At 70.7% G+C, this 53,915-nt stretch carries 63 protein-coding genes, 2 pseudogenes and 1 CRISPR repeat array (1 of these 66 running past the window's edge); of the genes and pseudogenes, 24 read left to right on the forward strand and 41 right to left on the reverse strand.

Going from position 1 to position 53,915, the window contains the following annotated elements; genetic code table 11:
* Positions 1–294: 294 nt before the first annotated feature.
* Complete coding sequence (locus tag ABZW32_RS14500; RefSeq protein WP_356215363.1) at positions 295–672, reverse strand: ankyrin repeat domain-containing protein; 378 nt, start codon at positions 670–672, stop codon at positions 295–297.
* Between the two features lie 127 nt (positions 673–799).
* On the opposite strand from ABZW32_RS14500, the gene ABZW32_RS14505 reads away from it, so the two are divergent.
* The 4 genes from ABZW32_RS14505 to ABZW32_RS14520 all read left to right on the forward strand — a co-directional run bounded on the left by ABZW32_RS14505 (position 800) and on the right by ABZW32_RS14520 (position 5,500).
* Entirely contained in the window at positions 800–1,360 is a 561-nt protein-coding gene (locus ABZW32_RS14505) for a hypothetical protein (protein ID WP_356215365.1), read from the forward strand.
* Positions 1,357–4,017 carry a Helicase associated domain protein gene (locus ABZW32_RS14510; RefSeq protein WP_356215367.1) on the forward strand — a complete coding sequence of 887 codons (2,661 nt, stop codon included), beginning with the start codon at positions 1,357–1,359 and terminating at the stop codon, positions 4,015–4,017. Before ABZW32_RS14505 ends, ABZW32_RS14510 begins: the two co-directional genes overlap by 4 nt.
* Positions 4,018–4,051: 34 nt before the next feature.
* On the forward strand, positions 4,052–4,687 hold the full coding sequence (locus ABZW32_RS14515; RefSeq protein WP_356215369.1) for a hypothetical protein: 636 nt from the start codon (positions 4,052–4,054) through the stop codon (positions 4,685–4,687).
* A 444-nt stretch (positions 4,688–5,131) separates the two neighbouring features.
* Positions 5,132–5,500 (forward strand): hypothetical protein, encoded by a 369-nt coding sequence (locus tag ABZW32_RS14520; protein ID WP_356215371.1) that lies wholly within the window; start codon positions 5,132–5,134, stop codon positions 5,498–5,500.
* A gap of 499 nt (positions 5,501–5,999) precedes the next feature.
* On the opposite strand, the gene ABZW32_RS14525 is transcribed toward ABZW32_RS14520, so the two are convergent.
* Positions 6,000–6,437, reverse strand: a complete 438-nt coding sequence (locus ABZW32_RS14525) for a glutaredoxin domain-containing protein (protein WP_356215373.1) — start codon at positions 6,435–6,437, stop codon at positions 6,000–6,002.
* Positions 6,438–6,545: 108 nt separating this feature from the next.
* On the opposite strand from ABZW32_RS14525, the pseudogene ABZW32_RS14530 reads away from it, so the two are divergent.
* Positions 6,546–6,764: pseudogene (locus ABZW32_RS14530) on the forward strand (transposase); the annotation flags it as partial.
* A 499-nt stretch (positions 6,765–7,263) separates the two neighbouring features.
* Here ABZW32_RS14530 and ABZW32_RS14535 read toward each other — a convergent pair.
* Entirely contained in the window at positions 7,264–7,479 is a 216-nt protein-coding gene (locus ABZW32_RS14535; RefSeq protein ID WP_356215375.1) for a hypothetical protein, read from the reverse strand.
* A gap of 277 nt (positions 7,480–7,756) precedes the next feature.
* On the opposite strand from ABZW32_RS14535, the gene ABZW32_RS14540 reads away from it, so the two are divergent.
* Positions 7,757–7,972: a DUF6207 family protein gene (locus ABZW32_RS14540; RefSeq protein ID WP_356215377.1), complete on the forward strand. Its 216-nt coding sequence runs from the start codon at positions 7,757–7,759 to the stop codon at positions 7,970–7,972.
* Positions 7,973–8,017: 45 nt separating this feature from the next.
* On the opposite strand, the gene ABZW32_RS14545 is transcribed toward ABZW32_RS14540, so the two are convergent.
* The 3 genes from ABZW32_RS14545 to mobF form a co-directional block, all read right to left on the reverse strand.
* Complete coding sequence (locus tag ABZW32_RS14545) at positions 8,018–8,527, reverse strand: hypothetical protein (protein WP_356215379.1); 510 nt, start codon at positions 8,525–8,527, stop codon at positions 8,018–8,020.
* Between the two features lie 531 nt (positions 8,528–9,058).
* Complete coding sequence (locus tag ABZW32_RS14550) at positions 9,059–9,385, reverse strand: hypothetical protein (protein WP_356215380.1); 327 nt, start codon at positions 9,383–9,385, stop codon at positions 9,059–9,061.
* A complete protein-coding gene (gene mobF / locus ABZW32_RS14555) occupies positions 9,382–11,133 on the reverse strand; it encodes a MobF family relaxase (RefSeq protein ID WP_356215572.1) in 1,752 nt (583 codons plus the stop codon). The genes ABZW32_RS14550 and mobF overlap by 4 nt, the downstream gene beginning before the upstream one ends.
* A gap of 220 nt (positions 11,134–11,353) precedes the next feature.
* Here mobF and ABZW32_RS14560 point away from each other — a divergent pair, with 220 nt between their 5' ends.
* The 3 genes from ABZW32_RS14560 (at position 11,354) to ABZW32_RS14570 (ending at position 12,849) form a co-directional block, all read left to right on the forward strand.
* Entirely contained in the window at positions 11,354–11,548 is a 195-nt protein-coding gene (locus ABZW32_RS14560) for a hypothetical protein (protein WP_356215381.1), read from the forward strand.
* 204 nt (positions 11,549–11,752) lie between these two features.
* A complete protein-coding gene (locus ABZW32_RS14565; protein WP_356215383.1) occupies positions 11,753–12,055 on the forward strand; it encodes a hypothetical protein in 303 nt (100 codons plus the stop codon).
* 86 nt (positions 12,056–12,141) lie between these two features.
* Positions 12,142–12,849, forward strand: a complete 708-nt coding sequence (locus tag ABZW32_RS14570; RefSeq protein WP_356215384.1) for a hypothetical protein — start codon at positions 12,142–12,144, stop codon at positions 12,847–12,849.
* Between the two features lie 309 nt (positions 12,850–13,158).
* On the opposite strand, the gene ABZW32_RS14575 is transcribed toward ABZW32_RS14570, so the two are convergent.
* Both ABZW32_RS14575 and ABZW32_RS14580 read right to left on the reverse strand, forming a co-directional pair.
* The gene (locus tag ABZW32_RS14575; RefSeq protein ID WP_356215386.1) at positions 13,159–14,274 is read right to left on the reverse strand and encodes a ParB/RepB/Spo0J family partition protein; all 1,116 of its coding nucleotides are present in this window, start codon (positions 14,272–14,274) and stop codon (positions 13,159–13,161) included.
* Positions 14,271–15,488 (reverse strand): ParA family protein, encoded by a 1,218-nt coding sequence (locus tag ABZW32_RS14580; RefSeq protein WP_356215388.1) that lies wholly within the window; start codon positions 15,486–15,488, stop codon positions 14,271–14,273. Before ABZW32_RS14580 ends, ABZW32_RS14575 begins: the two co-directional genes overlap by 4 nt.
* 288 nt (positions 15,489–15,776) lie before the next feature.
* Between ABZW32_RS14580 and ABZW32_RS14585 the strand changes: the two genes are divergently transcribed.
* Positions 15,777–16,568 carry a hypothetical protein gene (locus ABZW32_RS14585; protein ID WP_356215390.1) on the forward strand — a complete coding sequence of 264 codons (792 nt, stop codon included), beginning with the start codon at positions 15,777–15,779 and terminating at the stop codon, positions 16,566–16,568.
* Positions 16,569–16,919: 351 nt separating this feature from the next.
* Here the strand turns inward: ABZW32_RS14585 and ABZW32_RS14590 are convergent, their stop codons facing one another.
* The 32 genes from ABZW32_RS14590 to ABZW32_RS14745 all read right to left on the reverse strand — a co-directional run bounded on the left by ABZW32_RS14590 (position 16,920) and on the right by ABZW32_RS14745 (position 38,609).
* Positions 16,920–17,486: a hypothetical protein gene (locus tag ABZW32_RS14590; protein WP_356215392.1), complete on the reverse strand. Its 567-nt coding sequence runs from the start codon at positions 17,484–17,486 to the stop codon at positions 16,920–16,922.
* 61 nt (positions 17,487–17,547) lie between these two features.
* Positions 17,548–17,799 carry a hypothetical protein gene (locus ABZW32_RS14595; protein WP_356215393.1) on the reverse strand — a complete coding sequence of 84 codons (252 nt, stop codon included), beginning with the start codon at positions 17,797–17,799 and terminating at the stop codon, positions 17,548–17,550.
* Between the two features lie 35 nt (positions 17,800–17,834).
* Positions 17,835–18,239: an RNase adapter RapZ gene (locus tag ABZW32_RS14600; protein WP_356215395.1), complete on the reverse strand. Its 405-nt coding sequence runs from the start codon at positions 18,237–18,239 to the stop codon at positions 17,835–17,837.
* 88 nt (positions 18,240–18,327) lie between these two features.
* A complete protein-coding gene (locus ABZW32_RS14605) occupies positions 18,328–18,765 on the reverse strand; it encodes an NUDIX domain-containing protein (RefSeq protein WP_356215397.1) in 438 nt (145 codons plus the stop codon).
* A 13-nt stretch (positions 18,766–18,778) separates the two neighbouring features.
* The gene (locus tag ABZW32_RS14610) at positions 18,779–18,958 is read right to left on the reverse strand and encodes a hypothetical protein (RefSeq protein WP_356215399.1); all 180 of its coding nucleotides are present in this window, start codon (positions 18,956–18,958) and stop codon (positions 18,779–18,781) included.
* Positions 18,958–19,440 carry a hypothetical protein gene (locus tag ABZW32_RS14615; protein WP_356215401.1) on the reverse strand — a complete coding sequence of 161 codons (483 nt, stop codon included), beginning with the start codon at positions 19,438–19,440 and terminating at the stop codon, positions 18,958–18,960. The genes ABZW32_RS14610 and ABZW32_RS14615 overlap by 1 nt, the downstream gene beginning before the upstream one ends.
* The gene (locus ABZW32_RS14620) at positions 19,440–19,646 is read right to left on the reverse strand and encodes a hypothetical protein (RefSeq protein WP_356215403.1); all 207 of its coding nucleotides are present in this window, start codon (positions 19,644–19,646) and stop codon (positions 19,440–19,442) included. Before ABZW32_RS14620 ends, ABZW32_RS14615 begins: the two co-directional genes overlap by 1 nt.
* A 22-nt stretch (positions 19,647–19,668) precedes the next feature.
* Entirely contained in the window at positions 19,669–19,950 is a 282-nt protein-coding gene (locus ABZW32_RS14625) for a hypothetical protein (RefSeq protein ID WP_356215405.1), read from the reverse strand.
* Positions 19,947–20,387 carry a hypothetical protein gene (locus tag ABZW32_RS14630; protein ID WP_356215407.1) on the reverse strand — a complete coding sequence of 147 codons (441 nt, stop codon included), beginning with the start codon at positions 20,385–20,387 and terminating at the stop codon, positions 19,947–19,949. Before ABZW32_RS14630 ends, ABZW32_RS14625 begins: the two co-directional genes overlap by 4 nt.
* A complete protein-coding gene (locus tag ABZW32_RS14635; protein WP_356215409.1) occupies positions 20,384–21,061 on the reverse strand; it encodes a GGDEF domain-containing protein in 678 nt (225 codons plus the stop codon). Before ABZW32_RS14635 ends, ABZW32_RS14630 begins: the two co-directional genes overlap by 4 nt.
* A gap of 88 nt (positions 21,062–21,149) precedes the next feature.
* The gene (locus ABZW32_RS14640) at positions 21,150–21,425 is read right to left on the reverse strand and encodes a hypothetical protein (protein WP_356215411.1); all 276 of its coding nucleotides are present in this window, start codon (positions 21,423–21,425) and stop codon (positions 21,150–21,152) included.
* Between the two features lie 89 nt (positions 21,426–21,514).
* On the reverse strand, positions 21,515–22,360 hold the full coding sequence (locus tag ABZW32_RS14645; RefSeq protein WP_356215413.1) for a hypothetical protein: 846 nt from the start codon (positions 22,358–22,360) through the stop codon (positions 21,515–21,517).
* A gap of 183 nt (positions 22,361–22,543) precedes the next feature.
* Complete coding sequence (locus ABZW32_RS14650) at positions 22,544–22,753, reverse strand: hypothetical protein (RefSeq protein ID WP_356215415.1); 210 nt, start codon at positions 22,751–22,753, stop codon at positions 22,544–22,546.
* Positions 22,750–23,136: a hypothetical protein gene (locus ABZW32_RS14655; protein WP_356215417.1), complete on the reverse strand. Its 387-nt coding sequence runs from the start codon at positions 23,134–23,136 to the stop codon at positions 22,750–22,752. Before ABZW32_RS14655 ends, ABZW32_RS14650 begins: the two co-directional genes overlap by 4 nt.
* The gene (locus tag ABZW32_RS14660; RefSeq protein WP_356215419.1) at positions 23,133–24,089 is read right to left on the reverse strand and encodes an ATP-binding protein; all 957 of its coding nucleotides are present in this window, start codon (positions 24,087–24,089) and stop codon (positions 23,133–23,135) included. The genes ABZW32_RS14655 and ABZW32_RS14660 overlap by 4 nt, the downstream gene beginning before the upstream one ends.
* A gap of 69 nt (positions 24,090–24,158) precedes the next feature.
* Positions 24,159–24,326: a pRL2-8 gene (locus ABZW32_RS14665; RefSeq protein ID WP_356215421.1), complete on the reverse strand. Its 168-nt coding sequence runs from the start codon at positions 24,324–24,326 to the stop codon at positions 24,159–24,161.
* Positions 24,326–24,835 (reverse strand): hypothetical protein, encoded by a 510-nt coding sequence (locus tag ABZW32_RS14670; RefSeq protein ID WP_356215423.1) that lies wholly within the window; start codon positions 24,833–24,835, stop codon positions 24,326–24,328. Before ABZW32_RS14670 ends, ABZW32_RS14665 begins: the two co-directional genes overlap by 1 nt.
* A gap of 122 nt (positions 24,836–24,957) precedes the next feature.
* Positions 24,958–25,422 carry an RRQRL motif-containing zinc-binding protein gene (locus ABZW32_RS14675; RefSeq protein ID WP_356215425.1) on the reverse strand — a complete coding sequence of 155 codons (465 nt, stop codon included), beginning with the start codon at positions 25,420–25,422 and terminating at the stop codon, positions 24,958–24,960.
* A gap of 266 nt (positions 25,423–25,688) precedes the next feature.
* Positions 25,689–25,937, reverse strand: coding sequence for a hypothetical protein (locus ABZW32_RS14680; RefSeq protein WP_356215427.1), 249 nt, complete (start codon positions 25,935–25,937; stop codon positions 25,689–25,691).
* A gap of 35 nt (positions 25,938–25,972) precedes the next feature.
* Complete coding sequence (locus ABZW32_RS14685) at positions 25,973–26,749, reverse strand: hypothetical protein (protein ID WP_356215429.1); 777 nt, start codon at positions 26,747–26,749, stop codon at positions 25,973–25,975.
* A gap of 113 nt (positions 26,750–26,862) precedes the next feature.
* Positions 26,863–27,369, reverse strand: a complete 507-nt coding sequence (locus ABZW32_RS14690; RefSeq protein WP_356215431.1) for a hypothetical protein — start codon at positions 27,367–27,369, stop codon at positions 26,863–26,865.
* Between the two features lie 195 nt (positions 27,370–27,564).
* Positions 27,565–29,685, reverse strand: coding sequence for a chromosome segregation protein ParM (locus tag ABZW32_RS14695; RefSeq protein ID WP_356215433.1), 2,121 nt, complete (start codon positions 29,683–29,685; stop codon positions 27,565–27,567).
* An 81-nt stretch (positions 29,686–29,766) separates the two neighbouring features.
* The gene (locus ABZW32_RS14700) at positions 29,767–30,177 is read right to left on the reverse strand and encodes a conjugal transfer protein TraB (protein WP_356215435.1); all 411 of its coding nucleotides are present in this window, start codon (positions 30,175–30,177) and stop codon (positions 29,767–29,769) included.
* 15 nt (positions 30,178–30,192) lie between these two features.
* A complete protein-coding gene (locus ABZW32_RS14705) occupies positions 30,193–32,487 on the reverse strand; it encodes an ATP/GTP-binding protein (protein WP_356215437.1) in 2,295 nt (764 codons plus the stop codon).
* A 153-nt stretch (positions 32,488–32,640) separates the two neighbouring features.
* Entirely contained in the window at positions 32,641–32,877 is a 237-nt protein-coding gene (locus ABZW32_RS14710; protein WP_356215439.1) for a hypothetical protein, read from the reverse strand.
* Positions 32,874–33,371 (reverse strand): hypothetical protein, encoded by a 498-nt coding sequence (locus ABZW32_RS14715; protein ID WP_356215441.1) that lies wholly within the window; start codon positions 33,369–33,371, stop codon positions 32,874–32,876. Before ABZW32_RS14715 ends, ABZW32_RS14710 begins: the two co-directional genes overlap by 4 nt.
* Positions 33,372–33,493: 122 nt before the next feature.
* Entirely contained in the window at positions 33,494–35,767 is a 2,274-nt protein-coding gene (locus ABZW32_RS14720) for a hypothetical protein (protein WP_356215443.1), read from the reverse strand.
* Positions 35,768–35,917: 150 nt separating this feature from the next.
* Complete coding sequence (locus ABZW32_RS14725) at positions 35,918–36,247, reverse strand: hypothetical protein (RefSeq protein ID WP_356215445.1); 330 nt, start codon at positions 36,245–36,247, stop codon at positions 35,918–35,920.
* 291 nt (positions 36,248–36,538) lie between these two features.
* The gene (locus ABZW32_RS14730) at positions 36,539–36,805 is read right to left on the reverse strand and encodes a WhiB family transcriptional regulator (RefSeq protein WP_317592662.1); all 267 of its coding nucleotides are present in this window, start codon (positions 36,803–36,805) and stop codon (positions 36,539–36,541) included.
* Positions 36,806–36,810: 5 nt separating this feature from the next.
* The gene (locus tag ABZW32_RS14735) at positions 36,811–37,020 is read right to left on the reverse strand and encodes a hypothetical protein (RefSeq protein WP_356215447.1); all 210 of its coding nucleotides are present in this window, start codon (positions 37,018–37,020) and stop codon (positions 36,811–36,813) included.
* A gap of 168 nt (positions 37,021–37,188) precedes the next feature.
* Positions 37,189–37,614 (reverse strand): hypothetical protein, encoded by a 426-nt coding sequence (locus ABZW32_RS14740; protein ID WP_356215449.1) that lies wholly within the window; start codon positions 37,612–37,614, stop codon positions 37,189–37,191.
* 107 nt (positions 37,615–37,721) lie between these two features.
* Positions 37,722–38,609, reverse strand: coding sequence for a hypothetical protein (locus tag ABZW32_RS14745; RefSeq protein WP_356215451.1), 888 nt, complete (start codon positions 38,607–38,609; stop codon positions 37,722–37,724).
* 351 nt (positions 38,610–38,960) lie between these two features.
* Here ABZW32_RS14745 and ABZW32_RS14750 point away from each other — a divergent pair, with 351 nt between their 5' ends.
* The 10 genes and pseudogenes from ABZW32_RS14750 to ABZW32_RS14795 all read left to right on the forward strand — a co-directional run bounded on the left by ABZW32_RS14750 (position 38,961) and on the right by ABZW32_RS14795 (position 47,201).
* Entirely contained in the window at positions 38,961–39,710 is a 750-nt protein-coding gene (locus tag ABZW32_RS14750) for a GntR family transcriptional regulator (protein WP_356215453.1), read from the forward strand.
* On the forward strand, positions 39,707–40,294 hold the full coding sequence (locus ABZW32_RS14755) for an ATP-binding protein (protein ID WP_356215455.1): 588 nt from the start codon (positions 39,707–39,709) through the stop codon (positions 40,292–40,294). Before ABZW32_RS14750 ends, ABZW32_RS14755 begins: the two co-directional genes overlap by 4 nt.
* Positions 40,295–40,410: 116 nt before the next feature.
* Positions 40,411–40,581 (forward strand): annotated as a pseudogene (locus tag ABZW32_RS14760) (helix-turn-helix transcriptional regulator); the annotation flags it as partial.
* A 303-nt stretch (positions 40,582–40,884) separates the two neighbouring features.
* Entirely contained in the window at positions 40,885–41,844 is a 960-nt protein-coding gene (locus ABZW32_RS14765) for a DNA-binding protein (protein ID WP_356215574.1), read from the forward strand.
* Positions 41,845–41,848: 4 nt separating this feature from the next.
* Entirely contained in the window at positions 41,849–42,529 is a 681-nt protein-coding gene (locus ABZW32_RS14770) for a dihydrofolate reductase family protein (RefSeq protein ID WP_356215456.1), read from the forward strand.
* Positions 42,529–43,002 (forward strand): deaminase, encoded by a 474-nt coding sequence (locus ABZW32_RS14775; RefSeq protein WP_356215458.1) that lies wholly within the window; start codon positions 42,529–42,531, stop codon positions 43,000–43,002. The genes ABZW32_RS14770 and ABZW32_RS14775 overlap by 1 nt, the downstream gene beginning before the upstream one ends.
* A gap of 67 nt (positions 43,003–43,069) precedes the next feature.
* Positions 43,070–44,026, forward strand: a complete 957-nt coding sequence (locus tag ABZW32_RS14780; protein ID WP_356215460.1) for a helix-turn-helix domain-containing protein — start codon at positions 43,070–43,072, stop codon at positions 44,024–44,026.
* A gap of 422 nt (positions 44,027–44,448) precedes the next feature.
* A complete protein-coding gene (locus ABZW32_RS14785; RefSeq protein ID WP_356215462.1) occupies positions 44,449–44,973 on the forward strand; it encodes a hypothetical protein in 525 nt (174 codons plus the stop codon).
* Between the two features lie 50 nt (positions 44,974–45,023).
* A complete protein-coding gene (locus ABZW32_RS14790) occupies positions 45,024–46,778 on the forward strand; it encodes a hypothetical protein (protein ID WP_356215464.1) in 1,755 nt (584 codons plus the stop codon).
* 219 nt (positions 46,779–46,997) lie between these two features.
* A complete protein-coding gene (locus tag ABZW32_RS14795) occupies positions 46,998–47,201 on the forward strand; it encodes a DciA family protein (protein WP_356215576.1) in 204 nt (67 codons plus the stop codon).
* 87 nt (positions 47,202–47,288) lie between these two features.
* Here the strand turns inward: ABZW32_RS14795 and ABZW32_RS14800 are convergent, their stop codons facing one another.
* Positions 47,289–47,483 (reverse strand): hypothetical protein, encoded by a 195-nt coding sequence (locus ABZW32_RS14800; RefSeq protein ID WP_356215466.1) that lies wholly within the window; start codon positions 47,481–47,483, stop codon positions 47,289–47,291.
* A gap of 42 nt (positions 47,484–47,525) precedes the next feature.
* Here ABZW32_RS14800 and ABZW32_RS14805 point away from each other — a divergent pair, with 42 nt between their 5' ends.
* The 4 genes from ABZW32_RS14805 to ABZW32_RS14820 form a co-directional block, all read left to right on the forward strand.
* Positions 47,526–47,930 (forward strand): hypothetical protein, encoded by a 405-nt coding sequence (locus tag ABZW32_RS14805; RefSeq protein WP_356215468.1) that lies wholly within the window; start codon positions 47,526–47,528, stop codon positions 47,928–47,930.
* 21 nt (positions 47,931–47,951) lie between these two features.
* Positions 47,952–50,781: direct repeats of the CRISPR family, unit length 24 nt; unit sequence CAGCTCCGCGCGGGCGGAGCGGAC.
* Positions 50,782–51,103: 322 nt separating this feature from the next.
* Positions 51,104–52,747, forward strand: a complete 1,644-nt coding sequence (locus ABZW32_RS14810) for a type I-E CRISPR-associated protein Cse1/CasA (protein WP_356215470.1) — start codon at positions 51,104–51,106, stop codon at positions 52,745–52,747.
* A gap of 13 nt (positions 52,748–52,760) precedes the next feature.
* A complete protein-coding gene (locus tag ABZW32_RS14815) occupies positions 52,761–53,372 on the forward strand; it encodes a type I-E CRISPR-associated protein Cse2/CasB (RefSeq protein WP_356215472.1) in 612 nt (203 codons plus the stop codon).
* On the forward strand, positions 53,369–53,915 hold the 5' end (the start) of the coding sequence (locus tag ABZW32_RS14820) for a type I-E CRISPR-associated protein Cas7/Cse4/CasC (RefSeq protein WP_356215474.1). Its footprint extends 746 nt past the window's final position; only the first 547 of its 1,293 coding nucleotides appear in the window; the start codon lies at positions 53,369–53,371; its stop codon lies off the right edge, out of view. Before ABZW32_RS14815 ends, ABZW32_RS14820 begins: the two co-directional genes overlap by 4 nt.

The following is a 53,915-nucleotide window of genomic DNA, read 5'->3' on the forward strand; positions in this document are numbered from 1 at the left end:
ATCAGCGCGTCCTGCCCGAAGGTCACCGTCACGTCCACGAAGGTGCCGGCGGGGTCGACGACCGTCACCCACGCGCTGCGCGCGTGGGAGAGAACCGCTTCGCTGCGCTCAGCGGGGTCCGGCTTCGCCGGCCCAGGGCTGGCCCTTCGGGCCGGAGTCCGGAGCTTCGCTCCGGACTGGTTCGAGGATTCCGCTTCGCTCCACCTCGAACGGCCCGCTGCGCGGGCCTGGATGACTCCGTTTCACGGAGTCCGGGCTTTCAGCCCGTTGGGCGTCTGCTTCGCTCCCGCCCTTTCAGCCCTTCCGGCTTCGCCTCCAGGGCCACAGCCCACTTCGCGGACGGCTGGCCGGGGCAGCTGAGGTGATCCGGTCGATCAGACGGTAGGCGATGTCGTGACCGTAGTGGTCGGCCAGATCTACCACGCACATGCGTCCCGGAGGTTGGGGTCTCGGATCTGCCCCGTAGGCCAGCAGGATCACGGTGAGCCGACTGTCGATCGGAGTCCCTGACTGGAGTGCCGAGTCCCCCTCCAGGTCGATCGCATGCTCCAGGAGGGTCATCCCACAGCACACCTCATTGATGTCTGCGCCTTCGTCAAGGAGGCGGGTCAGTTCAACATGGCCGCTGGACTCGACCGCCTGATGGGCAGGCGTCCAAAGGTTCTCGATCATCCCGTTCCCCTTCGTTCCCGCCATCGGTCGTCATCGTGTGTACGAACTCCGACCCTAGCATGATGCAGCATGTACCATTGGAGAAAAAGAGTCACACCCTCCAGGCGCATCGAGTGAGGTTTCACGGATGTCTGTCTACGACTACCTTCCCCACGAATTGGCTCGCCTCGGTGTGCTGAGAAAAGCGACAGGCCTGGACCTGAACCAGGTCATGGAACGCGTACGACTCGCACAGGAACGCGAGACCCTAGCGGGCACGAGGCCAGAGGAGCCAAAGAGCCTGAGCGAACTGCACATCGCCTACCTCCAGCACAACCAGTGGCGACGCATCGCCCACGTCATGGCCGAACGGCACATGCCCGTCTACAAGCCCGCCGAGGACCCGCGCGCGATCCGCTATGAGGAACAGCGTCTCCAGCGCCTTGAAGAAGACCTAGCGCACTCCGGACAGCCCGACGGTCAGGCGCCCATCGAGCCGCTCAGGCATCGGGTCTACCGGATCGCCGGCCGGCCCGTCGGCGAGCACCTGCCAACGGATGCCGACTTCGTCGTCCACCTGATGGCAGGCTCACTCAGCGAGGCTGCTTACCGGGCCTGGCGCACCTACGGACGACCTGGGGGCACCTACCGGACGAGTCTCATCACCTCCGTTGAACAGGTCCTTCCTGAACCAGGAGAATCCTTTTGATCTCGCTCAGAGAACACCAGGTGGATCAGAAATCGAGTTTCCGGAAATGGGTGGGATTCTCTGCAAGATCATCTGCGCCCTCGCAGGGTGCCCGGGCCACGATCGTGTCCGCGACCGGCTCGGGCAAGACGATCACGGCCGCCGCGTGCGCACTGGAGTCCTTCGCGGACGGCCGGATCCTCGTCACCGTGCCCACCCTGGACCTGCTCGCGCAGACGGCCCAGGCGTGGCGTTTGGTGGGCCACCGGGCCCCGATGATCGCCGTGTGCTCGCTGGAGAACGACCCGGTGCTGGGCGAGCTGGGGGTGCGGACCACCACGAACCCAATCCAGCTCGCGCTGTGGGCCTCTTCGGGGCCGGTCGTCGTGTTCGCCACGTACGCCTCCCTGGTGGACCGTGAGGACATCGACGCACCCAAGGGCCAGCGGAAGATTCGCGGGCCCCTGGAGGCCGCCCTCGCGGGCGGGGAGCGGCTCTACGGGCAGCGGATGGCGGGCTTCGACCTCGCCATCGTCGACGAAGCCCACGGAACCGCCGGCGACCTCGGACGACCCTGGGCCGCGATCCACGACAACGCACGGATCCCGGCCGACTTCCGGCTCTACCTCACCGCAACCCCGCGCATCCTGGCCGCGGCCGGGCCGCAGAAGGGCGCCGGGGGCCAGGAGGCGGAGATCGCGAGCATGGCCGACGACCCGGACGGCACCTACGGCGCGTGGCTGGCAGAGTTGGGCCTCTCCGAGGCGATCGAGCGGGGGATCCTCGCCGGGTTCGAGATCGACGTGCTGGAGATCCGCGACCCCTCCCCCGTACTCGGCGAGCCGGAGGAGGCGCAGCGGGGCCGGCGCCTGGCGCTGCTGCAGACCGCACTCCTGGAGCACGCCGCGGCGTACAACCTGCGTACGGTCATGACCTTCCACCAGAAGGTCGAGGAAGCCGCCGCGTTCGCGGAGAAACTGCCGGAGACCGCTGCCGAGCTGTACGCCACCGATGCCTCCGACGCCGATCTCGCGGCCGCGGAGAAGCAACCCGCGTCGTCGATCGACGCGGAGTTCTACGAGCTGGAGGCCGGGCGCCACGTCCCGCCGAACCGGGTGTGGTCGGCGTGGCTGTGCGGGGACCACCTCGTCACCGAGCGCCGGGAGGTCCTGCGGCAGTTCGCCAACGGCATTGACGCGGACAACCGGCGTGTGCACCGGGCGTTCCTCGCGTCCGTACGCGTCCTGGGTGAGGGCGTGGACATCACCGGCGAGCGCGGGGTGGAGGCGATCTGTTTCGCCGACACCCGCGGCTCCCAGGTGGAGATCGTCCAGAACATCGGCCGTGCGCTCCGGCTCAACAAGGACGGCTCCACCAAGGTGGCGCGGATCATCGTGCCGGTCTTCCTGGAACCGAACGAGGACCCGACCGACATGGTCGCCAGCGCCAGCTTCCGCCCTCTTGTAGCAGTCCTCCAGGGCCTGCGCAGTCATGACGAGCGCCTCGTCGAGCAGCTCGCCTCCCGCGCCCACACCCACGGCAAACGCAAGACCCACCTCCGGCGCGACGAGGACGGGCAGATCGTCGGCATCGGCGGTGAGGGCGAGGACCAGGAGGACGGAACCGACGCCGCAGCCGAGTCGGCGCTGCTGCACTTCTCCAGCCCGCGCGACGCCGCCACCATCGCCGCGTTCCTGCGCACCCGCGTCTACCAGCCCGAGTCCCTGGTGTGGCTGGAGGGCTACCAAGCCCTGCTCCGGTGGCGGAAGGAGAACGAGATCACCGGCCTCCACGCCGTGCCCTACGACGTGGAAGCCGAGGTCGGCGTCACCAAGAACTTCCCCCTCGGGCGGTGGGTGCACCAGCAACGCAAGGCCCTGCGGGCCGAGGAGCTGGAGGACCGGCGCAAGGTCCTCCTGGACGCCCCGGAGGCCGGGATGGTCTGGGAGCCCGGCGAGGAAGCCTGGGAAGCCAAACTCGCCGCGCTCCGGTCGTACCAGCAGACCACCGGACACCTCGCGCCCCGGCAGGACGCGGTCTGGGGCGAGGACGACGAAATGGTGCCCATCGGGCAGCACATGGCCAACCTTCGGCGCAAGGGCGCGAAGAACGGCCTGGGCAAGGACCCGGACCGGGTCGCAGAGCGCGCGGCGCAGCTGACCGAGATCGACGAGGACTGGGACTGCCCGTGGCCGCTGGACTGGCAGCGCCATTACCGCGTCTTGGCGGATCTGGTCGACACCGACGACGTCCTGCCCTACATCGCGCCGGGCGTCGTCTTCGACGGCGACAACGTCGGCAAATGGCTCCAGCAGCAGAAGCAGCCGGCCACCTGGGCCCGGCTGCTGCCCGAGCAGCAGGAGCGGCTGACCGCGCTGGGCGTGCAGCCCGATCAGGCGCCCCCTCCCGCCCCTGCGGCCAGTCGCGGGGCGAAGGGGCCGAGCAAGGCGCAGCAGGCGTTCCAACGGGGCCTGGAGGCCCTCACGCAGTGGGTCGAGCGGGAAGGCGCCCACCGGCCCGTCCCCAGGGCCCACGGAGAGGAGATCACGGTCGAGGGTGAGGCGGAGCCGATCGTCGTGAAGCTCGGCGTGTGGGTCTCCAACACCAAGAGCCGACGCAACAAGCTCACCGCCGACCAGCTCACCGCCCTCGCGAAGCTGAGCGTCGACTGGGCGTGAGGAGCTCGTCAGTGCCCGCCCTTACGGTTTCTTCATGGAATGGGGAGATACAGCAGGTTGGGTCGGGGGCGTGGCGGGGCTGGGGGCGCTCGTGTACGCCCAGTTGGCGCACAGGCAGGCGAGCAAGGCCAACAGCCTTGCGCAGGAGGCAAACGGAAAGAGCGACGCATCGATCAGGGTGGCCGAGAAAGCCAACCAGCTTGCCGAGGAAGCGACTACGTATGCGCGTCGTGGAGAGGCGCGCGAGACCGAACGCGATGATGTCCGCTGGGAAGGTGACTGGATCGAGCCCGGCCGGTACGGCCTGGTGCAGCGGGGTGAAGCAGTCGCTCGCAACGTCGTGGCCATCGTCAGTGTGGACGGCGCCGAGGTGACCGTCCGCAGGCCACAGGTAGGCAAGGACGAAACCTTGGTGTTCGAGTTTCCGACGGCAGCCGCTGCCTATGCAACGGAACGTGCTGCCTGGAACGACGCCGAGGCCGAAACGGCAAGGCGCCGCAGCGAAGCAGCCGCGGGACATCTCGCATCTCTCATGTTCCAGTCACCAGATCCTTTGCGTATGGGCTTCTACAACCACCACATCAGTGAGCGCGTCGACTGGGCCACAGCCCACGGTTCCCACAAGGTCCATGAGGGCGAGCAGACATTCGCTTCCCTGGGCCCTCACTGAGCATCGAGGCCACTCGGGCCTGGGTCAGAGGAAGGCGCCGGGCCGGTAGCTCGCACCCGCACACCCGCGGTCGCGGCGACCGCGGGCCCTGCTCGCGTGAGGCGACCCGTTTGCCGGATTTCCCACCTGGACTGTCAGTACCTGTTTCTGAACCCCTGACAGCACCCCGAGCACGCAGCCCACCTGATGGAGACGCTGCAGCGCTCCGGCCTCCCCCAAGACAATCCCGAGACGTGAGCCCGACAGACCTCGCGTCGAAGATGCAAGAGCTATTGTCAGCGACCCGGCCCGCCAGCCGAATGGTGTCGGAGTGGTCATGCGGGGGCCGGTGTCCAGGATCGTCCGGATTCCGCTCGATCAGTTGTGCTCCGTGCTGTCGGCTGCTGGACTTGGGGTGCGCCCCGGGCGCCAGCTCGGGGCGGGACCGACGAACCGGAGGATTCCATGCGATTCACCAGGACCGGAAAGCGTGCCTCGGCCGCCGCGCTCGCCATGGTGGCGATGGGCGTGATCGGAGTGGGGAGTGCGACCTCGGCGCAGGCCGCCGAGGGCTCCTGGTTTATCCGCAGCGGCGGCTGCACCGCGTTAGAGAAGGTCGAACTCCACAGTGGTCACGACTACATGGCGATCGATCCGACCGCCGCCCCCAATGGCTGTGAGTTCGGCATCAGGAACTTGAGCACCGGCGGGTGGGCGTACGGCCCGACCACCAGCCCCAGCCAGTCGCCCTGGGTGTACGACGGCCCGGGTATAACCCTGAAGGCGTGTTTGTGGGGGCCCTTCAGCGCAGAGGTGTGCGGCCCGGCCAACTGAGCCGCCAACAGCGCGCGGTGCTCGGCCAGGTAGTTGGTGGGCAGGCTGATCTACCCGTACTCGGTGGACCGGTCGGCCAGCGCCTGGCGCAGTGCCGACTCGGGGTCGCAGAACGGGGCGGGCTCGGGGTGTGCTGGTCCTGGCCGAGGTCCTCGTCACCCACGGCGGCCTAGCGCAGCCAGTGCTCAGCCCCGCACAAGCAGAGCCGGTAGCTTGGTAGCAGGTGGGTTATGGGCCCTGTTAGTGGCCATCACCGTGAGAATGATCAGGGTGGTCCGGTCCACCGACCTTCCCCGCCCAGCCTCCGGGTCGAGTTCCCGATGGGGAACGTCCCGCCCGCTCCACGCCCCTGCAGTTCCGTTTGCCGAACGGTCACAGTGACCGTTCGGCAAACGCTTCCGCGGACTTCGCGAGCCGGACACTGGTGGGGTGGCTTGCGGCTTCCGGGTTCAGAAACAGGTACTCACCTTGTCTTTTAACCTCTGGGCGCAGTTTCTGATCATGCGGAAGGGGAGAGCTGTTCGCGCACCCATTCGGGATCGGGGTTGGTGTGGGGCTGGCCCGCCACGACGACGGTTGGCACGGTCTCGTTGCCGTCGTTGGCTGCTCTCACCGCTGCGGCTCCTGCCGGGTCGCGCCAGATGTTGACCCAGTGCAACTGGCGGGCGCTGCGGCCCAGCCGGATGCGCAGTCGTATGCAGTACTTGCAGCCCGGCCGCCAGAAGACGACCGGTCGGCCGTCGACCGCGCTGCGGCGTTGTGCCTCCTGAGCACCGACGGACCTCGGGAAGATGAGGGGTGAGTTCACGCCGGCGAGCGCCAGGAACGCCAGCAGGAGTGCTGCGGCCGCGCCGGGGCTCCCCGTGAAGATCTGCCCAGTCGCGACGGCTGAGCCGCTGAGCACAAGCAGCATCGGCAGGATCCAAGCGCGCATCATGGTGATGCACCCTATCGGTGAGTCGAAATGCTCCTCGAACTAGGCCGCTCACCTGGGTGTTCGCCGGACGCTGAGGCGGCCTTCGTCTGATCATGTGCTCCGACCAAGGTCGACCACCTTCCCGGCGGGGAAGACCCGCTGCCGCTCTGGCTGTGGTCGTCGGCCACCGGCCTGAGCGGCGAGAACGTCGACGTGCGCTGGCAGGCGTTCCTGCGGCGCTTCGACCTGGAACACACCTTCCGGCTGATGAAGCAGACCCTGGGGTGGACCCGCCCGAAGCTCCGCACCCCCGAGGCCGGAGACCGCTGGACGTGGCTCGTGATTGCCGTCCGCGTCGGGCCAGGCCGGCGGGACGTGGACTTCGCGGACGGTGTCGATCAGGTCGGGGAAGCGGCCCTCGCGGCGGGCCTGGGCCAGCTGCGAGGACAGCCGGCGGTACATCGGCGGCGTGTGCGGCAGCGCGCCCTCGGCCGCGAGGCGGTACATCACCTGCCTGAGCGTGACTTTCAGCGGCGCGTACCCGTCCACGATCTCCCGGGCGCGGTGCACGACGATAGGCCACCGGATCCGTTCACTAGCCATACCGGTACATGTACCCCTGCGACGGCGCCGGTCCCCCGAACACGGGACAGACCTCTTCGTCCGGCTATCGCGGACAAAGAGGTGTCGTTTTCCGAAGAGGGCTTGCCCACGGCATCTGACCTTCACGAATGCAAGATCACCAGATTCGGGGGGTCCCACTCACGGTCACACCTGCGGTCCCCCGCCTAGTACAACCGTGCAGACAACCCTCCAGCCACCCTCCGGTGCAACCCGTCGCGGAGTATCAGCGGGAGGGCTCCCAGGCTTGCGGGCCGGCGCCTCGCCACTCCACGAAGTCGGGGTCGGTGAGGTCCACGTCGTCGGCGTTCTCCAGCCCGGCGGCCGCGAGGAAGACCCGGATGTCGGCCGGGTGGTGCGCGACCCCGATGGCGACGCCGTCGTAGCGGACCCGGCGCCAGCCCTGCTCATCGGGCGGGTAGACGATCAGCTTCGCGGACATGCGCCCAGCCTGTTCTCGTCGCACCCCACTGGCACCCGGCCGCGCGCGAACGGGTGAGGCGGCAGTTCACGGCCCCCAGAGAAAAGCACCACCGCCGGCTTCGGCCCCGGAGTACGTTCGGACGTACGGGGTGCGGCCCTGGCCATCAGGGCCGCGACGGGGGCCGCACCCCGACAGAGCTTGCCGACCCTGCGACATCCGCGGCCTGGGATCCCTCGTGCGAGTGGACGGGGGGCCGCCGGCGAACCGGTCCGGTCCCAACGCCGTCGCAGGGCTCATGAAGCCGATCGACGAGCAGCACATCGCGGGGCCCGGCCTGGTGGTCCTGGACATCACCGGCGGGGACGAGGACACGGTCCGGGCCGTCATGGCCGCGCTGGAAGAGCGCTGGGCCACATCGGGTGTTGGCCCGGTGCGCCGGGATCCCGGCGAGCCCGGCGTCCGGGCCCGGATCTACGACGACGTCCTACGCCCGGGACGGCACAGCCCGTGAGTGGAGTCCGGGCAAGCCCTTCGTGAAGGGCTTGCCCAGGGTCGCCTAAGGCTTGCCCAGGTTCTCAGCCTCCACGGCCTCGGCCTCCACCTCCCACAGGGGATGCGCCCGCCCGGTGCCGTAGCAGTGGCAGCACAGTCCATCGCCGAAAGTGGCGTGCGCGTCGATGGTGTCGACGGCATGGCGCAGGAGCTGGGTGAGGCCGAGCACGCGGCCGCTGTGGAGGGCGAGCTGGTGGCGCTTGCCGACCGTGATTTCCAGCGCGGTCCCGGGCGGTGCGGCAGCCCCCAGCTCGTAGGTGGAGGTGATGCCGCGGGTGAGGGCGGTGATCAGTTTGGGCAGGTGGCCCATCGTCTCCCCTCCGGAGAGTTCCACTCGCGCGGTGAAGGCGATGTCACCGGGCCGAGTGAGAGAGAGGAAGGCGTCGGGGCGGTCGAGGGGCGGGATGTTGCCGACGGGATCGGCGTGGGCTCCGTGGAGGGAGGCGAGGGCGTGCCACATGTCTCCCGGAAACGTCGGCATGAGCGTGGCGTTGTCGTGATGGTGTCGTCTCATGTCTCCGTCGTACGTCCCCCGGGAAGGCCTCGTCCGGCTCCGGGCCGTCGTGTCCCAGACGGTGCGGCCACAACCTTGGGTGGCGTCCCGTCCTGCGGCACGGGCGCTGGGCAAGCCCTCCGTGGCGAGGGCTTGCCCAGCAGGGAACGTGACCGATCAGCGCGGCCGATCCGACGCCCGCGATCGGTCAAACAGCACGTCACCGCGCCGTGACCGGTCCGTGCAACTCCCGAACGGCCGGTGACCGGTCATCGGTCACCGGCCGGCACGACCGCGCCCTGGGGCACGGGCTGACGGTGACCGATGACCGATCACCGGCCGCCCTGTGGGGGTGGGCAAGCCGGTGCCCAAGGGTGGCTTGCCCAGGCTCCTCTTGGGCTTGCCCGGCGGGCGTCGCGGGCAGCCGCGTCGGCGGAAGAGGCCGCAGCCGGACCGGGCCGGCTCCCGGTCGTCCTCGAAGAGCGGCGGCACTTGGGATCCACCTGGTGTCGACTCCGAGGCGGTCCACTCGGTGGACGGTGCCCGGCTTCGTCACCACAGCCAGGCGTTCGAGTGCCGCATCCGGGACAGGGCGCGAGCGTCGCGGCGGGCAGCGGCGCTGGCGATACGGTTCTGTCGGGGCCGGGGACGGCGCGACTGGGCGCCGTAGAACCGTCGAACTCCCGCCGCCTTGAGCCGCTTGCGCTGCTTGGCCAGCTCCGCGTTCTTCGCCTTGATGGACTTCGGCTTCCGGGGCCGCTTCCAGATCGGCCGCCAGTCCGTCGGCGGCGCGTACGCCTCGGCGCGCTTCTGGGCGGCCTCCTTCAGTCGGGCGGCGACGGCTTCGATCCTCGGGTCCGCGGGCGGCATGTCGGTCATGCGATTCCTCCGGTGGGTGGTGTCCGCCCCTGTGCGGGCTGGACAGGCTGTTGGACGCTCGGCGGCGGGGCCGACGCCGGGGCGGGCTGTGGTGCAGGGCGGCGGGCGGCAGCTCGTTCCCGGATGCCGGCCTGGAGGCGCGCGGCCACCTCGGCGGCGGCCTCCAGCGTCCGGCTGGTCAGCTCCGCCGCGGCGATGTCCGTCGTCGGCTCCAGGTCCCGGCCGGTCCTCCACCCGGGGCGGAGGACCGGGGTGGTCGGCACGGTGACGGTGCGCGGCCGGGGCCGGGGCCGGGCGTTCAGGCGGTCCGCGCGGCGTAGCGCGTGGACGCGGGCGGTGAGCGCTCCGGCGGCGAGACGGGCCCGTTCGTACGGGGAGGCGGCGCGCTTGCGGGTCAGCGCGCGCAGCACGGCCTGATCCTCGGTTTCGTGCGGGTACAGGGCGCGCAGGTCGGCGGTCATCATCCGGCCTCGGCCGACTGGGCGGGTGTAGGCGTCGATGGCCGCCTGGACTATCTCCTCGTCCAGGCCGTGCTGGTGGGGTCGGCCGCGCAGGGCGTAGGAGAGGTGGCGGCGGGCTTCGGCGAGGAGGTGGCGGTGCGCGAACGCGCCGCGCATCACGTACACCACGGCGATGGTCTCGACGGCGGCCAGGGCGACGTCGACGAGCGGACGCACCCGCACCCATACCGCCGCTGCCGCTGCTCGGGCGCGCTCCGCCAGCCGTGCGACGACGTCGGCTCCGTAGGCTCGGGCCGCCGAGTCCCGCCAGGCGGCGCGCAGCTCGGCCAGCGACCGCAGCTCTGTGCGCTTCGGTAAGCGGGTTTGGTCGGCGGCCTGGCAGGCGAGCGCGTAGGCGGCCCGCTCCCCCGGCGGGTGCCCCTGCCGCTCCTCGTACTGGGCCGTCAGGACGGGCAGGGCGTCCTCGATCTGCTGTCGGCGGGTGGACTGCCACCCGATGAGCCGTCGGTCGATGCCCGCGATGTCCATGACGGGCCGACGGCCGGGCGTCACCTCGCGCGGCTCCCACGCCCACCCGAGCCGGGCCGAGACCTCCTCCATGAAGAGCAGGGTGTAGAGGGCGTCGGCCGCGACGATGTGCTTCATCAGGGCGTCGGCCGTCTGGTTGCCCCACGTCCCGTCCGGCCGCCGGGCCCGGATGGACACCACGGCGTGGTCGTGGAGCAGGGGACGAGAATCGGCGGCGCGGGACTCGTAGTGCCGGAACACCGCGACGATCAGCCCGTCGCGGACGCGGGCACGGTTCTTGCCGCCGCTCTTCCACCGGATCTCCGCGACCGCGTCCTCGAGCCACTCCAGCGTCTTGTCCCGGGCGATGTCCTGGCACAGCTCCAGCACCCTGCGGGTCTCGTCATCCATGAGCGCCCACGCGATGTGCACCGTCGGCGGCGCCCGGAACACCAGGTCCATCCCCAGCCAGGCCGTCCGCTCCTTGGCCTTCTCGGTCTCGGGCGACTGGTTGTGCTCGATGGGCCTGCCCAGCACCGTCGCCCTCCGCGCCTTCGCCGGCGTCTTACCCTCCGCCAGGAGGACCTGCTCGATCCGGTCGGCGTCCGGGTGCCGGCCCTCGCCGAGGAGGAGTTCGGCCTGCCGCTCGGTCACCACGTCCCCGGCCGCTAGGCCGACCGCGGCCAGGCCCCGGCCCTTCCACACACCGGGCGGGACACCTGCCTCCTCCTGCGCGGCGCGCAACGGCTTGCCCGCAGGGCGCCGGCCGTCACCGACCATCACGCCGCGGAACAGGTAACGCACCCCGTCTCCCGGACGGACCTCCGCTTTGCTGATCACCGGGTCATGGAAACCCGCCCCTGACCTGCGCGAAAGCACGAACTGGGCTCCTTCCCGCCGGGCGGGAGGCCATCAGCAAGTCTTTGCCGAAGCGCCCCGCCAGGCGGGACGTCCCGGCAGCCCGAGACGGTAAGCCACGCGTGTGTGCACTCTCCCGCGCATGAACACCCACACGTACGACGAGCCCTGCCCCCTCTGCACCGAACCGCTGCTCCTGGACCTGCTCCAGGTGCGCTCCGCACAGTCCGACTTCCCCGTCGCCGAGCGCGTCACCGGCCGCCACTGCCCCAGCTGCCAGGCGACCCGACCCGAGCAGTGGACGGAAGCCATGCGAGACCACTACGGCGACATCTGACAGCACCGTGCGAATGCTGCGCCCCGCCCTCGCCGTAGTTCCGCTCCCACTCAATCCACCCTCATCGAGCACCAACCAGCGCACGACTGTCCCGAGCACCCGACACCGCTGAACACACCACGTCACCGAAGCCCTCCAACACGAACAGCCACCCCCGCCCCCGGCCACCGGCCGGGGGCTCCGTGCTTCCTGGAGGAGTTCACCGTGCCCACCTACGAGGCCCTGCCCCGCTTCACCGCCGACCTGGACCGCCTCACCCCCGAGCAGCGACGCCGCTTCCGCCAGACCGTGGCGGCCTTCGTCGACGACCTGCACACCGGCCGCTTCCGCGCCGGCCTCCGCGTCAAGCGCGTCCAGCGCGCGGTCGGCATCTACGAACTGACCTGGTCCATGGGCGCCGGACCCGCAGGACGAGCAACCTGGGAGTACGGACCCGAGCTACGCCCCGGCACCCCGCACGTGATCTGGCGCCGCATCGGCACCCACTCGATCCTCACCGGCCCCTGACAGCCGGGCGCAGCCGTCGCGCCGGACCGCCGGAAGCGACCATGGGGTGCCAGCACCACGGACTGGCCGCACTCGTTGGGCGGAACATGAAGCACTCCACCTCCCTGGACCCGCTGGCCGAGAACGCGGTGATCGCGGTGTGCGCGCTCGCCGACGCCGCCGGACCCAGGCAGTGGAGCTCCGGCGCCGTCGAAGACGCGGCCACCGCGCTGGAGGTGCTCGCCGGGGCGCTGTCCGAGCTCAGCCCGGAGGCCGCCGAGCTCCTGGAGGTCATCCCGGCCGCCGTCGCCGCCCTCCGCGAACGCATCGAGCACGCCCCGGCCGCAGCCGTACCGGCCCGCCGTGCCGACACCGCGACGGACCCGGCGGTGCTGAGCACCGGGCTTCGGCGGGCGCTCGCCGCGCACAGCCTCACCGGCCACCGGGTCCACCAGCTCGGCCCCGCTCTGCTGACCGTCACCCTGGACGCGGCCCACGCCCAGGCCCTCGCCGTACTCCTCGCCGCCCGCCGCGCACTCCCCCACCGGCCGCCCGCCCTCGAGGACGAACCCCGATGGGGCGCGGGGCCGGCCGAGACGGCCGCGGCCGCGCTCGCGGTGGCCCTGGCCGCCTACGGGCCGGGGACATACGCCCGGGTCCTCGCCTCCGGACAGGTCACCGCCGGCCTCTCCCCGACGGCGGCCGTGCAGGTGACCGGTGCGCTGAACGCCCGCCCTGCGCCCGCTGTCGGATCGTCGCGGCCCCGGCGCCGCGGGCTCGGGAACGGCTGGAAGGGCATCGATGCCGGCCGCTGAGCGCTGCCCCCCTTATGGCGATGGATCTGAGAAGCGGCGTGAGCTGGCAGCCTCGTCGAAAAAGGCGGCCGTCGGTACGACGTCTCGCGGGAGCCCGGAGAGACCAGCAGGTGTCGTTCCGGCTGAGGCCAGACGCCGATCGGCCGGACCCACACCCACACCTGTCAAAGCGGTTAGAAGCGAAAGGCTTTCGAAGTGTGGACCTGCGGAAGCGCCGAAGGCCCCCGGCGAGCAGGGGCCTTCGGCGTCGATTGCGTGAGCGAGCTGGCCGTACGCGCGCCGGCTGTGCTGACTCGGGCGTTACGTCGGCTAGTGGTCGCCTGACTCATCCTGCGGGCTGAGCAACTGCTCCAGGATGGGTTCCTTGCGTTCTTCCGGGAGCATCTGGAACAGGCACACCAGGAGAACCTCTCGTTCTTCGGGTGTCATCTTCTGGCCCGCGAGGTCGGCCACGGCTCGCCCATCGGCCCAGCGGGCACGGGGGAAGTTGCGGATGTCGACGAGGAACGGCTCATCGTGCTGATCGGTGATAACTGAGTTATCACCAGTCGTGGCGTCTGTTGCCGGTTGCGCTGTGATTCCTGTGCCTTCTGCCTCCGGCGCCTGCGGCTGCGGAACTGCCGCAGAGTCGGTGATAACTGAGTTATCAGCGGCGGGGGCCGGAGCCGGGACGAGTTGGTTCTTTCGCTGCTTGGCCGCCTCCTTCTTGACCCGGGTCGCCTCGGCGCGGCGGTCGGCCTCCTGGCGCTGCTCCTCGGCACTGAGCTTGCTCAAGCCTCGGACCTGGTTGACCTGACGGCGGCCTGCCTGGAGGTCGGCCTGGAGGTCGGGAGCCAGTTCCAGCAGCGAGAGCTTCTGCGAGATATAGGGCTGGCTCTTGCCGATGCGACGGCCCGTCTCGTGCTGAGATCCGTGGAACTCCACGAGACGACTGAGGGCGTGGGCGAGCTCCAGCTCCGTCAGTCCCTCGCGCTGAGTGTTGGCCACGAATGCGGCCTCCAGCAGGGTTTCGTCGGTGGCCGCGAGATCGTTGTTGACCATGACCTTGATGGTCGTGAAGCCTGCGAGCCGTGCAGCCGCGAGACGTCGGTGGCCGTCGACCACGACGTAGCGGGCTCCTTCATCCAGCCGGTGTTCCGCTTCGGGTCGGTGCTCGAGGTAGGCCTCGACCGAGGCAATGGTGAGGGCCTGGACAAGGCCGATCTCGGCAAGGCTCGATGCCAGACCGTCGATCTCGCCCAGCGTCTCCCGGGGGTTCTCGGGGTTCGTGCTGATGAGGTCGAGGCGCAGCTCGGTCGGCGGCCCTGCCAGCGTGGCCTCGCCAAGCTGTTCCGCGATGAGCTGGCCTCGTGAGCTGCGGCGCGAGACACGGTCGAAGGACGCGGAGGCCCCGACGCGCTCAGCGGCTGAGGAATAGGAGGTCACGAGATCTCCTTCGTGATCTTGCGCAGGGCTACTGCCTGATCCAGTGCGGGCGCGTGTACGAAGAGAGGCTTCTTCCTGCGCACGGCTTCGCGCTGCTCCTTGAGGTCGGGAATGACGCCGACGACCGGGGGATTCCCTATGTCCTTCCAGGCCTGGAGCGAGGAAGTGGCGATGTAGCCGCGGCGGCCGTCGTACAGGTTGACGACGAGCCCGAGCTGGTCGATGTCGATGCGCCAGTCGTCGACGCCGTCCTCGATCTGCTCTCGGAGCATGTCGTAGGCATCGGCGGAGCTGTCCTCTGCTTGCACCACGACCAGGATTCCGGACGCTCCGACCTTCTCTCCGGGACGCCGACGGCCGTAGAAGATCGCGGCGTCCATGGCGAGTCCGAGGCTGGGAGGGCAGTCGATCAGGATCACGTCGTAGTCCTGCTCGACCGTCTCCAGGACCCGTTCCAAGGTGGCTTGACGATTACGGTCCCGGGAGATCAAGAGGTCGAGGAGGAAAGCGTCCTGACATGACGGCAGCAGATCGAGGCGACCGCCGAAGCGTTCGTCGGAGATGGGGACGATCAAGTCCCTGACGTGACCGTCTCGGACCTGCTGGCCCATGAAGAGGGCAAGGCTGTTGTTCTTGTTCGGGATCGGCAGGTGGCCCAACTGCTTGGTCAGGTGGCCTTGAGGGTCGTAGTCGACGAGCAGGACCCGCTGCTCGTGGCTCACGAGCTCGCCCGCGGAACCGCCCAGCTCACGAAGGATTCGGTTCACGGCTTCGACGGACTCGGCGCCTTCGGCCAACGCCTGCGCGATACCGGCCGCCACGGCTGTCTTACCGACACCGCCCTTCTGGTTGCACACCACGATCCGTCGCGTGATGGCCTCCGCCGGCCGAACACGAGCCGAGGGGTTCTCCTCCAGCCACATGGCCACGGCCTGCGCGAGCCCCTGGACGTACGGGATCTCTCGCTCGTTGCAGGTGACCTTGAGCTGCTCCCACTGGCCTACGGGGAGCCAGGTCGAGAACACAGCTGATCCGGCAGTCTGCACCGTCGGTCGCGCGGACTCCGCGTTCCGCCACAGCTCGATGCCTTCGGCGACGGCGACCTGGATGTCGACCAGAAGCTCCGCTGCGCGGATCTTGAGTTCTTGATGGAGCGCCGGTGGCAGCTTGGAGACAACTTTCTCTCTGTCTGCACCTGAGTTCGGGGTGACCATGGAGAAAGCTTACTTTCCCCTGAAGCCCTGATGGCAGCACCAAGCCGTCCCGACTCGCGAGTTGAACCAGAACTTCACCACCAGTATGCCCATTTTGCATCGCTATGCCAGGGTTCGTCGCCGATAACTGAGTTATCAGCGACGAACCCGCGTGCTTGCTGTCCTGTCTCAACGAAGTCAGGTGACCAGTCTCACCGAAGTTTGACGACCGTCCCGTTCGTCTCATCGAAGTTGCACCACCGCAAGGAACATCTGCGCCTGGGCGGGTCGACGCGGCAGGATGTCGCAGTGGACAAGGTCATCGAATTCATCAAGGCAGAGCCTGAGGCCGCGACGGTCTTCGCCGCTCTCCTGGCCATCGTCGGCGGCTTCCTGGGGAGCTTGGCTTCGGGCTGGGTGCAGGCACTGGGCGGGAAGGCACAGGCATCGGCCGCGGTGGAAGCTGCGCGGATCTCGGCGGAAGCCCAACGCATCGCCTCGCTGCACACTGATCGGCGAAAGGAGATAGCCGCGTTCATCTACGAGGCTAGGCATGCCGTGAACACGGGAAACCGGCTCTTCTCGCCCATCTCACCCACCGAGGTGTCCGCTCTCCAGACCGCGGTGCAAGCCGCATACCGGGCATTGACCGTCAAGCAAGCCGAGCTGGAGATCATTGCGCCGGTCGAGGTGGTGGAGCGCGCATCCGATCTCGTCGGGGCCGTCGAGGACTTCCTCAGAATGGTGAGCATGCGCGGTGCCGCGTCCCGGGCATTCGAGTCCCTCACCCAGGTACGGCCAGGCGATTCCGATCACGCGGCGTCTCACCAGGCGTACTCAGCACTGGATGCCCTCCGGACGGCGTACGGGGAAGAAGACGCCGAGCAGCAGCAGAGGGACCGACGTACTGAAGCGGAGACAGCTCTTCGCGAGGTGAGCAGTCTCGACAGCAGCCAAGCTCTTTTGCTGCTCGACGATGCCCGCTTGCCCGCACTCGTGCCCCTGCACCACCAGATGATGGGGGCGTTCAGCAGCGCCCTGCGCGGACTGGTGATCTCCAGCCGCCTCGTGCTGCGCGCCAACGACACGCAGCAAGACTGAGTTCCGTTCTAGTCGATAGAGGTAAGACGCGGGCTGATCATGGGGTAGATGCGTTGATCCGCAGACCGTTTCACCTCGATCAAACTTCGGTGAGACTGGCCAAACTCCGCTGAGACGCAACATCAGGCGACGGTGAGCTGCTGACCAGGCGCGACTAACTTCACTGAGACAGCCGCCCACGTGCTGGCCCCGGAACTCCGTCCCGACGACCTGCGTTCGACTGGGTTCGTTGAGACGAACCGGCTGCGACTCGGTTCGTTGAGACGGGACAACAAAAAGGCCTGTACGTCACGCGCATGCGCGTGACGTACAGGCCCTTGGACACCTCTCAGCCGTACGACTACTGCGTCCTTACCTTCCCACGGCGCGACCGAGTGCCGAGAGGAGTCGGGGAGTCGACCGCATGGCGTCAGCAAGCAGTTCCTCGAGGTTGCCCATGTGGTGGGTGGCGTGGCCTTGGGGGTCGTGGTCTTGGCCGACGCAGACGGGGCACAGGTGCTCGTGGCCGTCCTCCACGTCGCGCCCCTGCGGGCAGCCCGCTTTGCCGCAGGTGGGCTGGGTGGGGTCGTCGCCGATGCCGGAGCAGTACGGGCAGCGGGTGTAGCAGTAGTCGATGGGGGCGCCGTGGTGGAGGTCGGAGTGGAGCTCTGCGAGCCCGCGGACTCCGAGTTCGCGCAGCAGGGCATCGGCGGCGGGGACTTGGCGGTCGATGGTGGTGTGGTGGTGGTCGGCGAGCATCTGGACGGCGGTGCACCAGGCGAGGGTGGAGCGGTCGACCGGGACCGGCCAGCTGGCGGCCCAGGGGTCGGTGGGGTCGGCGCGTGGTGCGGTCGGCGCGGTCAGCGGGATTCCCTGGGCGGTGAGCAGGGTGGTGATGTCGGCGATGCGGCGGGTGAACTGGTCGTAGACGGTGGGCATGGGCGCTCGCTTTCGCTGGGGCCGCCGAGCCGGCTGGTCTCGGCGGCCAGAGGCGGTCGGGTCAGCGCGGATCGGGGGCGGGTGCGGGTGCGGCCTTGTGGCTGTCGCGGTGCGCGCGCTGTGTCGGTTCGGCGAGGACGCGGAGACCGTGTGGCTGGCCGACGGGGCCGCAGGCGCTGCAGACCACGGCGTAGTTGCGGCGGCCGGTGCACCCGGAGGCGGGGTCACGGGGCTTGCCGGACGGGCTGACGGCGTGTAGGCAGACGGTGCTGTCAGGGTGGAGGGGTTCGATCTTGATCGTGGCGCGGGCCATGGGTGAGGGCTCCTGTCCGGGGCTGGGAAGCGGTGTTACCGGGCGGTGGGTGTCTTGAGGACGCGCGGCAGGTGGACGTGCAGGTGCTCAACCACGACCTCCCGGCCGCGGGCACGGAGTTCTCGGCCGAGGAGTTCGGTGAGTCCGCTCGCCCTGTGTCTACCTCCCACACAGCCGATGGCGATGTGGCTGGGGCCGGCGGGGAGGTCGGCGTAGTCGGCAAGGTTGGCGAGCAGCTCGCGGGCGCCGGGGGTGTTGAGGACGACGTCCTGGACGCGGGGGTTGAGGCCGTCGAGGTCGAGGATGTCGCGGGCGGCGGCGGGGTCGCGGAGCCGGTCGCGGACGTCTTCGATCCGGTCGGCGGCGGGCGGGACGGGGGAGCCGTCCGGGCCGGTGGGCAGGTGGAGGTAGCCGAACGAGGTCAGACGGATCGAACGCATGGTGCCTCCAGGCGGCTGGTGATGAGCAGAACGGGGAAGCGCCGTCCCTGCCGGGAAGGCGGGAGCGGCGCTCCGGGTCTGTGGGTGATCAGGGGTTGAGGAATGCGGCGGCGCTGATGATGTCGGCGTGGTCGAAGGCCAGCTGCTCGGGTAGTTCGTCCAGGGGCCACCAGCGGGCGGTGCGGGCGTCGTCTCCGGCGGTGGCCTGCGTGCCGTCGGGGATGACGGCCATGTACGCGAAGGTGACGTACCTGCCGCGCGGGTCCCGGTCGAGCTGGTCCCAGACACCGATCTGGTGCAGGGCGCCCACGGGCACGTCGACGCCGGTCTCTTCGGCAAGCTCGCGCGCCGCGGCCGCGTACGGCGCCTCCCCGGCATCGACGTGTCCACCCGGCAGCGCCCAGGCGCCCTCGAAGGGCGGCCAGCCGCGCTCGATCAGCAGGACGTGGCGGCTTGGGGTCACGGCGACCACGTCGGCCGTGTACTGGATGGCCTCGGGGTCGGTCTGGGTCTTGGGCTCGGTCATGTTCGCCTCTCGGTTAGGGGTGGGTGGTGTCGGTGACGACGAGGAACTGGTCGCTGGCGAGGTCCATCACGACGTGGGCGTCGGTGCCCTGGGCGCGCTGGGCGGCGGCGTATTCGTCGGCGGGCCAGAAGCCGCGGGGGTGGCCGGCGGGGAAGCGCTCCAGGACGGTGCGGTGCCGCGCGGTGGCCGTCATCACGCGTCGCCGCCGGTCACGCGCTCGTGGATGTCGATGAGGGTGGTGATGGCGTCGGGGTTGTCGGCGAGGCCGACCCACTGCCCGCTCGCGGTGAAGACGGGCACCTTGTCGGTGTCGGCGCCGAAAATCACGACGTAGTCGCCGTACCGGTCGAGCACCATCTCGCGCAGGAACGGGAGGAACGCGGTGTCGAGGACCTCCAGGGCGTCCACGGTGAGACGGGCGGGCTTCCCCGGCGTCGTGGGCTGGAACAGGGTGCCGGTCGCGCGGAGCAGGTCTCCGGGCTGTATGCAGTGCAGCAGCTCGTGGACGATCCCCGCGGCCGCGCTGGTGCAGGTGACGACCGTGTCGGGGGCGTCCTCGTCGGCGGTGTCGAAGTCGGCGGGCCGGACGACCAGGTCGAAGGTGGCGGTGCCGTGGGGCCCGGGGGCGGGGATCGCGTCGACCCAGCCGTCGACGGCGCAGTGCTTGGTGTCCATCAGCTGGCCTCCGCCAGGGTCTGGGTGGGGCGAGGGGAGCGGGGTCGGGGGGTGCGCTGCGCGAGCACCAGGAGCTCGGCGTTGCGCTTCTGCTGCGCGGGGGTGAGGGGCCGGGCCTTCGCGGCGCCGTGGCGGTGCCAGAGCGGGGAGGCCGGCGGCTCGGGGTAGGCGAGAGCGTGGTCGACGGGGCGTTCGGTGCTGCTCATGGGACCTCCGAGGGGGAGGGGTTCAGGCGTGGGTGGCGCGCTGGGTGCTCTTGGGCTGCGTGTCGGAGGCGAACCGGCCGAGGCGGGCCTCAACGGGGTTCGCGGCGATCCAGTCCTCGGCGCACGCCTTGTGGACAGGCTCCCCGGCGTGGGAGCACATCGGCGTGGGCTTGTCGCACAGCGCGCAGGGGCGGTCCTGCCAGGCATCGAAGTGCTGGCTGTCACGCCAGTCGAGGAGCGCGCCGGGAGCCGGGATCAGGCCCGGCTCGAACGGCGGCTTCTTCTTGGTTCGGGCGCTGGTCACAGCCGGAAGTCGGGCAGCTGCCGGAAGACGCGCTCCAACAGGGCCGACGCCGGCTTCCACGGGACGACCTGTCCGCGCGCGGGGACGGGCAGGGGGAGCTCCTGGACGTCGGAGCGCACCAGGTGCCAGGCCCCCGGGTGCGCCCACGGCGAGCAGAGCGGCGCTCCCTCGAGGTCCTGGTGGCAGTCGGCGATCCGGGCGACACCAACGACCGCGCCGGTGACCAGCTGGCGGTCGCGGACCGTGCGGCCGATCAGCGGGATCCGCAGGGCGGGCCGCTCCACGGTCTGGCTCGTGTGCAGCAGCACCCAGCCGGTCCGCCACCGGCCGGGCCGGTTCTCCACGTCCTTGGCCCCGGCGAGGATGCAGGCCGCGTACGGCTGGCGGATGCTGATGCCGGGGATCCAGTCGCCTGCGGGCAGGGGCACGGTGCTCATGCGGCCCGTCCCCACACGGCCGTGCCGGGGCGCCCGGCGCGGCGGCCGTTGATGGACGGCACCGTGCGGTGCTGCGCCGTCGCGAGGACCGCGCGGCCGGAGTGCTTGCCGTCGTACAGGGCGGCGTCGGCGGCCCTCTGCAGCACGCTCAGGTCGCGGGAGCCGACCCAGGCCGGGGCCGCGGCGCCGACCGAGGCGGCAACGTCGACGGTGTGGCCGTCGTCCAGGGTGACCGGCGTGTGCAGCATCCGCACCAGCTGCTCCAGGCGCTGCGCGCGGCGGCCGGAGGCCAGCTCCAGGACCACGGCGAACTCATCGCCCCCGAGCCTGCCGACGGACGCGCGGGGGCCCGCCCACGCGGTGAGGCGGGCTCCGATCGCGGCGAGGACGGTGTCACCCGCCGCGTGTCCGAAGCCGTCGTTGATCTCCTTGAACCGGTCGGCGTCGACCATGACCACGGTCGTGTCGTCGCCGTGGCGGGCCAGGAGCCGGCGGGCGCGGACGGTGTAGGAGTCGCGGCGCAGCAGGCCCGTCAGCGGGTCGCGCTTCGTGGCGGCGAGCTTCTTGTGCAGTGCGACGGCGTGGACCGCCCAGCCGGTCAGCGGCACAGCGGCGGCGGTGATCAGGAGGGTGCGTGGGCCGACCCGGCCCGTCGTGTGCAGGACGGAGTCCATACTGGTGTCTCCCTCTCGTCTCGTACGGGATGGGGAACCCGGGGCAGGCGACGGTTTCGACGCCTAGAGCGCCTGTCCCGGGGCGAATTCACATCAGGCTGTTGGGGTTGACCCACGCCTTGGTGGTGGCCTTGTGCCAGTCCAGGACCCAGTCCGGACGCAGACCGCGAACGGCCCATCCGTCGCTGGAGTCCTCGGGTGCCGGGCGGCCGGCGGACATGTGCTGCACGGCCCGGTCGTAGGCGTTGTGCGCGGCGGCCAGGGCCTCGCTTTCTCCGGCGGCGCGGCCGGTGAAGACGTGAAGCCCTCGCCGTTCCTGGTCCGTTGCGTGGTGTATCGGGACGTCGACCTCGTATCGACGCATGACGTCCAGCTCCTTTCCGTGCTTGGGGGAACACCGCGGCCGCCCCGGCCCCCGTCGTGCGGGGAGGCCGGGGCGGCACGGAGCGTCCGTCAGGCGCGGTAGACGGGCGGGCGGATCCCGGCACGGAGTTCGCGGATGATCGAGCAGGGGCCCTTGGTCGCGCAGTACGCGTCGTCGGTGTCCGGGAGGGCGTTGCCCGTGGTGCCCCACATCTCGCGGGCGGCCGCGTTCACGGCGAGCAGCATCTCGCCGTTGTTGGGGCGGCAGGCGCTGTTCTTGTCGCCGACGCCGTGCCGGTGGGCGCTGATGATGTGCTGGCGGGCCTGGCGGGCGGCCCAGCGTCGGCTGTCGGGGCCGGTGTTCTCGTGGACGTGCCCGCTGTCGTGGAAGGTGTCCATGTGGCAGCCGGTGCAGTGGTAGGTGACCAGCTGCTGCGGCTCGCTGTCGGGAAGCCACTTGCCTTCGAACTCGTAGACGATGACCTCCGCTCCCGGGATCTCGGTGTGCGCGAAGGCGGTAACGAGGCCGACGCCGTCCGCGATGCCGCCGCGTGCCTTGACGTTCCAGAAGGTGCGGGGGAGGAAGGTGTCCCAGCCCTTGCCGTGGGGCCACTGGGCGTACATGACGCCCTGGGAGGCGTCGAAGGTCGCCGTCCCGTTGATGTTCTCGCGCTGGTACTGCTCGATCTGTGCGATCGGCCCGAAGTACGTCGCGCTGAACTCCTCGGACTCCAGGAAGATCAGCCCGTAGCCCTCGGGCCGGGTGTCGTGGCCGTTGTCCTTGAGGATCTCGACCATGTCCTCGTAACCGGGGTTACCAGGGGTCATGGTGCCGACGAGCGGTAACCGGTACCGGTCGCAACTGGTGACGCGGGCCGGGTTGGTGTCGCTGACGTTGTGCGCGGTGCCGTACGTGTTCGTGATCGTGAAGCTCATGGCTGGGTGTCCTTCCCGGGGTATCAGCAGGCGCCCGGCGTGGCCGGGTCGTGGCAGGTTGGGGGTGTTCAGCGAAGCGCCGGCGGCATGACTCACGCGCGGACCGCGTCCGCGCAACTGCGCCTTCAGGTCCGCGCGGACCGCGCAGTCGTCGCCCGGAGGGCGTGATCGTCGGCTTCCAGGTCAGTAGTCGAGCCGGATGGTGATGGGGGTGCGCCGATCGCCGTAGTCGCGGCGCGGGTCGTGGACGGTGCGGCGGTGCGCGGTGAAGCCGGCCGCTCCGCCCTGGATCGATGTGCCGCACTCCCGGCAGCCGTTCCACCAGTCCTCCCCGGCGGGAAGCTCCGCGGGGGTGAGGGGGTGGGGGTGCGGGCTGTCGGCGGCGCGGCTCACGGCCGGGACCCGCGGATGTAGTCGATGGCGGCGGCGACGTGTGTGTTGGCCATGAGGCTGCCGCCGGTGTCGATCCGGTTCCGCAGTTCGTCGAGCCGCGCCCATGCCACCGTGAGCTGCCGCGCGAGCCACGCCTCGTCGCCGGTGGTGTCCGTGCCGAGGCGGGCTTCGACCGCGGCGAGGCGGTTGAGGTCCTGGCGGCCCGCTTCCAGGAAGGCGTCGGCCCGGCGGAGCTCGTCGGCCGTGAACGCCTCCCTCAGGCGCCGGGCTTCGTCGGCCGGCGGGTCGTCGTCGTAGGCGGCGTGGCCGCGCAGGTGAATCGCGAGGCGGGCCAGCTCCCAGTCGCTCCGGCCGGGCTCCTTGCTGTCCTGGAGGAAGGTCATCGTGTGCTCCCGGCGCTCTCGCGGAGCCCGGCGTCGGCGTGGTCGTCGGGCTCTTGGTCCTCGTCGGTGTTCGGGCCGTGGACGGTGCAGACGGTGTCCTCGTCGTCGTCCAGGTCGCCGTTCAGTGCCCGGAACAGGCAGGTGACGCTGTAGGCGGGCGCCCAGGCGTGACCGGTGCACTGGTCGTCGTGCGGGCACGGCACCATCACGTCGAACCCGATGTCGCCCTCGCCGTCCACGTCGGTGCGCAGGGCGAGGGTGAGGTACTGCTGGCCGAGGCGGATCTCCGCGACGCGGTCGCCGCCGGCGATGTTCGAGCCCGGCTTCCACTGCCACAGCGGCAGGATCTCCTCGCCGAACACCCGGGAGACGAGGTTCAGGTCACCGAGGCCGGGACCGCCGTCCAGTCCGAGGTCGGCCTGACGGGTCTCGCTCAGGCGCTCCAGGTACGGCTGGAGCCGGCAGAGGCTGTCGGAGTAGACGATCTCGGGGAAGCCCTCGGACTTCAGGGTGCGGCGGGAGGCGAACATGTCCTCGTGCTGCTGGGCGACGACCTCTTCGGGCACCGTGCGGTTGGCCGGCCTCGGGCCCTGCCGCTCGATGCAGATGCTGCCGGGCGTGGTGAGCAGAACCGCGATGGGGAGCATGTCGTGGCGCTTGGCGGCGGCGATGAGCGGCTTCCTGGCCGCGGCCGTGACGTTGGTAGCGTCAACGACCGTGAACAGCCGGCGGCGCATCCTCGCCTCCAGGAGCAGGTGCAGGGCGGCGACCGCGTCGCCGGTCGCGTCCTGGTCGCCCGCGTCGTCGCTGACGGCCTCCCGCAGGGCGTCCAGGGACAGGACCTGCGAGGCGGGCCAGGTACGCGCGAGCGTGGACTTGCCCGCGCCGGACGGGCCGATCAGGATCACAAGGCTGCGCTCGGGCATCGGCGGGTAGCAGATCAGCTCGATCATGTGAGATCTCCTTGCGAGTGAGGGTGCCGGGCAGCCCGGATGGCGCGCTGCCCCGGCGGCTTCGCGTCGTCAGCGGACGATCATGTGGTCGGGGTGGCCGTTGTTCATGTGGTCCACGCACTGCGGGCAGTCCTCACGCGGACCGAGCCCGGCGTGCGCCTGGCGGCTGGCATACGCGTGGAACCAGCACTGCCTGCACTGCCCTCGGGGCGGGTTCGTGGCCTTGGTGCTCGCCATCAGCGGGTGGTGGACTTGGTGGTGGCGAGCAGCGCGGCGACGGTCTCCCAGCCGTGGTGCCAGGCGGAGTCCAGATGGAACGCCCCGTTGATGCCGAAGTCGGCGAGCTTGTAGAAGCCGCCCTTGCCGGTCTTGGTGGCGATCTTCTCCAGCAGGCCCTTGCCGGGAACCCTGCGGTCCGCGGCGTAGTGCGTTCCGAAGGAGAGGGCGAGCGCGGCCGCGGCGGCGGCCGGGTGGACCCGGATGCCGAGCGCGCGAGCGCCGGCCCCGGCCACGATCGCCTGCGTGGCCGTATAGGTCACGCAGTGGTGGAGGCACGCGGAACGGCCGCCGGCCGTGCCGTGGGTCGTCTTCTTCTCGGTGACCGGGTCGACGTAGGTGACCGGGTGGTCGTCGGAGGCCCCCTTCACGCGGGCGCAGAAGTCGTCCTGGATCCAAAAATCTCCGATGGCGCTGGCGGCGCGGGTCAGTCCGAGCAGGGCGGCGAAGACGGCGGGGCGATGCGTCATGCGGGGTTTCTCCTGATCTCGATGGGTGAGGGAGCGGGCGGCCGGCCCTTTGCCGATGCGCGGCCACCCGAGGTCCGGCCCCGGCCACACCGGCCGGGGTCGGGTCGTTCAGAGCGGGTTGATCAGGCGGCGAGCCGGTGGGTCACCGGCGCCGTGGACGCGGCGTAGGTGTCCGGGCTGGGCTCGTAGCCCCGGGCGCAGGGGTCGCAGCAGCCCTGGGTGCGCAGCGGGAGGCAGAAGTAGTACCGGCGCAGGCACTGCGGGCACGTGGACCTCGCAGCCATCGCCCGGTCCAGCGCCCATTCCTGCGCCAGCGTCGGCACGCGCTTGGGCCGGGCGTTCCCTACGGCGTAAAGCCAGGCCCGAGTGGGGTGGTTGCACGACTGGTCGGGCCGGTAGGCGCAGTATGTGCAGCGCAGGACCGCGACGGGGCCGTGCCCGCCGGGGCTCAGGCCCCGCTCCCGCAGCTGGCGCCGGGTGACCAGGCCCTCGGGACAGGAGCGCCGGTCGAACTCCTCCAGCGTCGCGGTGCTGCGCGGAACCTTCTTGAGCTCGCGGCGGCGCCCCTTCTTCCGAGGGCGCGGCATCACCGGCTCCAGATGCCGGGGAGCCGGGCGGGGCTCTGCGGGTAGCGGGGGCCGGGGCGCTGCGGGCGGGGGCGGCCGATGCGGCGGCGCGGGCGGGGGATGAGCACGAGGTGTCCTCCAACAAGGTTGATGGCGGGCAGTGCTGCGCCCCGCCGGCGGAAGGGGCCGTCGACGGGGCGGGAGGGGTGAGGCGTGCGGCCGGGCGGCCTGTCCGGTCCGCGCCGGCCCCGTAGGCGGGGTGGGCGAGGGCCAGGCAGAGCGTCAGGTCAGCGGGTGGCGCGGAAGCCGCGGGCGGCCCACGCCCGCAGCCGGTCGAAGCGGGTGGGGTGGGCGTGGCGCCAGGCGGTGGGGAACACGTCGTGCTTGGTCGGGAAGGAACGGGACGCGCTGCAGGTGCAGGTCCAGGCGTACGGCTCGGGCCGGGTGTCGTCGAGGGTGGCGGTGACCTTCGCCGGGGCGCCGTCGTGGCGTCCGTGGAACGTGCCGACCCAGAACTCGTTCTTCTCCAGCTTCATCGGGGTGCCTTTCGGGTTCGGTGGCGGGCTGCGGGTCAGCGCTTCTGAAGGGAGTGCACCGCGGCGTCGTCTTCGTCGTCCGGTGCGGCCTCGGCGGCCGGGGCCGGGAGATGGATGTGCGGCTTGATCTGGTGGCCGGCGTTGTGGATGTGGGTGAAGAACGCCGGGCGCAGGCTCAGGCCGCGCAGCGCGAGGGCAGAGGCGGCAGTCCAGGCGAGGACGGCGAACCCGGTGGCGATGGGCCGGCCGTCGGCGGGGGCTGCGCTGTAGACCATGGCGATGCTGGCCACGCCCCACGCGGTCCAGGTGAGGCGGGCACCGCTGATGCGGGCGAAGCCGCCGATCAGGCCGAAGAGTCCGACGAGCTGCCAGATGGTGTAGACGGTGGAGCCCTGGACGGGGAGGCCGGTGGCGTGCTGCGCGATGTAGGTGCGCACCGGCTGGTCGATGACGGCGAACACCCCGTGGGAGGTGTCGACGCCGATCTGCACCTTGGGCACGGCGGTGAGCAGCTGGTGCAGCGCCTGGAGGAGGACGTCACCGGCGGCCTGGGCCAGCAGTACGGCGAAGGAGAGCCCGGCGACCGCGACGACGGTGCGGAGCCAGGGGGCCATGTGCCGGAGGCCGTCCTCGGGGATGCTGCAGACGTCCTCCCACATGCCGTGCAATACGCCGTCCTCCTCCCAGGCGGCGTTCCACCAGGCGCGCAGCGGCGTGAGCCGCGGCGGCTCGGGCTGTGTCTTCGGGGCGGGAACGGGCAGGTAGATGGTCTGCGGGCGGGTGGGGCCGTGGCTGTTGTCGTGGGACGGCACGGGGCAACTCCAGAGTGTCGGTGGTGTTCGCGGGGCGTACGGCCGGTCGGCCTGTCCCGTACCCGGACCCCGGCCGGGGGCGGGGTGTCGGGTACGAGGCGGGGCGGCCGGGGTCAGCGGACGTCGTTGCGGGTGCGGGCGAACATCCCTCGCTGGTTGCTGGTGTTGGTGACGCGGGTGTTGTGCGTGACCGAGCCCTGGTAGACGTGCGTCGTCCTCGTGGTGGTGCTGCGGGCGTTGTTGATGGCGCCGCCGATGGCGGTGGCGACCATGGCGAGGGCGGCGAAGGGCAGGGTGCCCATCAGGACGCTGGTCAGGGTGACGGAGGCCAGGCCCTGGAGGACCAGCCAGGCACCGCAGCCGATGCCGGTGATTCCGGTGCCTACGCCGATGGAGGCCACCGCGATCCCGGCCGCCCACGCGGGCACGATCCGGTGGTCGGGCTGGTGGACGGGCGGGGTGTCGCCGTAGGCGGGCAGCGGGGTGTCGTCTCGGAACGACGTCGGGAAGTGGCGGACCGGCGGCTCCTCGGTGCGAAAGCTCGCGTCCATGATCCGTTTGGCTTCGGCCGCGGCCTCGGCGTCGGACATCGGGCGGCCGGCGGTGGGGTGGAAGTCCATCGTGCTTCTCCGTTCGGGTACAGGTGCGCCCTCCCTGCCGTGGCGGCGGGGAGGGCGCGAGATGGGGGAGCGGGCTGGGGTTAGTGCCGGTGGGTGGTGGATTCGCGTTCGGCGAGCGTGGTGGAGGCAGGGCCCGGGAGGGCCCGGCCGGGCCCGGCCGGGTACGGCCGGGTCCTGTGGGTGGCGGGTGGTGGGTCAGACACCGGTGAGGTTCCTGATGGCCTCCAGCGCCTGGCGGGCCGAGGTGACCGTGTCGGGTCGTGTGGCCGGCTGCCCGCCCCCGCTGCGGCGCTTGCCGCCGCCCTTCTTCGGTGCGTCCTGGTCCCAGTCCTCGTCGTCCGTGGGTTCGGGGCCGACCTCTCCGGGGCGGGGCGGCTCGGTCCAGTCGAACCACAGCTCGCGTGCTTCGAGCTCGTGGATCTCGTGGTCGGTCAGGGTGGCGATGGTGTCGGGGAAGTAGCCGTCGATGCCAGCCTTGAAGTCCATGAACAGGGTGCGCAGTACGTCGGGCTGCTTGCCTTCGATGATCCATCCGGCGCCGCCGGTGTTGGAGTCGGCGGGCGGTTCAGGCTCGCCGCGCATGACCCGCTCGATCCGCCCTTCCTCGGCGGGGGAGAAGGACCGGGGAAGAGGGTCCGGGATGTGTTCGGAGGGGATGCCGAGGGCTTTGAACATGTCGCTGACCTTCTTCGGGGCGACCTTGAGCACGACGGGGATGCAGTTCTCGCGCAGGTTCTCGCACAGCAGCTGGGTGAAGCCGTCCTGGACGTAGACGGACTGGCCAGCGACTTTCAGGCCGATGCCGTATTTGCGGCCCTTGACCGATACCCGCTCGGCCAGGTCCATGATCTCCGCGCCGTAGAGCTCGTGCCGGGCGGCGGAGAGGAACTCATCGAGGTAGGCGGACAGCATCCGGTAGGGGCAGCCGGCCGCGTCCCCGGACCATTCGTGGACCACCCCGTCATCCCACGGCATCTGGCCGCGGATCTCCATCAGCGCGTCCAGGGCCCGCAGGAGCCGGATCATGTAGAGGGCGCCGACGCCGTAACGGGCGGTATGACGGCCCAGCGCGGCGGTCTTCTCGTCCGGGGCTTCCGTGGCCAGCATGACCACGGCCCCGAACAGGGCGTCCGCTGCGACGTGCAGGGCCATCAGCTGGGTCTTGCCTCCGCCCGAGGGGGCGACGAACAGGCCGTGGGCGGCGCCGCGGTCGGTATAGACGCGGTTGCGGGCGGGCTGGCCGTTGCCGAGGTAGCCGGTGACCCAGCGTCCGTCCTTGTCCGGCGTGAGCAGCTCGCGGGTGGCGGGAAAAATCTGGGCGAGGGGTGAAGTGTCCCAGAGGGAGACCAGCACCTGGCTGCCGTCGATGGTGACGAAGAGACGTCCTTCGTCGTACTTGGTCTTCAACGCCGAGGCCAGGGCGTGCAGCTTGACGCGCGGCTCGCCCAGCTCGTCGGGGACGCGGGCGAGGTAGTGCGTGACCCGGCGTCCGTCGTCGCGGACCTTCTGCAGGAATACCGAGCCGGGCACGGGCCCGGTCTCTCCGCCGATGCGGTCCCCCCACCACTCCTCGTCGGTGGGGGCCTCGCGGCGCCGTGCCGCAAGGTCGGGTGTCAGGTGGACCTCCAGCCACCCCGGACCTCCTTGCCGGCCCGCCTGCCGTGCCACGGAGGTGAACGTGACGTCGTCCTCGCTGATGGAGAACGCGGCAGCGACCGCGGCCGGGGACAGCCCGGCAATCGGCCTGCCGGGTTCCGTCGCACGCAGCATGATCGTCAGGTCGTGCGGCATGCCCGAGTGCCGGTGAGCGACTGCCACGTGGGTGCGGCCGGGGGAGCCGGCGCGTTCCCACAGGGACCGCACGCTCCGGGTGAACGTGTCAGCGCCGTCAGCGGGCACAGGCGCGACCGGAGGCTGCGGCTGGAGGGCCCACTGCTGCACGGCCGGGCTGTGCGCAAGGGCGGGCCGGTGCCGGCGGCGTGCATGGCGGGAGTACGGCAGCACGGTGCAGCCGGCTGCCGCCCACCCGGCCGCCAGCCAGCCGTCCAGCGCCCAGGGACCCCACCCGGGCGTGAAGGCGGCGGCGATGTCGACGGCGGCCGCCAGGGTGAGGGGCGACCAGCGCAGGATCTTGCGCCCGGCACCGTTCTCGCCGCTGCGGGCAGCAAGGTACATTCCGGCTGCTCCGGCGGCCCCGGCCAGCGCGATGCCGGTGCTCACGGCGCCGCCGGGGGCGTAGTTGGGGGCCACCGCCACTGCGGGCGCGGCCAGCGTGTAGGCAAGCCGTTCGAGTACGACGCTGCGCGCCCTGGACACAACAATTCTCCTTGGCCGGGGAAGGCCGATGGGCGGCTCCGCCGTGCGGGGCCGCCCATCGGGCAGGACAGGGGTGGATGTTCAGCGGACGAGGAAGCCCGGCTTGGGGGTGCGCTCCTTGCGGCTGCGGCGGATCTCGTCCAGCCGGTCGTAGAGCTCCCTGTGTGTGCGGCGGGCGGACTCGGCGAGTGCGGACACCTCTGAGGCGGACTGGATCAGCAGCTGGGTCTGCCGGGCAGCCCCGGTGAGGGCGTGCCCTACGTGGTGGGTCATGTAGACGAACCGCATGTCGAGCTCGGCGGCCTCAATGCGTGAGCCCAGGGTGTGGGCCCGGTCGGCGTTCACGCGCATGCCGGCCATGAGGATCTCCAGTTCGGCCTGGGCGTTGTCCAGCGTCTGGCTGAAGAGCCTCAGGTTGTTCTGGACGGTCTGGTAGCTGTGGTCTTCCGATCCTGCGAGAGCACCGGGGCGCATGCGGAGGGAGTGGGACATGGTTGTCTCCTGGGTCTACTGGTGGTGGGCGGCGGCGGATGCCTGGTCCAGGCCGGCTTCTTCCATGGCCTTGAGGTCCTGGCCGTAGGTGTTGGCCACTCCGCCGGCCGCGAGGGTGGCGGCTTCGGACGCTGCCGCGCACTCGCCCGCGCACAGGTCGGCCTGGGCCTTCATACGGCTCGCGGCGTCAGCGAGTTCGGAGATCTGGTCCAGGACCTTGTTGGAGATGTTGTGGCCGTAAGCCAGGTCAGTGGCCATCTCCCGCAGGCCCTTCACCGCGGCGCCCAGCGCCTGCGCGAGGAGCTCGGCCTTGGCCCTGTCGGCCTCGGCCGTCACCGCGATGTTCGCGGTCCCGATGAGGAACTGGTCGAAGGTGATGTCGGTGAGGTGCTGGCGGGGGATACCGGTCTGGCGGGGGTGGGCAAGGCGCACAGGGTTCTCCTTGGCGGTCTCGGCTCGCGGCGTGGCAGGTCGGGGGGCGGAAGGTCGAGGGGCGGAAGGTTGGGGGCCGGCGGGTCGGCTGGTGCCGGGCCGTGGAAAGGACGGCGGGGGAGCGGGCGGCAGGCTCCTGGCGCCGGTCGTCACGGCGGCGGGATCGTCGGGGATGATGACGGCGTCGGGGTAGTCCTCCTCGGGCTCCCGGCTCGGCCGGGGCGGCCGGTTCGGGCGGCCGGGGCTGTCGACGGTGACACCGAGGTCTTCCGGCCGGACCGTGCCGCGGGGCGGCTCGTCCGGCTCAGGGCCTCGGCTTCGGTGTTTCCTCCGGCCGAACGGGTCGTGGAACCAGTCACCGAAGCCGCCACCACGCGATCCTTCCGCGGCCGGCCCCGACCCGTCCCCCGCCGCCGGGTCAGGGCCAGACGACGGACCGCCTGGCTCCTTCGCTTCCTTGCCGGAGCTGTCAGACGGCTTCTCGCCGCCTGTCTCCGTGTCCTCCGATTCCCTGGTCGTGAAGCCGCTGCCCGAGTCATCTGCCGACGTCTCAGGGCCGGCCTCGGGCACCTTCTTGGCCGCGGGCTCCGAGGCCTTGCCGCCGGTGGCGTCCTTGGCCTTGCCGGCCTTCGCGGCCTGGTCCTTCTCCGCCGCCGCGCGGCGCAGATCCCAGCGCCGCTGCGCCTCAGCCGCCACGGCTGCGCCCAAGGTGGTGCGGCCCCCGGCGGCTGTGGCTGCCTCTCTCTTCGCCTTCCTCGCGGCCTTCCGTTCGGCTGTCGCCGCGCGGTTTGCCTCGCGGGCGGCCTGGCCGGCGGCGCGGTCCTGGTCGCGGTCTTTGCTGCGGTCGGCGATGTTCGCGGCCTGGTTGGCACTGCGCCGCTGCTGGCGTGCCACCTGGCGGGCAGCGGCACGCTCCTGGCGGCCTCGGGCACGCTCGGCCGCCGCGCTGGCCGGCCGCTTCTGCGACGCGCCGTCGACGCCCTTGGAGCCACCCGTGCCGGACCCGGAGCTGCCCGAGCCCTTCGTGCCGGAGCCGCCCGAACTGCCTTTGCCCGTACTGGTCTTGCCCGCCCCGGCTCCACCAGAGCCGTTCTGACGGCCTTTGGAACCGCCGGACGGCTCATTGCCCTTCGCCCCGCCACTACGGCTGCCAGCGGAGCGATCAGAGCCCTTCCCGGCGCCCTTGGGGGAGTTGACTCCCCCGGAGCTGCGCCCGGAGCCCCCGCTGGAGCCGTTTGCTCGCGAGCCCCGGCCGCTTCCGGCGCCCTGGCCCGATCCGCTGGAGCTGCCACTGCCGCGTGAGCCGCCGCCGGCCTTCGAGCGGCCCTTGTCGGCGCCGAAGCCCGATCCGGCGGACTTCGAGCGGTCGGCGTCGGCTTTACCGCGTGCCGCCGTCTTGTCGGCCTTCGCTTTCATCATCGCGGTGTGGAACTTTCCGTTCTGCTCCATCATCGCGACTTCCCGCGCGGTTCGGGCTTCCAAGAGCGCGGTTTTCCGTGCGATTTCCGCCTCACGGAACGATGCTTCTCCGGCGTGCCGCTCGCGCATCACTTCGAGCCGGTATTCCAGCCAGTCACCGAGGCGATCGACAAGAGACCGAGGCTGGACATATTCGCCTTCCTCGAATTCTCTGCTGCCGGGATCCGGGGGGCCGAGAATGCTCGTTTCCCGAATGGCCGTTTCCGGCGAAATGGGCCCGCGGACCGGCGGGAGTTCCATGGTCGTCTCCGCCGGGGATTCCGGAGGGACACCGCCGCCCGCGTTTTCGGGCGTTTCGGAATAGAAGAAGTATCCGCCGTCGGGAGCTTCCGGCATTCCGCCGGAATCGGTGTCCCGAGCGGGGAGGTGAACAATGTTGCTGTCGGTGTCGTCGGACACGCGACTCCCTCCTCCTGGGCTTGACAGTCGGCACTGGCCTCGCGTACACGCGCGCACGCCACGCGCGGCACGCGACACGCGCGGCACGCGTTGGGACCGCCGAAGGGCCATCCCCGGGATCAGGGACGGCCCGTCGTGCGGAGCGCGGGGAAGCTAGCCGACGTGGCGGCGGTGGACGTTGTCCAGAGCGAGCGCGACGTCACGGATGAACGCCGTGTCCCCGCCGCGATAAGCCTGGGTGCCCCGGATATTCACAATCCGGAGCCAGTAATAGAAGGTGCCGAGGTCGTTGCCGTGCTGAGCGATCAGATCCTGTCTGATTTTCCGCTCGTGTTCTGCACGGTTCATTTTCTTCCGCTCAACTTTCGTGAGCGGGCGACCTGCACTCACGCCGAGTCCCTGCGGCCCAGGTCGTAAATCGACGCGGGGCCACCATAGCCCATATTCGAGCCCGGCACACCCTGCTGCCACACGCTTTCCGGGGCGGCCTGGAGCGGCGGGTTGTTCTTCCGTTCCTTGATCTGCGCCTTTTCCCTGCGCTGCTTCTTCACCTCTTTCACCTTTTCATCGTGGGCGTGGCGCTTATGGGCGCTCTTTTCCAGTCCCGCAGTGGCACTCTTCAGGTTCTTGAGAACGTCGTTCAGGGACTTTTCCACCGGGAAACTGCGCAGGAACGCCTGGCCCCTCTTGTCGCCCTCCACGCGGGTACCGCGGCAGTGCACGCGGGTCTCGCGCTGGAGGATCTCCAGCTTGGCCTGCATGTCCAGCACGACCCGGTGGAAGTCCGCGAGGTAGTGCGCGTACGCGGCGGGATTCTGCGCGATCTTGCGCAGCGCCTCGTTCGGGTCGTCGAAGAACGGCTTGTCGGTCTTTTCGGTACTCACGGATCCTCCGGGGCTCGGGTCTGCTGTACTCGGGGGGCTGTCGACTTGCTTCCGGCAGTCGCAGCGAGGGCCAGCCCGATTCCCGCGGGCTGACCCTCACTGGTGTGTGCCGGACGGGTGGGTCAGGAGAGGTACTTGTCCGCGTCCTCGGGCCGCAGCAGGCCGGCCTCCTTCAGCAGCCGAACCGCGCGGGTCTGGTTGACCGAGAGGTCGGTACGGGCCCGGTAGAGGGTGACGTAGCCGTCCTCGTCGCGCGGCAGTGCCTGTACGAGCGGGAGGAGTTCGGCATCCGTCCGGGCGGGCGTACCGGGCCGGTCCGTACCGCCTGTACGGCCCGTACCGCCGGTTCCGGTTGCACGGGAGGAGGAGGTGGCCGTACCGGTACGGCCATCCTGTACGCCGTCGCGGCCGAGCTGTGTACGGACACTGACCGTGCCGGTGCGGTCCTGTACGGCCGCGTGAGCCGAACCGGTACGCCCCCGGAGCGCTGTACCTGTACGCGCCGCTTTGTCAGGGGTGGTGTGTACGCCGTATGTACGGTCGCTGTACGGCCTGGTCAGCGCCCCTTCAGCCCCGTCGTGGTACGAGGGGTGAGAGAGGGCGTGTGCCGGGTCCGTACCGTCGTGTCCGGCGCCCGTACCGTCTGCTCGTCCGCCGCTGGTCGCGGCGTACAGGTCGCTGTGCGCGGGCTGCGTACTGCCGGACGTAATGCTGTCCGTACCGTCCGTCCTGCGGTGCGTACCGGTAAGGGCGGGCGTTCCGTTTCCGCCGTCCATGCCGGTACGGCCGGGCGTACCGGCGGCCGTACCGGACGAGGTGTCCGTACTGCCGTGGCCGTCCGTACCGTCGTTGTGCATGAGGGTGTGTACGCGCCAGATGACGGCCACGAAGATCAGGACGACGAAGGTGGTGAGCCACCAGGGAGCCGACCCGCCCTCGGGGACGAGGTGTGCCTGCTCGGAGAGGTGGAAGACGACGTTGGCCGACGCCATCAGTGCGAGCGCGGCGGGGATGTCGCGCTTGGCCCGGAAGGCCGTGACGCAGTAGACGTCGATCGACACCGGCAGGAGCGGGGCGACCCACTGGTTGATGCCGACCATGCGGGCGAGTTCGTACTCGCCGGAGGCGGCGAGCCCGACGCCAGCGGCCAGCGCGACCCACGGCGCCATCTTCCACAGCTTGCCGCCGAGGTTCTGGCGCCAGCCGCGCCACTTCGAGGCGGACTTCTTGGCCTCGCGGGCCTCGGTCAGCAGCCGGCGGGCGCGGGCCTCGTCGGCCTGCGCCCGCTCGGTGATGCCCTTGGCCTTGCGCTCGGCCTCGCCGGTGATGCGCTCGGCCTCCTTCTGCGCGGCCGCGCGCAGCTCCTGAGCAACCGTCGTCGCCTCGGTCCGCAGCTTCTCGCGCTGCTGGTCGCACGCCGTCGTCAGTCCGGCGAGCTCCTCGGCCAGGGCGTGGCGCTTGGCGGTGGCCTCGGTGTCGAACTTCTCGCCGAGGTCGCGCAGCTCGGCGCGCAGCTCGGCGCGGGCCGTCTCCGCCTCGGTGTGGACGGCGGCGACGTGGGCGTCGGCCTCGCGGCGCCGCTCGGCGGCGGCTTCGACCGCGTCCGCGTACAGCGTCTCCGCCTCGGCGCGCCGGGCGTCGTACTGCTCGGCGGCGGCCTTGGCGAGCTGGGTGTGGCGCTCCCGGGCCTGGTCGACCTCCTTCTGTGCGGCGGCGAGCAGGTTGTCGGCCTCCTCGCGGGCGCGGGCGAGGATCTGCCCGGCCTCGTTGCGGCGGGTCTCGACCAGGGCGGCGATCTCGGTGAGGTCGGCCTCGGCCAGGCGCCGCAGCTCGGCGATCGCCGTCGCGGTGGCCTGGTGGTCGGCGGCGGCCAGCTCGGTCAGCTCCGTGACCTGCGCCCGCGCCTGGGCGAGGAGCTCATCGGCGCGGGTACGGGCGTCGGCCAGGAGCCGGTCGGCGTCGCCGCGCAGCTGCTGCGCCTCCTCGCGCGCCGTCTCGGCCTGGGTGGTGGCCGCAGCCCGCTGGGCGGTGGCCTCCTCCTGGGCGCCGGCGGTGACGGCCTCGGCGCGGGTGCGCGCGTGGGCCAGGAGGGCAGTGGTCTGCTCGTGGGTGTCGGCGACGGTGCGCGCCGCCTGCTCCTCGGCCTGCGTCTGGAGGGCGAGGGCCTGGTCGCGGGCGGTGTCGATGATGTCGGCGGCCCGGTCGCGGGCGTCCGCGACCCTGGCCAGCGCCGCCCAGTCCGTCTCCAGCTCCGCCGCCGTGTCCGGGACGGTCTCCGTCTCGGGGATCGGGGCCGGGGCCTGGGCGGGCAGGGTGGAGGCGGCGGGCTGCGCGGCCGTCGTGGCCGTCGTCTTGGTGCGGGCGTTGGCCCTCTTACGGGTTCGTGTGGCGGCCACGCCGCCTCCTTCCAGGTCGGATGCCGCCCCGGGAGGCCCGGGGCGGCGGTTGTACGGGGTGGGTCCGGGCTGTCCGGCTCCCCTCGGCCCCGTCCGTACCGGCACGCGGCCGGGACGGGCGGGGGAGGCAACCGACAGGCGGGGAGAGCGTCACTCGACGCCGATGAAGCGGAAGGCCGCGAAGGCGGTCGTGCGCGGGTCGGGGGTGGCCTGGACGATGCGGTGGGCCTCGTCGGTGTCGCCGCGGTTGACGGCGTCGGCCGCCGCCCGGGCCGCAGCCCAGTCGACGCTCGGCGCCTGTGTCGCGGTGGCGGCGGGGCGGTGGAGCCGGGCGCGCAGCGTGCGCCAGGCCCGGCGGAGCGGGCGTCGGCGGCGGGCCCGGTTCACCCGGGCGGCGGCGTCGCGGTGCCCGAGCTCGTGCAGGATCTGCTCGGAGTCGTAGTCGGCGGCGGTCCAGCCGTCACGGCGGATGGTGCGCATGGTGCCTCCTGGATGACGGGCGTCGGCCCAAGCCGATGCCCGGTAGAGAGCGTGCGAAAGGCCGGCGGCCCGTCAGGCGGGCCGCCGGTCAAGGAGCGTGCGGTCAGGCGGGCAGGGATCTTGGTCGGGCTCCCGGCAGGCGGTCGCCGTGGCCGGGAGCCCGACAGTCGGCGGAGCGACGCTCGGGGTCAGATCAGCAGACCGGGCACTGCGGGGTGTCGTACCAGCCGCTGCACCTGGAGCACTGCCACAGGTGCCGCAGGGGCGCGGCCAGGACGGCCAGGAAGCTCTTCATGCCGCCGCCCCCTTTCCGTCGCGGGCCCGGTTGCGGGCGGCGCGGCGCTTCATCGCCCGCCGCTCGTCCTCGCTGAGGCCGCCCCAGACGCCCTCGTCCTGACCGGACTCCAGCGCCCACTGCAGGCACGCCTCCATGACCGGGCAGCGGCGGCAGACGGCCTTGGCTTCCTCGATCTGCAGCAGGGCCGGGCCGGTGTTGCCGATGGGGAAGAACAATTCAGGGTCTTCTTCGCGGCAGACCGCGTTGTGGCGCCAGTCCATCGCGATTACCGCCTCTGTCCGACGAGGGTCATGTCGGCGAGCGTGCGGCGGGCCTTGCGGCCGGCGTCGGCCGCGCGGCGGTCGCCGTCGAAGACGAGGTGGCGGACGAGCTGGTGGAACGCGGTGAGGTCCTCGGGCTCGTAGCCCTTCTTCTCGTCCGCGTCCTCGATGTCGTCGATGATCCCGGCGTTCGGCCGGGGTACCGAACGTGTCATGCTGAGCTGCATCAGGTCCTCCGAGTCAGGTCCTGGACAGGCCCCGGGGGCGCAATCCCCGGGGCTGTCGTCGTGTTGGCGGGTCGTACGACCGGCCACGACCAGCGGCCACCCCTCGGCGCAGTGGGGGTGGCCGTTGATCGTGGGCGTCCGTCCAGGGCTGGCGGGTCAGGCGGCGGCGTACTCAGGGCGGCATCCGGAGCGGATCGTCCGGCGCAGGCAGTCGGCGTGGGGGAGCAGGACGTCGACCAGGCGCTCGCGGATGCGGGCGGTGATCGAGGGGTCGGCGGCGAGGATGTCGCGGCCGGCGTCGACGCGGGCGGCGATCTCCGCGCCGTACGCGAGGGCGAGCTCGTGGCGGCGGTCGGGCGGGACGATCAGAACCGCGGCCGCGTACCGGCGCAACTCCCGGGTGGTGCCCACGGGCTCGTACATCGCCAGCGGCGTGCCCCAGACGGCGTCGAGGTCGACCTCGGCGTCGTCGAGGTCGACGGGGAGCGGGACGTCGAGCTCGTCCAGGAGCGCGAGCGTCTCGGCGTCGAACACCTCGCCGCTGCTGGGCCGGTGGGACGTCAGGGTCAGGGTGGCGGGCATCGGGACCTCCAGGGTGCGGTGAGCGGGCAGGGACGGGAGCAGACGGCCCCGGCCTCGGCCCCCGCGCGGTGCGGGAGCCGACGCCGGGGCCGGGGCGGTTGTGCGGGTCAGGCTGCGAGAGCGGGCTTGCGGCGGCGGGCGCCGAAGGCGGGCTTGCGGCAGCGGGCGGTGTACGCGGCGGCGGTCTCGCCCGGGGCCGGGGCGGGCAGCTCGGCCCTGACCTTGGCCACCAGCTTGGTGTGTTCGGACTGGTCGGCCGGGGTCAGGGGGCGGCGCAAGAGCGTGGCCAGGTGCTTGTAGGCGACGCGGGCGAGGTGCTCCTCGAGGACGTCGCTCGCAGAACGGTCCGGGGCGGCGTCGGCCAGGACGCGGAGGGTACCGGCGGCCAGGGCACGGACGGAGCGGTCGTCCCCGGCCTCCTGCCCGATCATGGCCGGCAGGGCGCCAGCGGGTCCGTCGACAGCCCGACCACGCGTGGTGGGGATCGCGTCGGCGGGAACCGTACGGGCGGCGTCGGCCTGGCGGGCGGCGGGCATCGCACGCTCCCACTGGGCTCGCCGGTCGGCGGGACGCTCCTGCGGCCGGGCAACCTTGAGGGTCTGGACGGTGGCGCGGCGGTGACGGGTGACGTCGACGGCGAGGCGCTCCTCGCGCGCCCACTCGTCGTACTGGCGGCTCCACGTGTCCGGCATGATGTCGACATCGACGAGGCGGTTGCTGGAGCTACAGCGGATCGCGGCGTCGACGCCGGCCTTGCCGGTGTGGTGCGGGACCGTCTTGAGCAGGTAGGTGCCGCGGTGGGGGGTGACGGCCACCCAGGTCTTGCAGGCCGGGCAGACCAGCGAGATGCGGCGCTTCTGGGTGGACTCGACCCGCCGCATGTCGATGTGACCGGGCGACAGGGTCGAGAGGACGATCGCGTCGAGGGGGCTGACGCGGGAGGTACGGGTGCGGCCCCGGCGCTTGGCGGCCTTGGGCATGGCGAGCTCGGGCATGGCGACTCCTCGGCAGGAAGAGGGAGGGGGTTCGCGGGGGCGGATGCTCTCTCCACCCACCAGGTCCACGAGCCAACAGCCCGAATCCCGGCGGATAGACAGCGCATCAACGCTGAGGTCGTGCAAGCAGTCCTGCCAGGCCGGGGGGTTTGGTTGTGGCTACCGCCTCCGACCACCTGCCCGACTCCGAAGAGACGAGCTGCAGAAACTGCGGTGGTGCAAGTGCAAGGTGAGGTGTTGCCTACCGGCTGCCACCTCACACTCCTACGGTTCCCTATGGTCCCCTAAGGTGTCAAGCGGTACGGTAAGGAAACCTAAGATCTGAAGCGACGAGCCACCGAGGAGGCAGACGTGAGCCGGGCCGACAACAGACCGCCGTACGCACGGATCGCAGGTCACTATCGAGATCTGATCGAGTCCGGCGCGCTGGTCGCCGGCACGCTCCTGCCGAGCATCAAGAACCTGTCGGAGGAGTGGTCCGTCAGCACGGCCACGGTCGAGAAGGCCCTGCGCGTCCTCAAGGAGGAACGCCTGGTTGCCGGGATTCACGGCATTGGCACGGAAGTGCTCGGCACGCAGGTGTCCCTCTCCTCCGGAGCAGAACGACACGACCGCAGCGGCAGGACCCAGTCGTCCTGGGGGGTCGGGGAGAAGTCGTCCGGTCATACGGCCGGTGTGGTGGCGGCTCCGGTCGATGTCGCCGAGGTCATGGGGATCGCGCCTGGTGCCGACGTGATTCGCCGGAGTCGCGTTTACCGTGATGCGCACGGAATCGTCTCCCACTCGACCTCATGGATCCCGGTCAGGTTCGCCGTGGAAATCCCAGACCTGGCCCGCAGCGAGCGCCTCAAGGGAGGCATTTCGCTGGACCTGATCGCTCGGGTGACAGGGCAGCACGCTGTACGCCGCGTAGACGAGGAGACCGCTCGCATCGCCACAACGCACGACCTCGAGCTCCTGGAGCTGGGGGCTGGCACCGTGGCGGCCATCCTGGTGTTGACCGCGCGGTTCCTTGACTCGAATGGCGAGCTGCTGGAATACGGCGTGGACCTGGGCGCCCCCGGCCGCACCCGGCGAACAACGTCCGAGGTTCTGCGATGACCGGGCGCGCCACCGGCCGCCCGGTTCCCACTCCTCGCGCGATCCTCATGTCGGGCCTGCAGGGCGCGGGCAAAACGACCCTCGCCCGCGCCCTGGAGAAGGCCGGCTTCCGACGCCTCTGCCCCGACGAGGAGATGTTCCGCCGCTACGGCCACTACGGCCGGGACTTCCCCCGCGGGCAGTTCAGGATTAGAGAGGCACCCGTGCTCAAGGACATCGCCCTTGAGCTCGAAGAACTCCTGGCGGCCGGACACGACGCCGTGGTCGACCACGGCTTCTGGACTCCGGAGGAGCGGGCCCAGTGGGCAGCGACTGTGGTGAAGGCGGGCGGGGAGCCCATTCTGATCTACCTGCCGCTCCCGCACGAGGTGCGCTGGGACCGGATCCGGAGGCGCAACGAGCAATCGCTGGTCGACGCGAACTCCATCGAGTTCAGCGAGGAGGACCTCCTTAGGCATGCGGGCCGGTTCTCCCCGCCGACCGATGACGAGCCGCACCTCGTGTACGACGGCCATCCGGACAGCGTCCTCGCCCTGCTCCGCCGCGCGCAGCAGCCGGATGCGGCTGGAACCGTAGAACACTGAAGCCTCCCGAGTCGGCGGACCGTTTGGTTCGGTTCTAGGTCCGCCACACTCGGGACTTCCAGATCTGACATGTGGCCGGATCATCTGGCCACATAAGCCACGAGGTTGGGGGCGGGATGGCGCAGAAACCGAGGGAGCTGACGCCCTGGGTGTCGCCCTTACATAACTGGGGATACCAGCTGCGGGAGCTACGGACCTCACGGGGACTGAGCCTTCGCGAGCTCGGTCAACGTACTCGTATCGACCACAGCCACCTGGGACGATTCGAGCGCGCGGAGCGAACACCCGACCGGGCGCAGGCGGTGGTCCTCGACGACAAGCTGGGTGCCAGCGGCATGCTGCTCCGCCTGTGGGAGCGGATCGGTGACGAGCGTGGCCATGTGGCCAATCCCCCGGCCCATGTGGCCAGATCATCGGTGGATCTGGCTTTTGCCATGGCTGACCAGGCAGCGTCGGACGGTGAGGGGATCTCGGTCCCGTGTCGTCTAGCTGATGGGTCGGTGGTTTGGGTGGCTCTCGATCGGCGTGCGCTGCTGCGCACTGGAGTGGGGCTCGGGGCTGCAGCAGCCGTCGGCGTCAGTTCTCCGGCCGTGGCAAGCTCTGGTGCCGTGCCCGGCCTGGTCCGCAAGGCACGGGCCGCAGCTGCGTACGGTTCGACGCCCGTGGAGCACCTGCGCCGTACCCGGCGTGTCCTCATCGACACCGACAATCTGCTCGGGCCCCGGCGTGCGGTCAGCGTCGTACGCGACCACATCGAAGTCATCCAGGTACTCCGACGGGACGCGCAGGGCGCTGACCGGCGGGACCTGATGGAGCTGCAAACCCAGTACGGAGAGCTTCTCTCCTGGCTCTACCAGGACCTAGGCAACCCGAAGGCCGCGTCGTACTGGCTGGACCGGGCGATGCAGTGGTCCCACACCGTCGGCGACAACGACCTGACCACGTACGTCATGGCGCGCAAAGCGCAGCTGGCCGGTGACACGGATGACCTGGTCGATGTCGTCGACCTAGCCGAAGCCGCCCAGCGCATGGCTCGCCCGCGCAGCCGCCTCGCCGCGGTCGCGCGCACCTACGAGGCGTACGGACACGCGCTGCGCGGTGACGCCGATGAGAGCGAGCGGGCGATCGACGACGTCCGCAACGCCCTCGATGGCGCCGCCGCCGACCCCACCCCATGGGGCGTGTGGCTGAACGCCTCGTACGTAGAGATCCACCGTGCCCGGGGCCTGGAGGCCCTCGGCAAGCACGACCAGGCCGCAGACGCGTTCGGCGCGGCGATCCGGCTGATGCCGGACGGCTACCACCGCGATCGGGGCGTCTACATGGCGCGACAGGCCGTGGCATTGGCCGGCGCCCGCGCCCCGGAGCAGGCCGCCGCGCTCGGAATGCACGCACTGACCGTCGCGGAGGACACGGGCTCCGGCCGAATCACGAACGAGCTCGTCCGGCTCGACAAGGCCCTTATCCCCTGGCAGCGCGAACCGGCCGTAGCTGAGTTCCGCGCCACCTTCGACTCCACCCTCTTCCACGAGACAGAAACGGAAGCCTGAGCAGATGACTGCCCGCCCATACGTTCTACTGTCCGCCGCCACGTCGGTCGACGGCTACCTGGACGACACCAGCCCCAAGCGGCTACTGCTCTCCAACGCTGAGGACTTCGACCGCGTCGACCAGGTCCGCGCCGAGTCGGACGCCATCCTGATCGGCGCGACGACCATGCGCCGGGACAACCCCCGCCTCCTGGTCAACAGCGAGGAACGCCGCGCAAAGCGACTGGTGGAGGGCCGGTCGGAGTACCCGCTGAAGGTCACGGTGACCGCCTCGGGCGATCTCAACGCGGACCTGAAGTTCTGGCACTTCGGCGGCCAGAAGCTGGTCTTCACGGTCGACTCCGCCGTCGACAAGGTGAAGGCCAGGCTCGCGGACCTCGCGGACGTGGTCAGCGTCGGCCCCAAGCTCGACTGGGGCCTGGTCCTCGACGAGCTCGGCCGACGCGGCGTCGGCCGGCTCATGGTGGAGGGCGGCGGCACGATCCACACCCAGCTCATGGCTCAGGACCTGGCCGACGAGGTCCACCTCGCAGTCGCCCCGCTGCTGGTGGGCCAGACCAGCGCCCCGAAGTTCCTGAGCGCCGCCGACTACCCGGGCGGGTCGACCTCCCGTATGCGACTGCTGGAGGCCCGCACAATCGGCGACGTCGTGCTGCTGCGCTATGCCCCGAAGGAGCGTGGCTGATGTACGCCCCGGACCGAGACCAGGACCTCCGCTGGATACAGCGCGCGATCGACCTTGCCGCGCTGTGCCCCCCAGCCGCCGGGGCGTACTCGGTGGGCGCGGTCATCGTCGCCGAGGACGGCACCGAGCTCGCTGCTGGCTACTCGCGCGAGGCCGATCCGCGTGAACACGCGGAGGAGGCCGCCCTCGCGAAGATCCCGACAGGCGACCCGAGGCTGACCACGGCGACGATCTACTCGTCCCTGGAGCCTTGCTCCCAGCGGAGCGCGGACCGTACTCCGTGCACGCAGCGGATCCTCGAGGCCGGGATCCCGCGCGTCGTCATCGCCTGGCGCGAGCCGTCTTTGTTCGTTTCCGATTGCGTCGGAGTCGAGCTCCTGGTCGCCGCTGGCGTGACGGTCGTTGAACTGCCCGAGTTCGCAGACGCCGCTCAAAGGCCGAACCGCCACCTGGGTAACGGCCACGACAGGTAATCCGCACTCACCCGCGCAGGGTTGACGCGATGGCAGGGCCACTCACAGACGAACGGAGGGAGGAGTCGTGCAGACCGATCCCCGCAGGCGAATCCGCGAGGCGCGTACAGCGGTGTACCGGCTGTACGACGCGGAAGAGCGCCTTCTGTACGTCGGTATCACCATGACCCTCAAACAGCGCTTCGCCGATCACCGGCACCAGAAGTTCTGGTGGCATCTGGTGAAAAGAAGAGATGTCAGGTGGTACGACGACCGATCTGCGGCCGAAGCTGTCGAAGCTGAAGCGATTCAAACAGAGAACCCCAAATACGACGGCACCAGCCGCATCCCCAACTGGGTCCGTGCCCGCCATCTACGCCCGAAGGACCCGTTCTGGCGTCCAGTCGCAGAGTCAGTTCTCGCGCACATTCAGGATGGAACGTACCCAGTGGGTAGTCCCCTGCCGTCGCCGCGAGCACTTGCGTCGTTGTATGAGGTCTCGGAATCGTCCACGGGATACGCCCTCTCTGTGCTCTCCAGCGCCCGGGTCGTTGGGCCTCGTCCGCAGCACGTGGTCCGTCCCTTCTCGGACCACCGGCCTCTGAGGGGATCCGATGCCACGGCCGCAGATGAGCACGACAAGGACGGTCTGCCTTCCAGCTACGGGACTGGGCTTCATTCGGCTGTACACAATGTTCCACTCGCCGCGACGACGCCTGCCCACCAGAGATCACCTGGTGTATCTTTTCGAGAAGCATCGAATGGGATGGAGGCTGCTGTGTCGGATCCGCTGCGTCGAGACGATGCCCTAGTGGATGCTGACACGCTGCCTCCGCCGCGCATCCGCCAGCAGCTGCGCATCGCCGCGAACTTGACTCAGGCGGAAGTGGCCGAGGCCCTCGGCGTCCAGCGCCTCGCCATCGTCCGGTGGGAAGCCGGCCAGACACAGCCCCACCGGAGCAACCGCCTGAAGTACGCGGAGTTCCTCCGCGGGCTGGCCAAGGAGCACCCGGAAGTCGCCCAGGGAGGTCCACGTGAGGACTGACCTTGCTCCCGGTTTCGGGTACGCCGACTCCGCCTTCGGTATCGAGGGGGTCGGGGTGACGTAGCCGCCACCGGCCGCGCGCGCCAGACGAATGGACTAGCAATCCACTCCGGCCTCGCGCGGCCCTTCGCGCCGACCATCAGGTCGGCCGCCCAGTCCCCGGTTGGCCCCGGTTCTGGGCTCCAGCTCATCGAGCTGGACCTGTTTTCTCTGCAAACCCCGCCTTGGCAGGCGGTTTGTTTCACCCGGCCCGCTTTGGCAAGCGGACCACCCCGACTCTCCAAGGGCCCCTTTGGCAGGGGGCCTCTGACGAGCCACCAGCGTCACCCCAGGTTCGGCGGTCTTGGCAGGCCGTCGAGCTCGGAGCTTCAGCTGTCCGGTTGCCCGGTGGTTGGGGCGCCCCTCACACAAACCGCTCAGCCGTGATCGGATCCCTTGGCAGGGATCTGGTCGCGGTCGGGGCGATCCATATGAAGGTTGGTGTCTTCGCCATAGTGCCCGATCTGGTGTCCCCTGAAAAGTCGAACCCTGCCCGTTTCGGAATGGTTCGCACCTTTGGTGATTTTCATGTGACGGAACAAGCATCCCTGATCCAATACTTCGCGGCATTTGGCGAGGAAGTGGCTCTTCCTGTAGGAAGTCACGAGCTGATCGTTTCGACTAAGTCTGTCCGGCCGCTCCTCAGCGGCGGTGTCCTCGAGGGCGTTGTCCCGTGGGGCGGGACGGGTTTCAAGATTCTTGCCCGCCGTGCGGGAGCGCCGGGGGTGATCCGGGCTGGGCAGGCTCTGTCCACAGGCCGCCCGGTGCAGGGTCGGCTGATGGATCAAGAAACAGCTTCCGAGGGAGGTGTCCGCTTTGGCGTGTACACCGGCCCGATGGCTACTAAGACGTTCGACAGTTCGGCTTCTGCGGTGTCCACCGCTCTTGTCGGGGCGGTGCGCCGGTGAGCGCCGTGGCGGCGTCAACCTCTGTGATGATCCCCGCCCCCCGCTCGTCCATGTCTTCTACTGCGGCCGCGGCCGTGCCGGTGCGTCGGCAGCGGGTGCGGGTCCCGATGCGGCTGGTGTCGTCGCCGTTCTACTCGGACATCGCGCTGTCCGTGTACGTGAAGGTGGCGGCGCTGGCGGCTCGACCGGAGGGGTGCGAGGCGCGGTCGGTGAGGATCGCCTCCTACCTGATGCTGTCAGTGGCGTCGGTGGAGCGCGGGATGAAGGAGCTGACCCGTCCGGGGCCGGACGGGTTCGTGGAGCTGCGGTCGGTCCGTCGGACCCTGCCCGGCGGCAAAGGTCAGTCCGCGCTGCGGACGGTGCGGCAGATGGCGCGGACGGAGAAGTTCGTGTGGCTGCCGGTGGCGGCTTCGGAGGACCTCACGCCCCGGCAGCTGCGCGCGTACGCGGTCATCGTGTTCGCGGAGAAGATGGGCATCGCGCTGACCGAGGGGGAGCTGGCGGGATACCTGCGCCACCGCTCGGGCAAGAAGGCCGGCCAGCCCATTACGGCGGCGGCGGCCGGTGAGGTCGTCGATGGTCTGGAGGCGGCGCGATGGGTGACGGTGCAGCGGCGTGCGGGCGCGCAGGGCCGTCACCACTACATCGCCCACGACATCGCCACCGAGGCCGTCGTGAACGCTGGCGAGCGGGTCGCGGACTCGGTGCCGGAGGAGGTCCAGGAGGGCGCGGAGCAGCCTGTGGAAGGTGTGGCTGACGGGGCGGCATGTCCGTTGGTTGGTGAGGGATCGGGTGTGCGGGTTGGTGAGGGATCCCTCGCGAATAGGGAATCACCTAGGACTGACTCACCTGATGACGAGCGCGCACTCATCTCACCCGCCGTAGGCGAAGTACCGGTAGTTGCGGCTGCTGAGGCTGTGGAAAACCTGGCTGACGTGGCGGCGCGTTCGGAAGGCGAGGGTGGTGTCGCGCTGCGCGCGGGTGAGATCAGCCAGCCCTCCTCGAAGCCGGACGGCGAAAAGCGCAGCAGCAAGGGCGGGGGGTCGTCCCGGTCGTCGTACACCGGACCGCAGCTGGCCATGAGCCCGGAGATCTACTCCGTGCTGGAGCCGGTCCACGTGCTGCTGGAACGCGTCACCAGCGCCTTCGTTGTCCGGAAGATCGCCCGCGAGGTGGGCCGTCAGCTGCGTGAGGGAACCGTTGCCGACCGTCTCCACCACCGGCTCACGGCCCGCCTGGCCAAGGTGATGATCTCCGATATCCGCGACCCGGGCCGGTGGCTGCTCGGGGTGGCCCTGCCCCGTTGGGGCTGCGGCCACCAGGACTGCGAGGCCGGGATCATCTGGCGGACCGGGGCGGCCTGCGAGCTGTGCGCCGAGACCGTCCAGGACCGGTTCGCCGCCCGCCAGCGCGAGCAACGCCTGGAGCAGGACCTGTGCCCCCAGCACGGCACCCGCCCCGGCCCGTCCGGGCACTGCGCCGACTGCGGCTTGGAGGCCGCAATCCGGCGCCAGGCGCGGGTCCCGATGGCCCGGCAGCCCGAAGGTCCGCAGCGCTCCTCGTGCGGCGACTGTGGATGCGTGATCTTCCTGACCGGCCGGGCCGTCGACACCGGCCTGTGCAAGCTCTGCCGCGAGGAGGCCGACGTCCTAGCCGCCGTCGAGCCCGCGGCTCCTGCTGCGCCGTCGGTGCCGGGGGCCTGCTCCGGCCGCGACGGTGAAACGCCCTGCACCCGAAGGGCCCTGCCGACCCGCAACGTCTGCCTCACCCACCGCTCCCAGGAGCTCGCCGGGGAGGTGGCGTGATGAGCCAGACCCCCCAACCCAGCGGTGTGGACCTTGCCCGCGTCGTACTGCAGGCAGCGCGGGAAGCCGCGAAGAAGAACGGCGTCCGAACGGCGAAGAGCAAGCCGCGGGTGACCCGGACGGTCCGGCGCGACGGCCGCGCCCCCATGGGCCTCGGCGAGGTGTTCACCGCGCTCATGGCCGACCGCGGCTGGGACCTCCCCGGCGGCCGGCGCCAGCCTGTGCGAGCGCTGGGCGGCCCTCGCCCCCGACCTCGCCGACCACGTCGCGGCGGTGAGCTACGACGCCGAGCGCGGGGAGCTGACGCTGCGCCCGGACTCTACGACCTGGGCGACGAAGGCCCGCCTGGAGGCGTCGCGGATCGTCGCCGATGCCAACCGTTCCGCGCACACCGGAGCGGTTCGTACGGTCCGCGTGCTGTAACCCGGGCCTGTGCCCTCGCCCAGTGCGGCCGCCGACCCGGACCCGGTGAGGATCCCGGTCCCGCAGGGGCCGGTGCGTACTGGCGAGTCAGCGGCGGCCGGCTACCGCCGTGCACTTGAAGTCCACCAGCAGGTTCACATGCAGCGGCCGGCGGACCCGGCCATCGCGGCCGCGGTGGAGCGGCAGAGCCGGGTCCTTCGGGAGGCGAGCTGTCGAGCGTTCCCCGAGCAGGAAGCGGCCCGTGACGATCAGCCGGCACCGCTCCTGGCAACTCTGCTGCATGGCTCTGAGCAGATCGTCCGGACGCCGGAGGCTCGGGCCTCGATGGTGTCGGAGTGGCGCGACTCCCGCGTCGCTGCCGCCCGGCGCCACCAGGAGCTCGAAGCCGTTCCGCAGGGGCCCCGCAGCCGCGCCGCGCAGGCCGCGTGGCTGCCCTACCTCACCGCCCGCCAGGCCCTGCCCTCCGACTACGACAAGACCGCCGACACCGTGGTAGACCGGCACGCAGATCTGGGGCTGAGCGCCCAGGAGGCCGCGGACATGCGGGCCCTGGGTTGGAGCGAGTACCGCCACGGCCAGAACAGCCTGGTCCGCTCAATCCTCACCAGCTCCGGCCGGCCCGCAGCCGAGCAGGTCATCGGCCACGAACTCGTCCACCGCGCCCTCAACATCCCCCAGCCCGCGCGGTACGGCTCCGCGCGGGCGGAGCTGTCCTCGCCATGTACCTGAGCCGGATCGGCCTGGACGGTACAGAACCGCGTTGGCGGAGGGGACATAGCGAGAACGGCACAACAGCGAGGTCGATCGGTACAACCCCGCGCGGGCGGAGCGGTCGTGGCGGCCGTGACGAAGCCGACGGATCCCCGCAGTGCAGCTCCGCGCGGGCAGAACGGACCCCCAGTCGCCCTCCGGCGGGCCGACCGCGTCCGGTACAGCTCCGCGCGGGCGGAGCGGACCTGCCCGGTGACGAGGGCGCCCTTCCTCATCTGCGGTGCAGCTCCGCGCGGGCGGAGCGGACGCCGGACTGCTGGCGCATCCCGGCCTGGGCACCGGTGCAGCTCCGCGCGGGCGGAGCGGACGCCTACGAGGACAGCAGTTCCCCCGAGTGGGCCGGTGCAGCTCCGCGCGGGCGGAGCGGACCGCCCCGAAGACCGCAGCGACCTGCAGATTCGCGGTGCAGCTCCGCGCGGGCGGAGCGGACGTCCTGGTAGCCACGGCCGTTCGTCGACATGGCGGTGCAGCTCCGCGCGGGCGGAGCGGACGTGCGCTGGACGAAGAAGCGAGCCAGCTCCGTCGGTACAGCTCCGCGCGGGCGGAGCGGGCACAGTGAACACTCAGCCCTCGTCACGGAGGAACGGTACAGCTCCGCGCGGGCGGAACGGACTTCCCGGTGCTGAGCGCACTTCCCATCGCGTACGGTGCAGCTCCGCGCGGGCGGAGCGGACGACGTCACGGGAGCACTCGCCGGAGTTCCCACCGGTGCAGCTCCGCGCGGGCGGAGCGGACTACAGCGGCATCGTGCTTGCCCTGTGGGGCACCGGTGCAGCTCCGCGCGGGCGGAGCGGACCAATGCGGCGGGGCACGGGCACGAAGAGGATCCGGTGCAGCTCCGCGCGGGCGGAGCGGACGTACTCCGGCTGACCGTTGCCCACCGCTGCTCCGGTGCAGCTCCGCGCGGGCGGAGCGGACGATCTACCGCTTCCCCGCCGCTGCGGCGCAGGGGGTGCAGCTCCGTGCGGGCGGAGCGGACTACACGCACATCGACGGGTCGACCCAGGAGGGCGGTGCAGCTCCGCGCGGGCGGAGCGGACGACGGCCAGGCCACCGTGGACGGGAACCGGCACGGTACAGCTCCGCGCGAGCGGAGCGGACACCAACTGGGCAGCGTCCATGGGGGTCGACGTCGGTTCAGCTCTGCGCGGGCGGAGCGGACCCGGACACCGATCGGCCCCTCTTGTCGTTCGACGGTGCAGCTCCGCGCGAGCGGAGCGGACGCAGATGGGGCAGTTGTCCCAGCTCATGGAGGCGGTGCAGCTCCGCGCGGGCGGAGCGGACTCGTACGCAACGCCCGTGGGCGAGAGTCGGACCGGTGCAGCTCCGCGCGGGCGGAGCGGACCCGAGCCACATCGCGAGCTGATCGCCGATCAGCGGTGCAGCTCCGCGCGGGCGGAGCGGACCCCTGACGGGACCCCGCTCGTCGGGACGGTGACGGTGCAGCTCCGCGCGGGCGGAGCGGACGTAGTGGTCGTGCCCGCGGTCTGGAGGGTGAACGGTGCAGCTCCGCGCGGGCGGAGCGGACCGGCCTGGAGGCGGTGGGGTTCAACCGGTCCACGGGGCAGCTCCGCGCGGGCGGAGCGGACTGGAGCGCGTCCGCGAGGAGCGGGCCGACGGTCGGTGCAGCTCCGCGCGGGCGGAGCGGACGTGAAATTGGGCGCCGAGGTCAGCTGGGTCGCCGGTGCAGCTCCGCGCGGGCGGAGCGGACCCACCGCCGTAGACCTTGCCGAACCCGACTCCCGGTACAGCTCCGCGTGGGCAGAGCGGACGACCAGCACGTACGGTCGCGGCAGTCGGCGATGGGTACAGCTCCGCGAGGGCGGAGCGGGCCACCGCGGCCAGGGCCGGGGTGTAGAGGGGGTCGGTTCAGCTCCGCGCGGGCGAAGCGGACACCAAGTGGGTCGTCGCCACCGAGCTCGTCGGCGGTTCAGCTCTGCGTGGGCGGAACGGACGGGCCGCCGGACAGGTCGAAGCGGCCGGCGGCCGGTACAGCTCTGCGCAGGCGGAGCGGACTGGCTCAGCTCCTTCGGATACGGGTCCGGAGGCGGTACAGCTCCGCGCGGGCGAAGCGGACGCCCGCGTCCACACAGTCTGGGGATCCTCCGACGGTACAGCTTCGCGCGGGCGGAGCGGACCTGGTGCTGGCGTGCACCGGGCTCCCGCTCACCGGTACAGCTCCGCACGGGCGGAGCGGACGGCGGCAGTAAGTCCCGCATGGCGGAGGCCGGCGGTTCAGCTCTGCGCGGGCGAAGCGGACTGGCGGACCCGCCGTTGCATGTCCCGGGCAGACGGTACAGCTCCGCGCGGGCGGAGCGGACGCAACCGTGACCAGCGGGACACCCGAACGTGTCGGTGCAGCTCCGCGCGGGCGGAGCGGACGAACGCGATGCGAGCGAAACCCACGACGCGGTCGGTGCAGCTCCGCGCGGGCGGAGCGGACCTCGGGAGCGGCTCCACGTGGACCACGAACAGCGGTGCAGCTCCGCGCGGGCGGAGCGGACGCGGATGCGGGCCTGGAGCCGCAGCGGCACTACGGTGCAGCTCCGCGCGGGCGGAGCGGACTCGGGCCTCGGCCCGCTCTTCGCTCTCTCCCCCGGTGCAGCTCCGCGCGGGCGGAGCGGACGTATCCGGGGGTCAGGGAGTACACGAAGGCTCCGGTGCAGCTCCGCGCGGGCGGAGCGGACACAGCAGCAGCCTTAGCCGGCGTGCCTCGTCCCGGTGCAGCTCCGCGCGGGCGGAGCGGACCGACCGAGGACTCGTGCGTCTTCTACGAGCAGCGGTGCAGCTCCGCGCGGGCGGAGCGGACCCTTTTTCACCTGCGGTTTTCTTGACGCTTTGCAAGTTCTTTGCGTGACGTACCCGGGGTGGTTGGTGGCCGCCTTGGGGGTGACCCTACCCGTCCCACGGAGTCTTGCGGCGGTGTCGGAGTCGACGCCTCCCGGCTGTGAGTCGACTAACCGGTGGGCGCCTGAAGTTGGGTGGGAGGTGCGGGAAGGGTCGGGGTGATTGTCAGACCCCCCTCCTAGTGTGGGTGGGCTGGGCGTCACGGGGACGCGCGTTCCGACCCGTGGCCACGGCTTGATACATGGCAGCGCGCCACTTTAATCTCCCTCATGCTTCTACAGGCTGTGAATCAACTCGCCTTAGAGGCTGCTTTTTTGACGCTTCATCAAGAGAGGGAGGAGATCGTGGTTGGTGATTCTGATGCAAGGTATCCGCAGTTCCGGGTCCGGGTACGGGCCGATGCTGATCCCGCGGACGTCGCCGAGCTACTGCCCGGAGTGATGCCGGGGGCGCGGGTGGTGTTACCGATGCCGGCGGTATTGAGAGTCCTGCATCTGCTGGATTCCTACTTGCCGGTCAATCCTGCGGCGGAGGCTGCGGTCCGCCGCCTCGTGGCCGCGTGCGTCGCGCGGATCGGTGGCCTGGACCGGGGCACTCAGGAGGAGTGGGAGGACCGGCTCGACGTGCTGCTCGATGCCGGGCGACTGGACCCGGCCCGGGTGGCCGCGTACTTCGATCGGTACGTGTTCGACCTCGCCGACCCGGTCCGCCCGTTCATGCAGCACCCCGCCCTGGCCGTGGAGTGCTCGAAGTCCGCCGCGCCCGGCAAACTCCACTTCGACCGGGCGGCCGGGAACAACGCGCTGTGGTGGGACCACACCCCCCAGGACACACCGATGGACCTGGACACCGCGTTCGAAGGGATCCTGCTGTGGCGCGGCTACGGGCCCTGCGGAACCGGCGCGCAGCGCACTCACCTGGAGAAGAACACCAAGAGCATGAAGGCCGGCCCGCACCGGAGCCTGGTGTCGTACTTCCCCGAGTGCCGCAACCTGTTCCTGTCCGCGGTGCTGTCGTGCCCTCCGCCGGTGGCGTGGCCGACCGGTACGGGGGAGGACCTCGCGCCGTGGGAGGCCGATGAACCGGCCGATCCCATGGCCCCCGTTTTTCCGGCGGGCCCGATCGGTCTGCTCACAGCCCGCGCCGCGCACCACATTCTGCTGAAGGTCGCCGGTGGTCAGGTGTCGGAGTGCTGGGTGGCCTGGGGGGCGCTCACCGATCTGCCGGCGGTCCGGGATCCGTTCGTTCTCGACCGTGAGAAAGGCGGGCCGATGCGGGGCAGCCACCGGCGCGGCCTGCTGCGGGATTTTGACGCGTTGGTCGCCGCTACCGACCCGTCGGTCAAGGCGGCTGCTGGCGTGATCCGTCCCGCCTGGATCGATGTCTACGCCCAACTGCCCCTCTCGCAGCTGGAGGCGCTCGGGCCTGTCCGCGTCCGCGCCGTCGGCTATGACCAGGACAAGAGGGAGATGGGGGACTCGATCGCCTACACCGCTACGACCCCGGAGACGCTGGCCGCCTGCCTGCCCGCCAAGGAGCCGCAACGGGCCCGAATTGTCGCGGTTGGCCGACAGGATTGCGAGCGCGCCGAGCAGCACCTGGTCAAGCAGCTCCGCGGGGCGTGGCGCAAGATCGACCCGGGCGCGAAGTCCTCGCCGTGGGTCGAGCAGGCGCAGACGGTGTTCTGGGACCGCGCCGACCAGCTGTTCTGGAACGCGGTGCGGACCGTGACCGATCCGGCTGGCGCGTTGGCAGCGCTGACGCTTGCGGTCTACGACGAGGTGACCGGCGACATCGCGAGCAGCGTCGCCGGGTTCCTGCCCGTGGCCGAGCACCGGAAATGGCTGCGGATCGAGACCTCGCTGCGCGACGGCCGTATCCCTGCCCCCAAGACCGGCAGCCGTGCCACCTCCACCAGCAGCCGTTGAAGCGAAGGAACCCATGACCACCACGTCCGAGGCATCCGCCCGCAGCAACAGCAGCGGCTCGTTCATGAGTGTCGTCCGCAGGGCCTGCTCCACTCCGGCCGGCCGCTCCGACCTGCGCCGCGGTCTGAACATCGTCCTCGCCGACCTCGAACACCCCACGGGAGATGCCGGCCAGTCCCGCTGGCCCCTCTACAGCCACCTCATGGCCGCCGGCTACCAGCCGCCCGGGGCCGCCGCCGCCGAACTGCCGCTGCTGCTGGTCGCCGCGCTGTATGCCACCCACGACGCGCCCAATCCGCGCACGGTCGAATCCAGCGGTCCGCCGCCGGCGGCCCCGTTCAAGCCCTGGCACAACCTCGGCTGGTCGTATGCGGCCGCCTGCCACCGCGGTGTCATGACCCGCGACAACGCGACCGGCGCCCTCGGCTACCTCGCCGAGCTCGACCAGACCACCCTCATGCGGGAGCTCCCCGCCGTGGTGGCACGCCTGCGCTCCAGTCGGGTCCGCATCGTCTGGCCCCTGCTCCTGGCCGACCTCCTGCGCTGGCCCCTCAAGCCCGCGCAGGTCCGCCTGGACTGGGCCCGCAGCTTCCACAACACCAACAGCGAGGAAACCTCGAAGTGACCACCATCAGCCTGCCCCGCGCCATTCACCTCGACCTCATCCAGATCCAGTCCACCCCGTATGCCTCCTCCAACCGCGACCGCAACGGCTCGCCGAAGTCCGCCGTGTACGGAGGAGTGCTGCGCGGCCGCGAGTCCGCGCAGCACCAGAAGTTCCACAGCCGCGGCACCATGCAGAACATCCTCGGAGAGAAAACCTTCCGCACCCGGGCCACCACCCTCGCCGCGACCCGCCACCTCACCGACCGCGGCTGGGACAAGGACGAGGCCCTCACCGCCGTGCAGATGCTCATCCTCGGCTCCCAGATCAAGGGCCTGGGCATCGCCGACAACGGCGCCACGAACGTCCTCCTGTTCCTCCCCGAGACGGCGATCAGCGAACTCGTCGACCTGATCGACCAGCACCGAGACGACTTCGCCCCGTACATCACCCAGGCCCACGCCGACCTGGACAAGGAGGCGAAGAAGAAGGCGAAGGCGAAGACGGCCACCAACGCCCCCGCCGCCGACACCGATGACGACGGCGAGCCGGCCGAGGACACCA

The organism is Streptomyces sp. NPDC004667, from assembly GCF_040609475.1.
Taxonomy (GTDB): Bacteria; Actinomycetota; Actinomycetes; order Streptomycetales; family Streptomycetaceae; genus Streptomyces.

Bases quoted from the DNA above. Each gene is read 5' to 3' on its own strand.
- ABZW32_RS14500 (WP_356215363.1), bottom strand. From the start codon at position 672: ATGATCGAGAACCTTTGGACGCCTGCCCATCAGGCGGTCGAGTCCAGC.
- ABZW32_RS14505 (WP_356215365.1), top strand. From the start codon at position 800: ATGTCTGTCTACGACTACCTTCCCCACGAATTGGCTCGCCTCGGTGTG.
- ABZW32_RS14515 (WP_356215369.1), top strand. From the start codon at position 4,052: ATGGAATGGGGAGATACAGCAGGTTGGGTCGGGGGCGTGGCGGGGCTG.
- ABZW32_RS14520 (WP_356215371.1), top strand. From the start codon at position 5,132: ATGCGATTCACCAGGACCGGAAAGCGTGCCTCGGCCGCCGCGCTCGCC.
- ABZW32_RS14525 (WP_356215373.1), bottom strand. From the start codon at position 6,437: ATGATGCGCGCTTGGATCCTGCCGATGCTGCTTGTGCTCAGCGGCTCA.
- ABZW32_RS14535 (WP_356215375.1), bottom strand. From the start codon at position 7,479: ATGTCCGCGAAGCTGATCGTCTACCCGCCCGATGAGCAGGGCTGGCGC.
- ABZW32_RS14540 (WP_356215377.1), top strand. From the start codon at position 7,757: ATGAAGCCGATCGACGAGCAGCACATCGCGGGGCCCGGCCTGGTGGTC.
- ABZW32_RS14545 (WP_356215379.1), bottom strand. From the start codon at position 8,527: ATGAGACGACACCATCACGACAACGCCACGCTCATGCCGACGTTTCCG.
- ABZW32_RS14550 (WP_356215380.1), bottom strand. From the start codon at position 9,385: ATGACCGACATGCCGCCCGCGGACCCGAGGATCGAAGCCGTCGCCGCC.
- mobF (WP_356215572.1), bottom strand. From the start codon at position 11,133: ATGGTCGGTGACGGCCGGCGCCCTGCGGGCAAGCCGTTGCGCGCCGCG.
- ABZW32_RS14560 (WP_356215381.1), top strand. From the start codon at position 11,354: ATGAACACCCACACGTACGACGAGCCCTGCCCCCTCTGCACCGAACCG.
- ABZW32_RS14570 (WP_356215384.1), top strand. From the start codon at position 12,142: ATGAAGCACTCCACCTCCCTGGACCCGCTGGCCGAGAACGCGGTGATC.
- ABZW32_RS14580 (WP_356215388.1), bottom strand. From the start codon at position 15,488: ATGGTCACCCCGAACTCAGGTGCAGACAGAGAGAAAGTTGTCTCCAAG.
- ABZW32_RS14590 (WP_356215392.1), bottom strand. From the start codon at position 17,486: ATGCCCACCGTCTACGACCAGTTCACCCGCCGCATCGCCGACATCACC.
- ABZW32_RS14595 (WP_356215393.1), bottom strand. From the start codon at position 17,799: ATGGCCCGCGCCACGATCAAGATCGAACCCCTCCACCCTGACAGCACC.
- ABZW32_RS14600 (WP_356215395.1), bottom strand. From the start codon at position 18,239: ATGCGTTCGATCCGTCTGACCTCGTTCGGCTACCTCCACCTGCCCACC.
- ABZW32_RS14605 (WP_356215397.1), bottom strand. From the start codon at position 18,765: ATGACCGAGCCCAAGACCCAGACCGACCCCGAGGCCATCCAGTACACG.
- ABZW32_RS14610 (WP_356215399.1), bottom strand. From the start codon at position 18,958: ATGACGGCCACCGCGCGGCACCGCACCGTCCTGGAGCGCTTCCCCGCC.
- ABZW32_RS14615 (WP_356215401.1), bottom strand. From the start codon at position 19,440: ATGGACACCAAGCACTGCGCCGTCGACGGCTGGGTCGACGCGATCCCC.
- ABZW32_RS14620 (WP_356215403.1), bottom strand. From the start codon at position 19,646: ATGAGCAGCACCGAACGCCCCGTCGACCACGCTCTCGCCTACCCCGAG.
- ABZW32_RS14630 (WP_356215407.1), bottom strand. From the start codon at position 20,387: ATGAGCACCGTGCCCCTGCCCGCAGGCGACTGGATCCCCGGCATCAGC.
- ABZW32_RS14635 (WP_356215409.1), bottom strand. From the start codon at position 21,061: ATGGACTCCGTCCTGCACACGACGGGCCGGGTCGGCCCACGCACCCTC.
- ABZW32_RS14640 (WP_356215411.1), bottom strand. From the start codon at position 21,425: ATGCGTCGATACGAGGTCGACGTCCCGATACACCACGCAACGGACCAG.
- ABZW32_RS14645 (WP_356215413.1), bottom strand. From the start codon at position 22,360: ATGAGCTTCACGATCACGAACACGTACGGCACCGCGCACAACGTCAGC.
- ABZW32_RS14655 (WP_356215417.1), bottom strand. From the start codon at position 23,136: ATGACCTTCCTCCAGGACAGCAAGGAGCCCGGCCGGAGCGACTGGGAG.
- ABZW32_RS14660 (WP_356215419.1), bottom strand. From the start codon at position 24,089: ATGATCGAGCTGATCTGCTACCCGCCGATGCCCGAGCGCAGCCTTGTG.
- ABZW32_RS14665 (WP_356215421.1), bottom strand. From the start codon at position 24,326: ATGGCGAGCACCAAGGCCACGAACCCGCCCCGAGGGCAGTGCAGGCAG.
- ABZW32_RS14670 (WP_356215423.1), bottom strand. From the start codon at position 24,835: ATGACGCATCGCCCCGCCGTCTTCGCCGCCCTGCTCGGACTGACCCGC.
- ABZW32_RS14675 (WP_356215425.1), bottom strand. From the start codon at position 25,422: ATGCCGCGCCCTCGGAAGAAGGGGCGCCGCCGCGAGCTCAAGAAGGTT.
- ABZW32_RS14680 (WP_356215427.1), bottom strand. From the start codon at position 25,937: ATGAAGCTGGAGAAGAACGAGTTCTGGGTCGGCACGTTCCACGGACGC.
- ABZW32_RS14690 (WP_356215431.1), bottom strand. From the start codon at position 27,369: ATGGACTTCCACCCCACCGCCGGCCGCCCGATGTCCGACGCCGAGGCC.
- ABZW32_RS14700 (WP_356215435.1), bottom strand. From the start codon at position 30,177: ATGTCCCACTCCCTCCGCATGCGCCCCGGTGCTCTCGCAGGATCGGAA.
- ABZW32_RS14725 (WP_356215445.1), bottom strand. From the start codon at position 36,247: ATGCGCACCATCCGCCGTGACGGCTGGACCGCCGCCGACTACGACTCC.
- ABZW32_RS14730 (WP_317592662.1), bottom strand. From the start codon at position 36,805: ATGGACTGGCGCCACAACGCGGTCTGCCGCGAAGAAGACCCTGAATTG.
- ABZW32_RS14735 (WP_356215447.1), bottom strand. From the start codon at position 37,020: ATGACACGTTCGGTACCCCGGCCGAACGCCGGGATCATCGACGACATC.
- ABZW32_RS14740 (WP_356215449.1), bottom strand. From the start codon at position 37,614: ATGCCCGCCACCCTGACCCTGACGTCCCACCGGCCCAGCAGCGGCGAG.
- ABZW32_RS14745 (WP_356215451.1), bottom strand. From the start codon at position 38,609: ATGCCCGAGCTCGCCATGCCCAAGGCCGCCAAGCGCCGGGGCCGCACC.
- ABZW32_RS14755 (WP_356215455.1), top strand. From the start codon at position 39,707: ATGACCGGGCGCGCCACCGGCCGCCCGGTTCCCACTCCTCGCGCGATC.
- ABZW32_RS14770 (WP_356215456.1), top strand. From the start codon at position 41,849: ATGACTGCCCGCCCATACGTTCTACTGTCCGCCGCCACGTCGGTCGAC.
- ABZW32_RS14775 (WP_356215458.1), top strand. From the start codon at position 42,529: ATGTACGCCCCGGACCGAGACCAGGACCTCCGCTGGATACAGCGCGCG.
- ABZW32_RS14790 (WP_356215464.1), top strand. From the start codon at position 45,024: ATGTCTTCTACTGCGGCCGCGGCCGTGCCGGTGCGTCGGCAGCGGGTG.
- ABZW32_RS14800 (WP_356215466.1), bottom strand. From the start codon at position 47,483: ATGCAGCAGAGTTGCCAGGAGCGGTGCCGGCTGATCGTCACGGGCCGC.
- ABZW32_RS14805 (WP_356215468.1), top strand. From the start codon at position 47,526: ATGGTGTCGGAGTGGCGCGACTCCCGCGTCGCTGCCGCCCGGCGCCAC.
- ABZW32_RS14815 (WP_356215472.1), top strand. From the start codon at position 52,761: ATGACCACCACGTCCGAGGCATCCGCCCGCAGCAACAGCAGCGGCTCG.